This window comes from Haloarcula taiwanensis (genome assembly GCA_002844335.1).
GTDB lineage: Archaea > Halobacteriota > Halobacteria > Halobacteriales > Haloarculaceae > Haloarcula > Haloarcula taiwanensis.
Window position 1 is genome coordinate 566,346 of the sequence record CP019154.1, and the last position, 55,518, is coordinate 621,863.

57 protein-coding genes (1 of these 57 cut by a window edge) are annotated in these 55,518 nt (G+C 64.3%); 30 read left to right on the forward strand and 27 right to left on the reverse strand.

Going from position 1 to position 55,518, the window contains the following annotated elements:
• Positions 1-964 carry the end of a two-component system sensor histidine kinase gene (locus BVU17_02950; GenBank protein AUG46525.1) on the forward strand. The gene continues 2,057 nt to the left of window position 1, outside the view, so 964 of the gene's 3,021 nt are visible here — the last part of the coding sequence; the start codon falls outside the window, past its left edge; its stop codon occupies positions 962-964.
• A gap of 220 nt (positions 965-1,184) precedes the next feature.
• Positions 1,185-1,811, forward strand: a complete 627-nt coding sequence (locus BVU17_02955; GenBank protein AUG46526.1) for a hypothetical protein — start codon at positions 1,185-1,187, stop codon at positions 1,809-1,811.
• A 162-nt stretch (positions 1,812-1,973) separates the two neighbouring features.
• Here BVU17_02955 and BVU17_02960 read toward each other — a convergent pair whose 3' ends face one another.
• On the reverse strand, positions 1,974-3,020 hold the full coding sequence (locus BVU17_02960; GenBank protein AUG46527.1) for a carbamoyl-phosphate synthase small subunit: 1,047 nt from the start codon (positions 3,018-3,020) through the stop codon (positions 1,974-1,976).
• A gap of 102 nt (positions 3,021-3,122) precedes the next feature.
• Between BVU17_02960 and BVU17_02965 the strand changes: the two genes are divergently transcribed.
• From BVU17_02965 to BVU17_02980, 4 genes are all read left to right on the forward strand, one after another.
• Entirely contained in the window at positions 3,123-3,536 is a 414-nt protein-coding gene (locus BVU17_02965; GenBank protein AUG46528.1) for an AsnC family transcriptional regulator, read from the forward strand.
• A 68-nt stretch (positions 3,537-3,604) separates the two neighbouring features.
• Positions 3,605-4,480 (forward strand): mechanosensitive ion channel protein, encoded by an 876-nt coding sequence (locus BVU17_02970; GenBank protein ID AUG46529.1) that lies wholly within the window; start codon positions 3,605-3,607, stop codon positions 4,478-4,480.
• An 86-nt stretch (positions 4,481-4,566) separates the two neighbouring features.
• Positions 4,567-5,667 (forward strand): AI-2E family transporter, encoded by a 1,101-nt coding sequence (locus BVU17_02975; GenBank protein AUG46530.1) that lies wholly within the window; start codon positions 4,567-4,569, stop codon positions 5,665-5,667.
• Between the two features lie 132 nt (positions 5,668-5,799).
• On the forward strand, positions 5,800-6,987 hold the full coding sequence (locus BVU17_02980) for a signal transduction protein (protein AUG46531.1): 1,188 nt from the start codon (positions 5,800-5,802) through the stop codon (positions 6,985-6,987).
• Between the two features lie 26 nt (positions 6,988-7,013).
• Here BVU17_02980 and BVU17_02985 read toward each other — a convergent pair whose 3' ends face one another.
• From BVU17_02985 to BVU17_02995, 3 genes are read right to left on the reverse strand one after another with little or no spacing between them, the layout of a single operon-like run.
• Positions 7,014-9,425 (reverse strand): ATP-dependent helicase, encoded by a 2,412-nt coding sequence (locus BVU17_02985; protein AUG46532.1) that lies wholly within the window; start codon positions 9,423-9,425, stop codon positions 7,014-7,016.
• A 40-nt stretch (positions 9,426-9,465) separates the two neighbouring features.
• On the reverse strand, positions 9,466-10,737 hold the full coding sequence (locus BVU17_02990; protein ID AUG46533.1) for an ABC transporter: 1,272 nt from the start codon (positions 10,735-10,737) through the stop codon (positions 9,466-9,468).
• Complete coding sequence (locus BVU17_02995) at positions 10,734-11,804, reverse strand: iron ABC transporter (protein ID AUG46534.1); 1,071 nt, start codon at positions 11,802-11,804, stop codon at positions 10,734-10,736. The genes BVU17_02990 and BVU17_02995 overlap by 4 nt, the downstream gene beginning before the upstream one ends.
• 58 nt (positions 11,805-11,862) lie before the next feature.
• Between BVU17_02995 and btuF the strand changes: the two genes are divergently transcribed.
• The 3 genes from btuF to BVU17_03010 all read left to right on the forward strand — a co-directional run bounded on the left by btuF (position 11,863) and on the right by BVU17_03010 (position 15,701).
• Complete coding sequence (btuF, locus tag BVU17_03000) at positions 11,863-12,957, forward strand: corrinoid ABC transporter substrate-binding protein (GenBank protein AUG46535.1); 1,095 nt, start codon at positions 11,863-11,865, stop codon at positions 12,955-12,957.
• Between the two features lie 4 nt (positions 12,958-12,961).
• Complete coding sequence (locus BVU17_03005) at positions 12,962-13,690, forward strand: 5-formyltetrahydrofolate cyclo-ligase (GenBank protein AUG46536.1); 729 nt, start codon at positions 12,962-12,964, stop codon at positions 13,688-13,690.
• An 85-nt stretch (positions 13,691-13,775) separates the two neighbouring features.
• Positions 13,776-15,701 carry a two-component system sensor histidine kinase/response regulator gene (locus BVU17_03010; GenBank protein AUG46537.1) on the forward strand — a complete coding sequence of 642 codons (1,926 nt, stop codon included), beginning with the start codon at positions 13,776-13,778 and terminating at the stop codon, positions 15,699-15,701.
• On the opposite strand, the gene BVU17_03015 is transcribed toward BVU17_03010, so the two are convergent.
• The 3 genes from BVU17_03015 to BVU17_03025 form a co-directional block, all read right to left on the reverse strand.
• On the reverse strand, positions 15,696-17,096 hold the full coding sequence (locus BVU17_03015; GenBank protein AUG46538.1) for a pyridine nucleotide-disulfide oxidoreductase: 1,401 nt from the start codon (positions 17,094-17,096) through the stop codon (positions 15,696-15,698). The two genes, BVU17_03010 and BVU17_03015, sit on opposite strands and share 6 nt — an antisense overlap.
• 93 nt (positions 17,097-17,189) lie before the next feature.
• The gene (locus BVU17_03020; GenBank protein AUG46539.1) at positions 17,190-19,706 is read right to left on the reverse strand and encodes an RND transporter; all 2,517 of its coding nucleotides are present in this window, start codon (positions 19,704-19,706) and stop codon (positions 17,190-17,192) included.
• Positions 19,707-19,709: 3 nt separating this feature from the next.
• Positions 19,710-21,635: a sialidase gene (locus tag BVU17_03025; GenBank protein AUG46540.1), complete on the reverse strand. Its 1,926-nt coding sequence runs from the start codon at positions 21,633-21,635 to the stop codon at positions 19,710-19,712.
• A gap of 204 nt (positions 21,636-21,839) precedes the next feature.
• Here BVU17_03025 and BVU17_03030 point away from each other — a divergent pair, with 204 nt between their 5' ends.
• Positions 21,840-22,460 carry a transcriptional regulator gene (locus BVU17_03030; GenBank protein AUG46541.1) on the forward strand — a complete coding sequence of 207 codons (621 nt, stop codon included), beginning with the start codon at positions 21,840-21,842 and terminating at the stop codon, positions 22,458-22,460.
• Here BVU17_03030 and BVU17_03035 read toward each other — a convergent pair.
• A complete protein-coding gene (locus BVU17_03035) occupies positions 22,457-23,029 on the reverse strand; it encodes a response regulator (protein AUG46542.1) in 573 nt (190 codons plus the stop codon). The two genes, BVU17_03030 and BVU17_03035, sit on opposite strands and share 4 nt — an antisense overlap.
• Positions 23,030-23,123: 94 nt before the next feature.
• Here BVU17_03035 and BVU17_03040 point away from each other — a divergent pair, with 94 nt between their 5' ends.
• Both BVU17_03040 and BVU17_03045 read left to right on the forward strand, forming a co-directional pair.
• The gene (locus tag BVU17_03040) at positions 23,124-23,732 is read left to right on the forward strand and encodes a hypothetical protein (protein AUG46543.1); all 609 of its coding nucleotides are present in this window, start codon (positions 23,124-23,126) and stop codon (positions 23,730-23,732) included.
• Positions 23,733-23,808: 76 nt separating this feature from the next.
• The gene (locus BVU17_03045; protein AUG46544.1) at positions 23,809-24,096 is read left to right on the forward strand and encodes a hypothetical protein; all 288 of its coding nucleotides are present in this window, start codon (positions 23,809-23,811) and stop codon (positions 24,094-24,096) included.
• Here the strand turns inward: BVU17_03045 and BVU17_03050 are convergent.
• Complete coding sequence (locus tag BVU17_03050) at positions 24,093-24,944, reverse strand: NAD(+) kinase (GenBank protein AUG46545.1); 852 nt, start codon at positions 24,942-24,944, stop codon at positions 24,093-24,095. The genes BVU17_03045 and BVU17_03050 overlap by 4 nt on opposite strands.
• 108 nt (positions 24,945-25,052) lie before the next feature.
• Between BVU17_03050 and BVU17_03055 the strand changes: the two genes are divergently transcribed.
• The gene (locus tag BVU17_03055; GenBank protein ID AUG46546.1) at positions 25,053-26,162 is read left to right on the forward strand and encodes a KaiC domain-containing protein; all 1,110 of its coding nucleotides are present in this window, start codon (positions 25,053-25,055) and stop codon (positions 26,160-26,162) included.
• Here the strand turns inward: BVU17_03055 and BVU17_03060 are convergent.
• The gene (locus BVU17_03060) at positions 26,159-26,872 is read right to left on the reverse strand and encodes a hypothetical protein (protein AUG48823.1); all 714 of its coding nucleotides are present in this window, start codon (positions 26,870-26,872) and stop codon (positions 26,159-26,161) included. The two genes, BVU17_03055 and BVU17_03060, sit on opposite strands and share 4 nt — an antisense overlap.
• Positions 26,873-27,029: 157 nt before the next feature.
• Between BVU17_03060 and BVU17_03065 the strand changes: the two genes are divergently transcribed.
• Entirely contained in the window at positions 27,030-27,473 is a 444-nt protein-coding gene (locus BVU17_03065) for a universal stress protein (GenBank protein AUG46547.1), read from the forward strand.
• Positions 27,474-27,475: 2 nt separating this feature from the next.
• Here BVU17_03065 and BVU17_03070 read toward each other — a convergent pair whose 3' ends face one another.
• Complete coding sequence (locus BVU17_03070; GenBank protein AUG46548.1) at positions 27,476-27,907, reverse strand: universal stress protein UspA; 432 nt, start codon at positions 27,905-27,907, stop codon at positions 27,476-27,478.
• Between the two features lie 69 nt (positions 27,908-27,976).
• Entirely contained in the window at positions 27,977-29,872 is a 1,896-nt protein-coding gene (locus BVU17_03075; protein AUG46549.1) for an AAA family ATPase, read from the reverse strand.
• Positions 29,873-29,959: 87 nt separating this feature from the next.
• Here BVU17_03075 and BVU17_03080 point away from each other — a divergent pair, with 87 nt between their 5' ends.
• The 4 genes from BVU17_03080 to BVU17_03095 all read left to right on the forward strand — a co-directional run bounded on the left by BVU17_03080 (position 29,960) and on the right by BVU17_03095 (position 31,872).
• Entirely contained in the window at positions 29,960-30,751 is a 792-nt protein-coding gene (locus tag BVU17_03080; GenBank protein AUG46550.1) for an endonuclease, read from the forward strand.
• A gap of 43 nt (positions 30,752-30,794) precedes the next feature.
• The gene (locus BVU17_03085) at positions 30,795-31,130 is read left to right on the forward strand and encodes a hypothetical protein (GenBank protein ID AUG46551.1); all 336 of its coding nucleotides are present in this window, start codon (positions 30,795-30,797) and stop codon (positions 31,128-31,130) included.
• An 89-nt stretch (positions 31,131-31,219) separates the two neighbouring features.
• Positions 31,220-31,570, forward strand: coding sequence for a transcriptional regulator (locus tag BVU17_03090; protein ID AUG46552.1), 351 nt, complete (start codon positions 31,220-31,222; stop codon positions 31,568-31,570).
• Positions 31,570-31,872 carry a hypothetical protein gene (locus BVU17_03095; GenBank protein ID AUG46553.1) on the forward strand — a complete coding sequence of 101 codons (303 nt, stop codon included), beginning with the start codon at positions 31,570-31,572 and terminating at the stop codon, positions 31,870-31,872. Before BVU17_03090 ends, BVU17_03095 begins: the two co-directional genes overlap by 1 nt.
• 5 nt (positions 31,873-31,877) lie before the next feature.
• Here BVU17_03095 and BVU17_03100 read toward each other — a convergent pair whose 3' ends face one another.
• Together BVU17_03100 and BVU17_03105 are read right to left on the reverse strand one after the other, a co-directional pair.
• The gene (locus BVU17_03100) at positions 31,878-33,128 is read right to left on the reverse strand and encodes a nuclease (protein AUG46554.1); all 1,251 of its coding nucleotides are present in this window, start codon (positions 33,126-33,128) and stop codon (positions 31,878-31,880) included.
• Between the two features lie 55 nt (positions 33,129-33,183).
• Positions 33,184-33,576 carry a hypothetical protein gene (locus BVU17_03105; protein ID AUG46555.1) on the reverse strand — a complete coding sequence of 131 codons (393 nt, stop codon included), beginning with the start codon at positions 33,574-33,576 and terminating at the stop codon, positions 33,184-33,186.
• Between the two features lie 160 nt (positions 33,577-33,736).
• On the opposite strand from BVU17_03105, the gene BVU17_03110 reads away from it, so the two are divergent.
• Positions 33,737-35,296: a phosphoglycerate mutase (2,3-diphosphoglycerate-independent) gene (locus tag BVU17_03110; GenBank protein ID AUG46556.1), complete on the forward strand. Its 1,560-nt coding sequence runs from the start codon at positions 33,737-33,739 to the stop codon at positions 35,294-35,296.
• A gap of 17 nt (positions 35,297-35,313) precedes the next feature.
• Here the strand turns inward: BVU17_03110 and BVU17_03115 are convergent, their stop codons facing one another.
• Complete coding sequence (locus BVU17_03115) at positions 35,314-35,982, reverse strand: RNA 2'-phosphotransferase (GenBank protein AUG46557.1); 669 nt, start codon at positions 35,980-35,982, stop codon at positions 35,314-35,316.
• A 117-nt stretch (positions 35,983-36,099) separates the two neighbouring features.
• Here BVU17_03115 and BVU17_03120 point away from each other — a divergent pair, with 117 nt between their 5' ends.
• Positions 36,100-36,591, forward strand: a complete 492-nt coding sequence (locus BVU17_03120) for a pyridoxamine 5'-phosphate oxidase (GenBank protein AUG46558.1) — start codon at positions 36,100-36,102, stop codon at positions 36,589-36,591.
• A gap of 5 nt (positions 36,592-36,596) precedes the next feature.
• Here BVU17_03120 and BVU17_03125 read toward each other — a convergent pair whose 3' ends face one another.
• The 4 genes from BVU17_03125 to BVU17_03140 all read right to left on the reverse strand — a co-directional run bounded on the left by BVU17_03125 (position 36,597) and on the right by BVU17_03140 (position 41,920).
• Positions 36,597-37,418 carry a nicotinate-nucleotide diphosphorylase (carboxylating) gene (locus tag BVU17_03125; GenBank protein AUG46559.1) on the reverse strand — a complete coding sequence of 274 codons (822 nt, stop codon included), beginning with the start codon at positions 37,416-37,418 and terminating at the stop codon, positions 36,597-36,599.
• On the reverse strand, positions 37,418-38,995 hold the full coding sequence (locus tag BVU17_03130) for an aspartate oxidase (GenBank protein ID AUG46560.1): 1,578 nt from the start codon (positions 38,993-38,995) through the stop codon (positions 37,418-37,420). Before BVU17_03130 ends, BVU17_03125 begins: the two co-directional genes overlap by 1 nt.
• 2 nt (positions 38,996-38,997) lie before the next feature.
• Positions 38,998-40,134 carry a quinolinate synthetase gene (locus BVU17_03135; protein ID AUG46561.1) on the reverse strand — a complete coding sequence of 379 codons (1,137 nt, stop codon included), beginning with the start codon at positions 40,132-40,134 and terminating at the stop codon, positions 38,998-39,000.
• A gap of 289 nt (positions 40,135-40,423) precedes the next feature.
• Complete coding sequence (locus BVU17_03140) at positions 40,424-41,920, reverse strand: amidohydrolase (protein AUG46562.1); 1,497 nt, start codon at positions 41,918-41,920, stop codon at positions 40,424-40,426.
• An 81-nt stretch (positions 41,921-42,001) separates the two neighbouring features.
• On the opposite strand from BVU17_03140, the gene BVU17_03145 reads away from it, so the two are divergent.
• Complete coding sequence (locus tag BVU17_03145; GenBank protein AUG46563.1) at positions 42,002-43,219, forward strand: hydroxymethylglutaryl-CoA reductase (NADPH); 1,218 nt, start codon at positions 42,002-42,004, stop codon at positions 43,217-43,219.
• A gap of 24 nt (positions 43,220-43,243) precedes the next feature.
• Here BVU17_03145 and BVU17_03150 read toward each other — a convergent pair whose 3' ends face one another.
• Positions 43,244-43,594, reverse strand: coding sequence for a hypothetical protein (locus BVU17_03150; protein AUG46564.1), 351 nt, complete (start codon positions 43,592-43,594; stop codon positions 43,244-43,246).
• Complete coding sequence (locus BVU17_03155; protein ID AUG46565.1) at positions 43,591-44,115, reverse strand: replication protein H; 525 nt, start codon at positions 44,113-44,115, stop codon at positions 43,591-43,593. The genes BVU17_03150 and BVU17_03155 overlap by 4 nt, the downstream gene beginning before the upstream one ends.
• Positions 44,116-44,207: 92 nt before the next feature.
• Here BVU17_03155 and BVU17_03160 point away from each other — a divergent pair, with 92 nt between their 5' ends.
• Both BVU17_03160 and BVU17_03165 read left to right on the forward strand, forming a co-directional pair.
• Positions 44,208-44,546: a cupin gene (locus BVU17_03160; GenBank protein ID AUG46566.1), complete on the forward strand. Its 339-nt coding sequence runs from the start codon at positions 44,208-44,210 to the stop codon at positions 44,544-44,546.
• A gap of 37 nt (positions 44,547-44,583) precedes the next feature.
• Positions 44,584-45,381 carry a hypothetical protein gene (locus BVU17_03165; protein AUG46567.1) on the forward strand — a complete coding sequence of 266 codons (798 nt, stop codon included), beginning with the start codon at positions 44,584-44,586 and terminating at the stop codon, positions 45,379-45,381.
• A 23-nt stretch (positions 45,382-45,404) separates the two neighbouring features.
• On the opposite strand, the gene BVU17_03170 is transcribed toward BVU17_03165, so the two are convergent.
• Positions 45,405-45,629 (reverse strand): hypothetical protein, encoded by a 225-nt coding sequence (locus tag BVU17_03170; GenBank protein ID AUG46568.1) that lies wholly within the window; start codon positions 45,627-45,629, stop codon positions 45,405-45,407.
• A gap of 80 nt (positions 45,630-45,709) precedes the next feature.
• On the opposite strand from BVU17_03170, the gene BVU17_03175 reads away from it, so the two are divergent.
• The gene (locus BVU17_03175) at positions 45,710-45,937 is read left to right on the forward strand and encodes a hypothetical protein (protein AUG46569.1); all 228 of its coding nucleotides are present in this window, start codon (positions 45,710-45,712) and stop codon (positions 45,935-45,937) included.
• 194 nt (positions 45,938-46,131) lie between these two features.
• Here the strand turns inward: BVU17_03175 and BVU17_03180 are convergent, their stop codons facing one another.
• Positions 46,132-47,394, reverse strand: coding sequence for an NADP-dependent isocitrate dehydrogenase (locus BVU17_03180; protein ID AUG46570.1), 1,263 nt, complete (start codon positions 47,392-47,394; stop codon positions 46,132-46,134).
• Positions 47,395-47,546: 152 nt separating this feature from the next.
• Between BVU17_03180 and BVU17_03185 the strand changes: the two genes are divergently transcribed.
• Both BVU17_03185 and BVU17_03190 read left to right on the forward strand, forming a co-directional pair.
• Positions 47,547-48,389 carry an asparaginase gene (locus BVU17_03185; GenBank protein AUG46571.1) on the forward strand — a complete coding sequence of 281 codons (843 nt, stop codon included), beginning with the start codon at positions 47,547-47,549 and terminating at the stop codon, positions 48,387-48,389.
• 43 nt (positions 48,390-48,432) lie between these two features.
• Entirely contained in the window at positions 48,433-49,329 is an 897-nt protein-coding gene (locus tag BVU17_03190; GenBank protein AUG46572.1) for a type II methionyl aminopeptidase, read from the forward strand.
• 259 nt (positions 49,330-49,588) lie between these two features.
• Here the strand turns inward: BVU17_03190 and BVU17_03195 are convergent, their stop codons facing one another.
• Positions 49,589-49,786, reverse strand: a complete 198-nt coding sequence (locus BVU17_03195) for a hypothetical protein (protein AUG46573.1) — start codon at positions 49,784-49,786, stop codon at positions 49,589-49,591.
• A 243-nt stretch (positions 49,787-50,029) separates the two neighbouring features.
• Between BVU17_03195 and BVU17_03200 the strand changes: the two genes are divergently transcribed.
• The 3 genes from BVU17_03200 (at position 50,030) to BVU17_03210 (ending at position 51,979) form a co-directional block, all read left to right on the forward strand.
• Entirely contained in the window at positions 50,030-50,566 is a 537-nt protein-coding gene (locus BVU17_03200) for an HIT family hydrolase (protein ID AUG46574.1), read from the forward strand.
• A 78-nt stretch (positions 50,567-50,644) separates the two neighbouring features.
• Positions 50,645-51,559, forward strand: coding sequence for a cation transporter (locus tag BVU17_03205; protein ID AUG46575.1), 915 nt, complete (start codon positions 50,645-50,647; stop codon positions 51,557-51,559).
• Positions 51,560-51,592: 33 nt separating this feature from the next.
• Entirely contained in the window at positions 51,593-51,979 is a 387-nt protein-coding gene (locus BVU17_03210) for a quinol oxidase (protein AUG46576.1), read from the forward strand.
• A 42-nt stretch (positions 51,980-52,021) separates the two neighbouring features.
• Here BVU17_03210 and BVU17_03215 read toward each other — a convergent pair whose 3' ends face one another.
• On the reverse strand, positions 52,022-53,305 hold the full coding sequence (locus BVU17_03215) for a tRNA modifying enzyme (protein ID AUG46577.1): 1,284 nt from the start codon (positions 53,303-53,305) through the stop codon (positions 52,022-52,024).
• Positions 53,306-53,355: 50 nt separating this feature from the next.
• Entirely contained in the window at positions 53,356-54,051 is a 696-nt protein-coding gene (locus tag BVU17_03220; protein ID AUG46578.1) for a deoxyribose-phosphate aldolase, read from the reverse strand.
• 159 nt (positions 54,052-54,210) lie between these two features.
• Between BVU17_03220 and BVU17_03225 the strand changes: the two genes are divergently transcribed.
• The gene (locus tag BVU17_03225) at positions 54,211-55,047 is read left to right on the forward strand and encodes a hypothetical protein (GenBank protein ID AUG46579.1); all 837 of its coding nucleotides are present in this window, start codon (positions 54,211-54,213) and stop codon (positions 55,045-55,047) included.
• 6 nt (positions 55,048-55,053) lie between these two features.
• Here BVU17_03225 and BVU17_03230 read toward each other — a convergent pair whose 3' ends face one another.
• Positions 55,054-55,467: a hypothetical protein gene (locus tag BVU17_03230; GenBank protein ID AUG46580.1), complete on the reverse strand. Its 414-nt coding sequence runs from the start codon at positions 55,465-55,467 to the stop codon at positions 55,054-55,056.
• Positions 55,468-55,518 lie beyond the last annotated feature (51 nt).

Sequence of the window (55,518 nt, forward strand, 5' to 3'; positions counted from 1 at the left end):
TATCGCGCTCGTCGACATCGAGAGGTCGGCAGATGGTCCAACGTTCCGCTACGTCCGGACGAACGAGGCCTACGAACGCCAGACCGGATTCGACACCGACTCGCTGACCGGGCAGACCCCGGTCGAGGCCGCCGGTCCGGACATCGGTCGGCGAATCGCTGACCACTACGAGCGGTGTGTCTCGGCTGGCGAGACCATCACATACGAGGAGCGGGACCTCGGCCCCACCGGTGTCTGGGAAACACAGGTAACGCCGATCTTCGCTGACGGGGCGGTAACTCGGCTTGTTGTCATTTCTCGGGACATCTCTGACCGGATCGAGTACCGCGAGGAACTGGAGCGACAGAACGACCGGCTCGAAGAGTTTGCGAGCATCGTCAGTCACGACCTCCGGAACCCGCTCGGCGTCCTCGAAGGTTCGCTCACCCTTGCCAGAGACACCGGCGAGGACGAGCAGTTCGACCGCTGTTTCCGCGCAATCGACCGCATGAAGGAGCTCATTGAGGACCTGCTAACCCTCGCCCGCGAGGGGGATACAGTGTCGGAGACGGAGCCGCTCGACCTCGAATCGACTGCACGGTCCTGCTGGCGGGCCGTCAAGACTGACGACGCTACCCTCGAAATCCCGGCTGAAAGCCCAATCCACGCCGACGAGAGCCGCGTTCGTCAACTCCTCGAAAATCTCATCAACAACGCCGTGACACACGGCGGCTCAGACGTCACTGTCAAAATCGGTGAACTCGACGGTTCAGGGTTCTATGTTGCCGATGATGGCGATGGTATCCCGCCAGAAAAACACGAAATGGTGTTTGAGAGCGGCTACACCACCACTGACGGAGGCACCGGGTTCGGGCTCGCTATCGTCGAGGAGATCGCAGAAGCACACGACTGGTCGGTGTCCGTGACAGAAAGCGACGACGGCGGTGCACGGTTCGAATTCAGAGGCGTCAGGCAGGAGTCATAGCGTGTCTGTGCTTTCGCAGCTTTTTCTGCGTATCGAAGCAAGTATTCTATCTCATAACTGTTGTGTCGATATTGTGGCTATAAATAGTAATGAATGGGGTATTGGTGACTACATGTCCTGTTCTGCGCCAATAATGGCACGTTCGTAACACTCATCTCCGGGGCTGTGACATTAGCTGTATGGATCGCGTTGCAATCGCTGTCGCTGCTCCGGGAAGTCGATGAGAGAGGACGTCATCAAGCGGGCGGAGACAGTCGCTGAGATGGCCCCCGGTGATTCGGTCACGGCGGGAGTCCTCGCTGGATACAAGAGTCGCTTCTCCGAGTCACCACCGCTGAACAACCCACCGCTGACGTACCTCGACGGGGCTGAAGCCCCGGCGTATCTCCTGACCAACGGGAAGCGCGGCATCGGACGCGGGACGAAACGCAAGACCGACTCACCGGTCGGCGACCGCCGGACAGTCATTCTGGTCACCGGCCGCCGGACCCTCTGTCTCATTGGGAAAGCCGAGGACGACGATGTCATCGAGATCCCACACGAGTCGGTCGCCGACGTCACCACCAAGTCCGGGTTCCGAGCGCACCGCCTCGCGCTCCGCACCCCACGGAAAATGTACCACTGCTGGGTACACCGCAAGACCGACAAAGCAACCCTCAACGCGGCCGCCGAGTTCATCGAGACACACCAGCAGGACCGTCCGGACGCAATCGACGGCGACGACACCGCCAACCGGGTGATGTATCGCGGCCGCCCCGTTGCACCGCAAGACACCACACACGAAACCGAAGACAGCGACCAGACGACGTACTATCGCGGGCAGCCAATCGACGACGACAGCGACTGAAAGACGTGGCTCAGGCGCGTGCAAACCGCGTTACTGTTCCCAGAGCACTTCGTTCCCCGCTCGGGCATTCGGAGACCCCTCGCTACGCTCGGGCTCTCCCCGCTCACGGCTGCGCCGTTCGCGTCTCGCGGTTCTCGCTCGCGTTGCTCGCTCCGAACCGCGCTATTCCCCCGCCATCCCCAGCACATCGTCGAAGAAGCCAAGCGAGTCGTGCGGGCCGGGGTTGGCCTCGGGGTGGTACTGGCGCGTGATGATGTTCAGGTCGTCGTTCTCCAGCCCCTCCGGCGTGTCGTCGTTGACGTTGACCTGAGTCACGTCCAGTTTGTCGCCGGGGTCGGCGACGGTGTAGCCGTGGTTCTGGGTCGTCATCACGACCTGGTTCGAGCGCAGGTCACGGACGGGCTGATTCACGCCGCGGTGGCCGAACTCCATCTTCTCGGTCTCGCCGCCGAGCGCGTTGGCGACGACCTGCTGGCCGAGACAGATGCCGGCGAGCGGCACGTCACCGACGTAGGTCTCGACGAGTTCGCCGGCCTGCTCGAAGTTCTGTGGGTCGCCCGGGCCGTTCGAGATGAACAGCAGGTCCGGGTCGACGGCGGCTACGTCGTCCTCACTGGCGTCGTACGGGAAGACATGGACCTCGGCGTCGCGTTCGACAAGCGACTCGACGATAGAGCCCTTCGCACCGCAGTCGACCAGCGCGACCGTCGCGCCGTCGCCGCCCTCGTTGTGGACCTCCATCTCGTCGACGGAGACCTGCGCGCCGATGTCGGTGTGGTCGGACATGTGCTTGCACTCGTGGAGTTCGTCGAGCGCGTCCTGCTCGGTCACGTCCGGACCAGCGGCGATGCCGCATTTCATCGCCCCCTCGTCGCGGATTTCGGTCACGATGTCGCGCGTGTCCAGATGGTCGACAGCGGGAACGCCCTCTGATGCCAGCCACTCGGCCACATCGTCGGTCATCTCGCGGGCGACGGCCGCGCGCGGGTGGACGCGGTCGGACTCGAAGCGCTCCTCTCGGACGCCGTAGTTCCCGATGAGCGGATAGGAGAACGTCAGGACCTGCTCCTCGTAGGACGGATCGGTGAGACTCTCCTCGTACCCGGTGTACGCTGTTGTAAAGACCAGTTCGCCGCGGGCCGTCCCCGGAGCGCGAGCGCGCGCCTCGATGACGCGGTCGCCTTCGATTGCCACGTATGCGTCAGCCATTACGAGATGCGTATACTATAGTCGGCCATAAGGGTTGCTTTCGAAGACGAGTTTCGAATTTCGCAATCCTCAAGTCACGACCGGTGATATTATCTCATCTCGATGGACGACCTCGACAGAGAGATACTTTCGATACTCCGCCGGGACGCCCGAACCCCGTACACGGAAATCGCGGACCGGGTCGGTACGTCGGAAGGGACTGTGCGAAACCGCGTCGAACGACTGGTCGACGACGGCGTTATCGAGCGTTTCACCGTCGCGACGCGGACCGGCAACGTGAAAGCGATGATCGAGGTTAGCGTCGACGTAAACGTCGACACGGCCGAGGTCTCGGACCGTATCGCCGATTGGCAGGAGGTCGACTTCGTCTGGCAGGTTTCCGGGGAGGAGGACATTGTCGTCGTCGTCGACGCCGCTGACACCGACGCGGTCAACGGACTCATTACGCAGGCGCGTGAACTCGAAGAGGTTGTCGGGACGAAGACGAGGTTGATTTTGAACGAGCGCGTCGGGTGAGCAGCGAGGTCGCTACGAGGCCGGACGTGACACCCTGATTTCATATCCGCTGGGCTACGAGAAACGGTATGCAGTTCCCGGCGGGTCTAGATATCGACATCGCCTCGACGTACGGCCAACTCGCGACCGACGGGGCGCAGTTCCTCGCGGTCGCGGCGCTACTCTACGCTCTCGGCCGGCTGATCGCCGTGCCGGTGGCCCGATGGCTGCTGACACGGATGGAGACTAACAAGACAGTTGCCAGTGCGCTGACCAGTGCTGTCCACCTGTTGTCGGTTGTCGTTGCGGTGGTAATCGGTGCTAGCGTTGCGGGCTTTCAGGGCGCGCTTGCGGGGTCGACCCTGCTGGCGGCAGGTATCACACTGGCAGTGGGACTGGCGGCACAGGACGTGCTCGGGAACTTTGTCGCCGGCGCGTTCATCGTGACTGACCCAGACCTGAACGTCGGTGACGTCATCGCCTGGAACGGGATGCAGGGGACGGTGGTCGATATCGACCTGCGGGTGACCCGGATTCGGACGTTGGACAACGAACGCATCATCGTCCCGAACACGGCACTGGCAACGAGCGCGGTGACGAACCAGACATCGACTGGCCCCGTCGGGATTTCTTACCAGTTCGGTATCGGCTACGAGGACGATATCGAAACGGTACAGGCTATCATCGAAAACGCCGCCCGCGACCTCGACCACGTCTCGGAGAAGCCAGCTCCGACAGCCAGGGTCACCGACCTCGCGTCGACGGCGATCATCCTGACAGGCCGGATCTGGATTCCCAACGAACGGCGGAACCGACTCGCGTCAGTCAAGGCCGCGTTCATCCGGCAGGTGAAGGAGGACTGCCACGCGGAAGGCATCGACCTCAGCGACACGAGCCAGCACGAACTCGCCGGCGAGATCGGCGTCCACGACAGCGTTGAGCCGACGCGCGAGCGACCCGAATAGCGCCGGTCCGAACAGGGTTCGACCCGCGCTGTCTGCGGGATTCCCGGCGCCCGTACGTTTATACTTATTCACAAAATGGTACGTATATGGACGAGAAGCGATTCGTCGTCGCCCTCTTTGGTCTCGCTGTTGCGGTGGTGGTCAGTGTCCTCGCATATCAGTTCATCGCGGCGTTGACCGTCTCCGTGTTCCTCTATTATTCGACGCGACGGTACTACAGTTCCTTGCGCAGGCTTCGCCTTCCGGCGCGGGTACGTGCGGTCGTCGTCATGGCTTCGTTGGCGATCCCCCTCCTGTTGCTCGTCAGCTATGCGGCCGTCCTCCTCATTGTCGAAGCCCGACAGTTCGTGACCCAGTACGCGCTCGTTGACGTGGCTGCAACGCACATCAGTTGGCTGGACGGGGCAGAGTCCGTGCCGGACCTCACCGTCGAGGGGCTGTACAGCGCCTACCAGTCGGGGCAGCTCACGCCGTTCGTCGACTTCCTCAGCGAAAACGCGATGGTGCTTACCTCGGTCGCTTCCCAGTTCGTTCTCAATCTGTTCATCACGACCATCGTCACGTACTACCTGCTGGTGGACGGGCGGCGTATCCGCGAATGGCTGCTCCGGTTCGACGATGGGGCCATCATCCGTGAGTACCTCGAAGCCGTCGACGAGGAACTGGAAGCGGTGCTGTTCGGCAATCTCCTGAACGTGTTGGCGATTTCGCTTATCGCTATCGCTGCATTCACCGGTTATAACGTCGTCGCGCCAGCAGCCGTCGAGGTCCCGTATCCGACGCTCGCCGGCGCGCTGACCGGTATCGCGAGCTTGATTCCCGTCGTCGGGATGAAGATCATCTACCTCCCGCTGACCGGTATCACCGCACTCCCGGTGGTGCTTGACGGGCAGTCGTCGCTGCTCGTGTACGTCCTTGGGTTCCTCCTCGTCGCGGTGGTCGTCGTCGACACGATTCCGGACCTGCTGCTCCGGCCACTTCTCAGCGGCGAGAGCACGCACGTCGGGCTCCTGATGCTGGCGTATACGCTCGGCCCGGTCGTGCTGGGGTTCTACGGGCTCTTTTTTGCCCCTATACTGCTCGTCGTCGGCATGACGTTCGCGAACACGGCATTACCCCGTTTACTCGGTGCGAGCGAACCGGACGGTATCCACCCCGACCAGTTGCGACTGGAAGACTTCAGCTAGCCGCCACAGCGGTGACCAACAGCCGAACGTGTGTCGGGTTCGCGAGCGAGCAGTGAGTGACGGACACGTCGAGTGTGTCCTTGTGACATACAAAAAGAACATTTATATTCAAGTCAAAATAAGAAACTAAAAATGGGGTCAAACTCCGAGTCCGCTCCCCCCCAGGCGCCTCCAGCGGACCAAATCGAGGAGTTGCACGTGGCGATGCGGCGACTGATGGCCGCCGAGGACCAGTCTGAGGTCGCGGTAATCGCGGTCGAGACTGCAACCGCGATTCTCGATTTCCCGTTCAGCGTCTTCTGGGAGGCCACCGACAGCGCGCTCACAGCAGAGGTGATTTCTGACCCGCTTCGAGAGCACGTTCAGGTTCCAGACGACCCGGGAGAGGTCATGCGACACGAGCGCGGGAGCTGGCTGTGGGACCAGTATGAATCCGACGAGACACAGCGAGTCCTCGTTTCGACAGACAAAGCCGCATCGGATGCACCGCTGCACGGGGGTATCAGCGTCCCACTCGGCGAGTACGGGCTTTTGACTGCCGGGACGGATGAGCGAGCCGAACCGACCGAACGTGAGACGCAGTTGGCCGATATACTCGGGAAGAACGTACTCTCTACCCTCGAACGGATCGAGCGCGAGCGGGAGCTGAAACGGCAGCGCGACAACCTCGACCTGCTGAATCAGATCGTCCGTCACGACCTCACGAACCACCTGCAGACCATCAGCGGCCGGGCGGAACTGCTCCGGGACTACTGCAGCGGCGACGCCCTAGAACACGTCGACGGGATACAGGAGAGTAGCCAGTCGGCCGTGGAACTGCTTGAGACGGCTGGAAACCTCGCGGCGGTAATGCGACAGACGGACTGGGAGACCGAGCCGGTCGCCCTTGGACCAGTTCTGTCTTCGGTGACCGAGGATATCACAGCGACATACACCGACGCACATGTCACCGTCCCGGACGAGTTCCCGTCGGTACAGGTGCAAGCCGACGAACTCCTGTCCTCCGTGTTCCGGAACGTTCTCACTAACGCAATCCAGCACAACGATTCGGCAACGCCGTCGGTCGTCGTTGACGTGACTGACGACGGTGACGTGTTTCAGGTCACTGTCGCCGACAACGGCCCGGGAATTCCGGACGAGCAGAAACGGGCGGTGTTCGAATGTGGGGAGAAGCGACCGGACAGTGCGGGGACCGGCGTCGGCCTCTATCTCGTTCAGACGCTGGTCGACGCGTACGGTGGTGACGTCTGGGTCGAAGACAACGAGCCGCGGGGGACCATCGTCGGACTCACGCTACCGAAGGCCACGGACGACGCCTGAGTCGGCTCCAGAACTGGACGGTCCCGCTACCGCTCCAGCAGCCCGTTCAGTAGGTGTATCGCGCCGTGTTTGTCCAGCGGGTCGTTCGCGTTGCCACAGTGGGGCGACTGCACGCAGGCCGGGCAGCCGTCAGCGCAGTTACACGAGCGCAGCATCGAGAGCGTGGTGTCCATCAGCGGCCCGATGTCGTGATAGCCGGCCCGCGTCAGACCGATACCGCCGGGGTACCCGTCGTAAATGAAGATGGTTGGCTCGTCAGTGTGGGGGTGCCGGGGCGTCGACAGGCCGCCGATGTCGCCGCGGTCACAGAGGTACTCGAAGGGGAACATCGAAATCATGGCGTGTTCGGCGGCGTGAATCGCGCCCGGGAAGTCTCCGGCCTCGCCGCTGTCAGCAACTGCGTCGCCTGATAGACTGCCGCCGTCGCCACTGTCGGGTCCGTACTCGCCGCGGCGAATCTGCGCTTCCAGTTCCGACGGCACCGTGTAGTACAGCGCCTTCGTCTCCAGCGTCGTCTCGGGCAGGTCGAGGGCGCGCTGGCCGAGCACTTCCCCCGAGGAGCCGTCGCGGCGCTCGTAGCCGGTTATCTGCTTTCGCATCGTCACCGAGGCGAAGCGGACCGGCACGTCCCCGCGGGCCGGCAGTCGCCGCTCGTCGAGGTCGGCCTCGACGGTGATGGTCTTGTCGTGGAGGACCCGCGTGAAGTAGTCCGCCCACGTCCGGGACAGTTCGGCCACACCTGCGTTGAGGTCGAGGTCGGTCACCTCGTACCGCCGCCCCTGATGGTGATAAATCGCGCCGGGGTGGGCATCGCGTAGCGCGTCTTCCACGGAGAGTTTCGCTATCACGTCCCCGTTCGCCACGAGCTTTACCTCGCCGTCGTCGACGGTCCGCAGGCTCATCTCGTGGTGTGGGCTGCCGCTGCCGAGCCAGCGCATCCCCTGGTCGGTCTGGCGGCGGTCGAGCTTCCCGGCCGATTCGAGGCCGGAAACCACGTCGGGGAACGTCTCGCCGAAGTGGCGGTCGTCGTCGGGCGACAGCCAGTTCTCACAGGCGGCCGCGTGGACGTGAGACGGGAGCAGTTGCTCGTTTTCGGGATTGGTCACGGCCTGCTCGGCCCCCGTCTCGAACAGCGCGTCGGGGTTGCGAAGGACGTACTGGTCCAGCTGGTCCTCGCCGCCGACGAGCGCGACGAGCGCCGGGTCGGTCCCACGGCCGGCCCGTCCGGCCTGCTGGAAGGCTCGCATCCGCGTGCCGGGGTAGCCGTCGAGCAGGACGGCGTCGAGGCCGCCCACGTCGACGCCCAGTTCGAGCGCGCTGGTCGACCAGACGCCCCGGAGGTCGCCGGACTGGAGGCCCTGCTCCAGTTCGCGGCGGCGCTCGTCGGTCAGCGCGGCCTGGTACGCGCCGACGGCGTCCGCGAGGTCGTGTTCCCCGCGGTCGCGGAGTTCGTCGGCGCTGTCGCTGGCGTACCGTTCTGCGGTCTGGCGCGACCCGGCGAAGACGACCGTCTGGAGGCCACGCGCCACGAGGTCGACGAACAGCCGCTTGGTCTCGACGTGGTTCGACCGCCGCCGGCCGCTGCCCCAGCCCTCGCCCTCGTACTCGGGCGGGTTCCACAGCAGCCAGTGTCGCGGCCCGCTGGCGCTGGTGTCCTCGTCGACCAGCGCGAACGACGACTCGGGCTGGCCGGTGACCGCTGCCGCGTGCTCCACGGGATTCCCGATGGTCGCCGAGCAACAGACCCACTCCGGGCCGCCCGTGGTCCCGCCATCGCTTCCTGCGCCCCTGCTCCCGGCGTCGAAGCGCTCGGCGACCCGCTGGAGGCGGCGCATCACGAGCGAGACGTGGCTGCCGAACACGCCGCGGTAGCCGTGCACCTCGTCGATGACGACGGTTTCGAGCCGCTGGAAGAACCAGTCCCACAGCCGATGAGCGTGTGGGAGGATGCCGTAGTGGAGCATGTCCGGCGTCGTCAGCAAAACCGTCGGCTGGCGCTCCCTGATGGCCTCTTTCTCCGATTTCGACTGGCGGCCGGTGTACTGGGCGACAGCGACGCCAGAGGCGAAGCCGAGGCCCTGTGCCAAGTCCGACAGCGTCTCGGTCTGGTCGTTGATGAGCGCGACCTGTGGGGCGACGTATAGTGTCGTCGCCCGGCGGTCAAGCGCCCGCTCGAACGCCGGAACGGTGTAGGCGAGACTCTTGCCGCTGGCCGTCTCGGTCGCGAGCACGACGTTCTCGCCGCCGTGGACGGCCTCGATAGCGTCCACCTGATGGGTGTAGAGGTCCGTGATGCCCCGGTCTTCGAGAACGCCGGTGAGCCGGTCCGTCACGTCGCAGTCCGCGGTCCGCGCGTCCCGTCCGGGTACTGTCCGCTGGTCGACGATCTGTCCCTCGTAGTACGGACGGTTCCGGAGCCACGCAATCGTGTCGTCCACGGGCAGAATACGTGAACGAGCAGTATCGGTGTTGCTGTTCTCAGTCAGTGGTCGATTGCCTGAGCGTCGGTTTCGCATCGCGCTCCGGTGCGGCCGGCAAGGACGCGACCGCTGCGGGGAGCGCAGCCAGTGGGACGGTGTCGTGAGCGGCGCTTGTGCAGGTGCTCTCGTCCGGTTCGACAGCAAGACAGGTACCGGCAGCCTCGACGACCGGGCTGTTGCCGTCACTGGTTTCGCCCGCCGTCACGACGGCGTCGGCGGCCCGGGCGAGTTCGACCGCACGCCCGCGGGTCGCGTCGTCAATGCCCGCGAAGGCCGGGACCGTGACCGTCTCACAGTCGAGGTCCTGCGCCCGCTCGGCGGCTATATCGCCGGCGGGCACAACGCCGACACTGACCTGACAGCCGGCACCAACGAGCGTCGAGACGGCGGACGCCGCCGGCTTACCGGTGCCGACGACGTGGACGCGGCGGTCGACCGCCTCTTGTTCGGGCAGCGGTGTCACGAGCGGCGCGTCGGTGCCGGGCTGGGTCGTCACCAGCGTCTCCGCGTCGAAGGCGTCACGGAGCGTGTCGCTCGTTAGCACGTCCGCGGGACGGCCCGCGGCGCGGATGCCGCCGCCGGCGAGCAACACCAGTTCGTCGCAGTACCGGGCGGCCAGATTGAGGTCGTGAATCGCGGCGACGGCCGTCTTTCCGTCCTCGACCAGCGTCCGGACGAGTTCGAGCGTGCGGACGGCGTGGTTGATGTCGAGGTTCGCCGTCGGTTCGTCCAGCAGGAGCACTGGGGTCTCCTGTGCAAGCGCCCGAGCGAGGAGGACCCGCTGGCGCTCGCCGCCCGAGAGCGAGGTGAACGGCCGGTCGGCGAACTGGGCGACGCTCGCACGCTCCATCGCCCGCTCGACGGCTTGACGGTCGCCCTCGTCCATCCGGTCGAACCGGCCGAGATGCGGTGTCCGCCCCATTTCAACGGTCTGTCTGACGCTGAAATCGAATGACAGCGCGGTACCCTGTGGCGTGCTCGCGACGAGGCGGCTCACCGCCTTCGCCGAGCGGTCCGAAATCGGTTCGCCGTCGACGCGAACCGTGCCGCGGTCCGGGTCGAGCGTCCCCTTGACCGTTCGCAGGACGGTCGTCTTGCCCGCGCCGTTGGGGCCGACGAGACCGACAAGCGACCCGCGGTCGACGCTGAAATCGACGTCTGAGACGACCGATTGGTCGCCGAATGATACCGCGAGGCCAGACACGTCGAGTATCGGTCCGGAGCGACCCCGTTCCGGGTCGGCACTGTCGGACCCAGCTCCGCCGTTCATAGCTCGTGCACCTCCCGCTTCCGGAGCAAGTACAGGAAAAACGGCGCGCCGAGGACGGCGGTGACGATGCCGACCGGGACCTCGGCGCTGCCTGAGCGTGCCAGCGTGTCCGTCGCTACGAGGAACGACGCCCCGGCGAGGGCCGCCGTCGGGAGCAGTATCCGGTGGTCCGGCCCGACGAGCAACCGCATCACGTGGGGGACGATGAGGCCGACGAAGCCGACGATGCCGGCGACGGCGACGCCCGCCGCTGTGATGACCGCCGACAGCGCGAGCAGGACTCGCTTGGTTCGTTCGACCTCGATACCGAGGCTCTGTGCGTCCTCCTCGCCGAGCAGCATGACGTTCAGGTCGCGTGCGTACGCCAGTAACACGGCGAATGGGATAGCAACGAGCACGACGCTGGTGGTCACTTCCGGCCAGGACGCACCCTTGAGATGTCCCATCAGCCAGTACAGCGCCCGGCGGATGCTCTCGCCGCTGTGGAGCAACAGGAAGGAAACGACCGCGCCGAGAAACGTCTGTATCGCCACGCCGGCCAGCAACAGCGTCGCGACCGGCGTACGCCCGTTCCGCGTCGCGATGAGATAGACGCCGAAGGCCGCGACCAGCGCCCCCGCGAAGGCTGCGCCGCGGAGCCCGAGCCCGAACGGGATGACGACCGGTGCGACGATGAAGCCCACCGCGCCGACGGCCGCGCCGGAGGACACACCGATGATAGAGGGGTCAGCCATCGGATTCCGGAAAATCCCTTGCATAATCGTCCCTGCGGCGGCAAGCGAGAAGCCGACGACCGCACCGAGCAGTATTCGGGGGAGCCGGACCTGCATCACAATCTGTGTCCGAAGGTCGCTTACGGCGTAGGAAAACATGTGGGCCGTGGTCACGTCGACCGTAGGGCCTGAGATAGAGATGCCCGTCGGGACGACAACGGCGTTGAGCAGCACCTTCCCGACGACGGCGGGCGGAATCCACACTGGACCGATGCCGGCGCTCGTCGTCACCACGGCACAGAGGACGGCGACGAGCCCAGCCGACCACCCGACGGTCCGACCCGCGAAACGCATGTATGAAAGCCCACTTGCAGTAGATAAGTATTTATTGCTCCTGACACCCGCATAGGGTATGCGACGACGTGCTCTCGTCTATGTCTTTGTCGTGCTCATCGGCTCCTTCGCGGGTATCACTCCGGCGTCAGCAGCAGCTGACACGCAGGCGGACGGCTGCTCGTTCCCGGTCACGGTGACCGACGCGACCGGGACTGAGGTCACGATCGAGGAGCGTCCGGAGCGGGTGACGACGACCAATCCCTCGGCCGCCCAGACGATGTGGGAGATCGGCGGCCGCTCCCAGGTGGTCGGGCTCACTCAGTATGCGAGCTATCTGGACGGCGCTGAGAGCCGAACGAACGTCTCCGCAAGCTTCGGTGTCAACGTCGAGCGTGTCGTCAGTACGAACCCGGACCTGGTGATTGCACCGAACGCCAGCGCCGGTGACGTGGCCCCGCTCCGGCAGGCTGGCCTCACCGTGTATCACCTCCCCGCCGCGACGACTATCGAGGACATACGGGCAAAGACAACGACCATCGGTCGACTGACCGGCAACTGCGAGGGCGCGACCGAAGCGAACGCCTGGATGGACGCGAACGTCGACGCCGTTCGGCAGGTCACCACGGGCGTTGCTGACCGACCGACGGCGCTGTACCCGCTAGGCGGAGGGTACGTGGCGGCGGGTAACACCTTCGTCACGTCGCTCATCGAACTCGCCGGCGCGGAGAACGTCGCCGCGCGCAACCACACGCAATACCCACAGCTCAACGACGAGGTCATCCTCAAGCTTGACCCGGATGTTCTATTCGTCACCGAGAACACGGCGACCATCGCGCAGACGGAACCATACGCCAGCACGACCGCGGGCGAGACCAACACGACGGTCTCCGTCCGGGTACGGAATATCAACCAGCCTGCGCCACGGAGTGTGGTCTCGTTCGCCCACAACGCTACCGCACAGCTCTATCCGGACCGCTACGACGCCGACAGCTACGTTCCCCGGTCGGCTGTGACGCCGGCCGCGACCCAGACGAGCGAGCCCACGCCCGCGGACCACACGCCGAACACTGACCAGCCCACGACCGACGCCAGCGGTCCCGGATTCACCGCCGTCGGGGCGCTTCTCGCAGTACTTGCCCTCGTCAGCACGCTCTCACGGCGGAGGCCATAGCGGCATGGACAAACAACGCATCCGTGAGACAGTCTGGGACGCGCTGGAAGAACGGGGCGTCGCCCGGTTCCCGTTCCCGCCCCACGACCGGATTCCGAACTTTGAGGGCGCGAGTGAGGCCGCACTGCGCCTGACAGAGACCGCAGTCTGGGACGCCGCCGAGACGGTCAAGGCGAACCCGGACTCGCCACAGCTTCCGGCCCGACGGGCGGCGTTGCGGGCCGGAAAGACGGTGTATATGGCTGTACCCCGGCTTCGGGACGAGCGGTGTTTCTACGAACTCGACCCCGACGACCTCGATGATATCGAGGCCGCGCCGGCCATCTCGAATGTTGCGGACCACGCGCGACAGGTCGGTCCCGAGGCGGTCGGAGGCGTCGACCTCGTCGTGTCGGGGTCGGTCGCGGTCACTGAAGACGGCGCACGAATCGGCAAGGGCGAGGGGTACAGTGACCTCGAATACGCTGTCCTCCGGGAACTGGGACTGGTCGACGAGACGACGCCGGTCGTGACGACGGTCCACGAACTCCAGATTGTGGGCGGTCCGGAGGGCGTCGTCGACACTACCGTTCCTGTCGACGACCACGACGTGCCGATAGACTCGGTCGTGACGCCGGACCGGACTGTCGAGACAGCCACTACGCACACGACGCCGACGGGCGTCGATTGGGACGCGCTTTCCGCGGACCGAATCGACGAGATTCCGGTACTTTCCTCGCGCCGTTCTGACTGACTTCACAGCCGCTGTCCCGGGTACGACCCTGGTAATGAAAGCTTACCGGCGGTACAACTTTATCCCCACATTCCCTGAAAGACGTATGGATACACCCGTGGCCACGCCGAACCGTCACGGGGCCGATGGAACTGCTGGACAGGTCCGTGTCCTCTATGTCGACGAGGACTGTGACGATATCACAGCGGTCAAAGAGACGCTGACTGATAGCGCCGACGAATTCACTGTGACGGTTTGTGAAACGGCAACAGACGCCCTCAGTGCCCTCGAAGACGCGTCCTACGACTGTGTTGTCAGCGAGTATCGATTGCCGGCCCGGAACGGGATCGAACTGCTGGGCGCTGTTCGGGACCGGTCGTTTGACCTCCCGTTTCTGCTGTTTACTGATGACGGAGACGAGAGCGTGGCCAGCGAGGCCATTTCGGCCGGTGTCACGGACTACGTGACGAAGACGCCCCTCTCGGAACAGACGGAACTGCTTCGACAGCGGATCACCGCTGCCGTTGCTCGCTCCCGGGAGGAGTCGGACATCCTCGACCGGATGACCGACGCGTTCTTCGCTGTTGACGAGAACTGGGAGTTCACGTACGCCAACGAGCGTGGTCGGCGCATCATCGAGCGTGCGATGAAGGGGGACGGAGCGACGACGGACCTGCTGGGGCGCAACATCTGGGAGGTGATTCCGTCCATAGAGGGGACGGAGTTCAGCAAGCGGTATCGGGAGGCGATGTCGAACCAGGAGCCGACATCCTTCGAGGCGTACTTCGAGCCGCTACAGACGTGGTTTGAGGTGTCCGTGTACCCGTCGTCGACAGGCATCTCGGTGTATTTCCGTGACATCACGGAGCGCCAGAAACACGAGGAGAAGCTCAGAGGGAGAGAACGAACGCTCAGAGAAATCTATGCCGTCATCTCGCGCAAAGACATGGATTTCGAGGCGAAGGTCGAGCGCTTGCTCGAAATCGGCCAACACGTCCTCGGAACGGAGACGGCCGCACTCTCGCGTATCGACGGTGACAGATACGTCTTCGAAATCGTAACCGACCGGACGGGCACTACCGAAGCGGGCGATACGGTCCCGCTGGAGGCAACGAACTGCGAGCGGGCCGTCATCGAGGAGCAGACGCTGGTGCTGGCCGATATCGCTGAAGACCGGCCAGATCTGGCCGAAAGGGCTGGCTACACGGAGATGGGCATCTCTTGTTACCTTGGAACTCCTGTTATCGTCGACGGGTCAGTGTTCGGGACGTTCTGCTTCTACGGTACGGACCCCCGTGACTCATTCTCTGAGTGGGAAGTCACACTCGTCGAGTTGATGGGGAACTGGGTCAGCTACGAGCAAGAGCGCGAACGCCGCGAGCAGGAACTCACCCGCGAGCGGAACCGTCTGGAGGACTTCGCCAGCGTCGTCAGCCACGACCTCCGGAACCCGCTTAGCGTGGCGTTCGGCCGGCTCACGCTTGTTGAGGAAGAATACGACGGGAATCCGGAGCACATCGAGTCGCTCCACCGGTCACTCGAACGGATGGACGAACTCATCGACGACGTGCTCGCGCTCGCTCGCGGCGGCCACAAGGTCATCGACGCGAACGAAACGTCGTTAGACGATATCATCACCGCCGCTTGGGACACTGTCGAAAGCTCGGACGCGACGCTCGAACGAATTGAGACGGACGCGGAAATCACGGGCGACCAGACGCGCCTCCAGCAGCTGTTCGAGAACCTCTTCCGAAACAGTGTGGAGCACAGCGACGACCCCGTGACTGTTCGCGTCGGGACGCTCTCGGGTGGGCGGGGGTTCTACGTGGCGGACGACGGCCCCGGGATTCCCGAGGACGAGCGTGAGCAGGTGTTCGAGCGCGGCTACACAACGAGCGACGACGGGACCGGCTTCGGGCTGGCTATTGTCTCCGAAATCGTCGACGCACACGGTGGGCGAATAACTGTCGCAGAAAGCGATGGCGGCGGGGTGCGATTCGACGTGACCGGGGTTCAGGTCGACCGCCTATAACTGGTCGACGCAGTCCCGAATGAGTCCGTCGACGTTCTCCGGGAGCGTCGGATGGTAGGCCCGGTCCGGCAGGTCACGCACGTCAAGGCCGAGCTCGACAATGGTCTGGAACGTCTTGGCGAAGCTGTCCGCGTGGTAGTGCATCCCTTGCCAGCCGAGTACTGTTCCGTCCTCCGCGTCGACGACGAGTTTCGCAAGGCCCTCGGGCACGTCTTTCGATTTGAACACGCCGTCGTCGCTGGCCTGTCGCGTCGCCGTGACGATGTCGTAGCCCGCTTCTTTCGCAGTCTCCTCGTTGTGGCCGACGCGAGCGAACGGATAGACGCCGAGCCCGGAGAAGATAACGTGGTGGTGGACATTCCGGTAGTCTTCGAGCGAGCCACCGGACTCTTGCCGGACGATGTTCTCGGCGGCGGTGAAGCCCTGCTCCTTGGCGACGTGGAGAATCGGCTCCTTGCCGTTGACGTCGCCGACGGCGTAGATGTGGTCGGCGTCGCGGGTCTGCATCGTGTCTTTCGCCCAGTCGCCCTCCACTGAGATGGACGTGTTCTCTAACCCCAAGCCCTCGACGGTCGGGCGACGGCCGGTGAACAGGAACAGCTGGTCGGCCTCGAACGTTTCCTCGCCGCCGTCGTCGTACTCGACGGTGAGGCGGACGCCGCCGTCTTCTGTCTCCTCCAGTTCCTTCTCGTAGCAGTTCGTCGGAACGGTCACGTCCCAGTTGTCCTCGTAGATGTCGAGCGCCTCGTCGCCGAACTCCGGGTCGCCCTCGTCGATGGGCCGGTCGTCGTGCTCGATAACTGTGAGTTCCATCCCACCGGCCTCGGCGAGGTACGGCACCATCTCCATCCCGATGTACCCAAAGCCCATCACGATGCCAGAGTCGGGGAACTCAGTGGCATCGAGCACCTGGTCGCTCGTCATGAAGTCGACCTCGTTGATTCCGGGTGTGTCTGGGATGTTCACGCTGGAGCCGGTCGCGATGACGACGTAGTCGGCTTCGTGTTCCTCGCCTCCGGCCCGGACCGTATGCTCGTCGACGAACGTGGCAGTGTCGTGGATGAACGTCACGTCGTCGCGCTCGGCCATTTCGTGGATAGAATCCCGGCGGTGTCCCGCCCAGCCGAGGACGTGGTCGTCCTTCCGTTCGACGACGGCTTCCAGATCGACTTCGGGCACGTCGCCGACGAGACGGTCGTCGTGGCGCGCCTGGAAGCGGTGTGCACCTGCGGAGAGCACTTCCTTGGACGGCATACAGCCACGAAGGATACAGAGGCCACCGCCGGGCTCGCCGTTGTCGACGAGCGTGAGTTCGATGTCCTCCTCCTCGACAAGGTCGCCGGCGACTGCGGCCCCGGCACTCCCATACGCGCCGATGATAACGACGTGAGTCATACGAGTGCTAGAGCGACGGCATCAAATAAAGGCTTCAGTGGCGTGTTTCGCCCAGACACGACCGACGTGTGGTCGTCTGTCCTACTGACCCGGTCAGTCGTCGCCTTCGACGGGTGCGGGTGGCTGCGACCGCCCGAACCCGAGTATGCCACCGACCGACCAGTCAGCGTTGAACACCCGGTCCCAGACGACGAGCGCGGAGGGGATCACCAGTAGGGAAGCAAGGAACGCGTACCCGATCGACAACGCCGTCAGGATGCCGAACTGGCCGATTGCGGGGAACACAGCCAGCCCGAGCACACCGATGCCGAACGTCGTGGTGAGCATACTCCCGAACAGCGCCCCGCCGGTCCCGCGAACAGTCCGGTCTAGCGCCGTTTCGAGGTCGTTTTCCTCGAACTCGTCGGCGAACCGGTGGGTGACGTGGACAGAGTAGTCGACCCCCAGCCCGATGGTTATCGCCAGCATTGTCGCTGTGAGCGCGTTGAACGGGATGCTAAGCACCCGCATCGTGCCGCCGAGCCACGCCACCGTGACGACGACAGGAATGATGTTCACGAGACCAAGCGACGGCCGCCCTTCCAGCATATTGTAGATGAGAATGAGGAACACCGACGACCCGGCAAGCGCAATCGCCAGTGACTGTATGGCTGACTCCAGAATAAGGTCCGAGACGGCCTGGAACACGATGATTGAGCCGGTCGCCGTCGCCTCGTACCGGAAGTCCTCGGCAACGGTTCGCGTATCGGCGGTCACCTCGGCGTCGGTCGCGTCCGATTCAACCGTGTAGACGACGCGCGCGCTCCGGTAGTCCTCGGTGATGTACTCTAACGCCGTACTCCGGTCCGACGAGTCGAGCAGATACTCGTATATCTCCTCGAGGTTATCGTCTGGGACTCCGTTGTCGTTCTGGTCGTTACGCTCGACCATCCGGCGGAATTCGGGGTCCTCTGCTGCTCGGTCTTGAATGACCGTGACGATAGACGTCGACTCAGCGCGCCCGTCCTCTCGGACGAACGAATCCGGCGGGTTGTCACCCGCCCGATACATCTGCTCAAGCGCCGCATCGTTCCGCATTGGCCCCTCTACGTACACCGTCGCCTGACTGGACTGGGTCGTATCGAACCGGTCATCGAGGAAGTTCGTCACCTCCGTTACGGTGTATTCGCTCGGAGCGAACGGTTCCGGCAGGGATTCGACGAAGTCTGGATTCTCCTCGGGCGGCAGGAAGTCCTCCTGACTGAACGAGGTCGAGACGCCGGTGGCGTAGTAGCTGGCACCGACCGTGGATATCAGGATTAGCACGAGGAAGACGATCGGGGCGCGATTCGCGATGACGACACCGCCGCGCAACACGTCGCTGAGTGCTGAGTCTTCCGCGCCCAGCGGCGTCTCACTGAACGTCGGAATGGGGAAGCGCTGACGGAGCCGATCCAATTCTACCTTTGCGGCGGGTAGGAACACCCCGAAGATGAGGAAGGTAAACGTGATACCGACAGAGGCCACGTAGCCGAAGTCCTGAATCGGCGGCAGTGCACTGGTGAGATTCGCGGCGAACCCGATGACTGTCGTCCCCGTCACAATGAAGAAGGCGACGAGCAACTGGTCAGTCGTGATTCGCATCGACTTCTGGATAGACGCTCCGGTTTCGCGCTCCTCCCGATACCGGTTGACGGCGTGAATTCCGAAGTCGATACCGACCGCCAGCAACAGCGGCGGCACGGCGATGAGCATCTGCGAGAAGGGGATACCGGCAAGTCCCATGAAGCCGAACGTCCAGACGACGGCCATAAACAGCGCGATAAGGCCAAGCGCCATGTCTGCGAGGTCGCGGTAGGCAATCGTCAGGAAAAAGAGGATGAACAGCACCGCTGCGGGCACGGTCAGGATGAGCGAATCACTGACGACGTTCGAGAACTCGTCAGCGATGATGCCGCTCCCGAACAGGGTGATGCCACCGTTGTCAGCGCTGGAGACAGTGAATCCGGCCTGTTTCTGGATGCTCGTCAGCGGACTCGATCCGCCCTGGCCTGACCCGGACGAGATTCCGGCCGGAACCTCGTGCGTGACGACGCCGATCGTCGCCGACGCTGAGGCGGATTTGCGGTTGAAATCCTTGCTCAGTAGCGATTTGAACCGGGAGTTCCGCTCGGCCGCGCGCCCGACGGCAGCGTCGATTTCTCCCGGTGTCGCGGCTTCGACAGCATAGATCTGCTGTTCGGTCGTCTTCGCCTCCGGATCTAGCTGCTGGGCGACGATGGTAGCGGCGCTTGAGGTCGACGTGACACGGAGCGCTCCGTGCTCTTCCAACCGATGCTGTGACCTGAGCATCCGTAGCAGCGCCGGCTTCGCGAGCACGTTGTTCTCCCGCTGGATCAACTGCGTGCTCCCTGTATCCGGAGAGAAGGCCGGCGAGAACTTGTCGTTGACCTCCTGCAGTGCCTCTTCGGCCGGAAGCCCGGTCGTAAACTGTGACGTCCCGGAGTTGGTCGAGACGCTTCCGAGGCCGGCGCTGAAGACCACCGTCACGACCAGGAAGAGGAGCACCACCTTCCGTGAATCGTGGACGATGCGGTCGTCCGCCCAGTCGATGTAGCGCTGGTAATCCATGCGTTAGCGGAATCTGAAGTAGCCGCCGATGGCCAGGGCGGCCACGAGCGCGACGCCGATAATCGCGGTCAGTGGCGAACTGCCACCGCCGGAGTTGGTCACAGAGACGGGCAGTCGGTACGTGTCGGACACCGGCGTATCTCCGTCCGGCTCCTCGTACTGGAAGTCGAGCGAGACGGGATAGTTCTTCGTCATCGCGGCACCGCTCGCGCTGATACCGAACTCGATGGTCGCTGACTCGCCCTGGTCGAGGCTCTCGACGTACGCCTGGTCATCCGACACTGAGATGGGGTCTTCAGTGAACAGCTTCGCTTCGATGTCGGTTAGCCGCTCGCCCGCGTCGTTGGTGATCGTCACTTCGAGCGTGTTCGACCCGCCGACGTTGACAGACGCGTTCGTCGTCTCGACGATGAACTCGTCGGCGCTGCCGCCGACGCTCTGCCGGACTTCGAGCGTATCGCTCTCGCGGCTGTCGCCCTCGCTGTTACGGTAGTTGGCGACGAAGTCGAACTGCCGCGGGCCGGCGTTCGCGTTGTCCGACACTTCGGCGTCGAACGAGACGGTCGCCGACTCGCCCGGTCCGAGATCGCCGACCGCGTACTGGGTCTCCTTTGGCGAGATGTTGTCGTTGTCGCTGGCCCAGTTTAGGACGACGTTCCGAACCGTTCGGTCGCCAGTATTGGTGAGTGACGCCTCGATGGTCCCGTCGTCGCCCGCCTGAAGTGTCGATTCAACGTCCCCTAACTCGAAGGACTGTTCGGGCTCTGGCCGGATTCCGAGTGCGATATCGTCGTCAGCGCCGCTGTCGCCCTCCGGATCCTTGTAGCCGACCGTGGCTGAGATCGCATAGCCTCTGACGGACGCATCCTCGCTGGCGGACGCGTCAACGCTGACGGTGCGAGTCTCTCCGGGTTCCCACGTCCCGATGTACTGCTCGGCGGAGTCGGACTCGCCGAAGGCGATTTCGCTGCTCTGTGAGCGCAGGGAGACCGTGGCATCTCTGACAGCCACTGGCCCGTCGTTGTGGAGCGTGACGTTGTAGGTCCCCGAATCCCCGACGGCGACGTCACTGTCGACGCCCCGGACGCTGAACGTCTGCTCGCGGGCAGGCGTAATACCGAGCGAGGAGGCGGACGTACTCTTTCGTACCCCGTCCGTGTCGTCGAAGTCGACCTGAAGGTCGAACTGGTACGGTTCGGCTCTGGCGTCACCGCTCGCACCGACGCGGTACCGGAGCGTCCGCTGTTCACCAGCCTCCCAGGTGTCGATGAACCGGGAGCTACTGGTGTCGCTACCGACTGTGAGTTCAGGGTTCGTCGATTCCAGCGTTACCGAGGCTTCCCGGGCCGGTTCGTCACCAGTGTTCTCGACGGTGACCGCGACCGTCCCGACCGAGTCGACGCGCGCGCCGGAGTCGACGTCCACCACGTCGAAAGCCGCGTCGTCGTCGATTTCGAGTTCGAGTTCGATCCGTTTCGTCGTTGTCTCTTCGTCTCGTGCCCCGTCGTTTTCGGAGATATAGCTCGTGTACTCGTATTCGACGATGACAGGGACGGTGTAGTCGCCGGGACTTGCGTCGTCATCGACGCTGATGTCGAATGAAATGGGCTGTGTCTTCCCTTCCGGGACGGACCCGACGGCTTGCTTGCTCGTTGTCACCGTAATCGGGGCGTCTCCGTCGTTGACTTTGACTGTGGTCCCGCGAGCGGTCGTTACTTCGCTGCTCCGAACGGCCTGTGATGTCGGACCGGAGTCGACCGTCCCGCTGTTGACGAGCACAACGTCGAGTGTTGTTTCTTCACCGGGCGTAACGGTGTTATCGACGAACGTTGCGTCGAAGTCGGGACTCCCGGTCACGGCGCCGATCGCCGTTCCGGACGCCATGAGCAATGCGACAACAGCCAGCGTCAGTAATGTTCGTGGTTTCATGCGTAGGGACACTTCGGACATTTCTTGTCGTTGTTTCTGTCCGGAGCGGACGTCATGTCTGGGTAGTCGGGATATGTACCCACATACGTCTGTGCAGACTCCCGCCCGAACCGTGTACATCGAACGAACGTTCGGTCGCCTATCAACGTTGTGGTTCAGTAACAGTGGGAAGATATTTACAGCCCGAACGAATATTCGGTCGGGATGAGTGATGGAATTCCGTTTGCCGGGGAGCCGGCGGACTCGCACGAGGCGATAATGCGAGCCACGTTCCGCGCCCTCCGGGAATACGGGTATGCCGGACTTTCGATACAGCGAATCGCGGACGAGGCCGACCTCAGTAAATCGACGTTCTATCACCACTTCGATGGCAAGGAGGACCTCCTGCTGTCGTTTCAGGAGTTCATCCTCACGGAATTTAACCGCATCTTTCAGATCGAATCGACCGGCGACCCCGAGCAGGACATCAAGACGTTTGTCAGCCTTGTTCTCGACGATTTTCCCGACTGCGTCGAAACGCCGGAAAAGAACGCCGTGCTCGGTTCGTACGTCGAGATGCGCGCCCAGGCCGTCCAGAACCCGGACTTCCGCGAAAAGTTCACTGAGACAGACGAACTGTTCACCCGGCAACTCGTACAGATCATCGAGGACGGCATCGAACAGGGGGTCTTCGCCGATGTCGATCCCGAGACAGTTTCGCGGTTTATGATCACGATACTCGACGGTGTGATTCTTCAGAGCGCAACACGCAACGACAACCCTGTCGCCGAGATTCGGGACACTATCGACGAGTACATCGAAGAGACGCTGCTTCTCGGCGTTTAGCTTCGGCAGATAGACTGGTACGTCTCTTTCAACTCCTCGAAATCATCGTTCTCGGCTTGCAGCACCCACTCCAGCTCTCTGGCACGCTCTTTCAGCTCCGTATACTCGGTGCTCGATTCCAGTTGTGACGCGGACTTTTCCCGTTCCAGCACGGAGAGCTTCGACGAAATCCGGAAGTACTCGTCGAGTCTGTCGTCTTCCTGAGGCCTGTCGAGATGTTGATCGAGCGTCGACAGGAGCGTCGACTGGTCGACCGGCTTCTGAAGGTAGTCGTCGAAGGGCATCTCCAGAATGTTCAGGTCGGCATCGACCGCGGTCAGCATAATGATGACGCCGTCGTAGCCCCGCTCACGCAACTGTGACAGTACGTCGTCACCGTGTACGTCGGGCATTCGTCGGTCGAGCAACACAGCGTCGAACTTCGGGCCGGCAGCGTCGAGTGCTGCTTGGCCACTGTACACGGCAGTCGCCTCGTATCGCTCGCCGAGTTTCAGGGCCTGCGTGTCGGCGACATCGTGTTCGTCGTCTACGACGAGTACTCGCGGCGGCCCACCTGTAGTTCTGGACACAATATTAAACCATTCTAGGGCTGGCAACTGTATATGTTTTATCGGCAGCCGCCTCTCGAAAAGCGTTAATTGCTGGCCCATTGAAGCTGAACCGATGAGCAAGTCGTCGGCGGACACAGGCGGTCGACACCGTCTTGGCAGCCTCGCGGCCGTGGTCGGCTGGATAGGGGCAGGCGCGGTCGTGCTCGCCACCGTCGCGCTGGTGGTGCAGTCAGTGTTCTCACTCGGGCTCTCGAAACAGGTCACTGTCGGCCTCGGTCTGGCGCTTGGCGGCGGACTGGGCGGCGTCTCCTACCTTCTGGTGACTGACTCGCCCGGCGAGACGACCGACGAAACGATGACAGTGTCGGCAGATGCCAAGCAAACACCGGAGCCACAGCCGGTCGACCTCTTCGACGGGCATCCGGACCCGGTGTTGTACTTCGCCGATGAAGGTCACGGCCCGGTCGTGCGTGCGGCAAACGACGCGTTCGGGACCGCGTTCGACGTGCCGTCCGACCGGCTCAACGGGACAGCCCTTTCGGAAGCACTGCTCGTGGCTGGTATCGATGAAGTGGACGCCGAGACGGTCAGCACAGCTGACCTTGATGTCGTCGCCCTCTCGACGGCACCCGACGAACCGAGGCAGTTTCGACTGCGGACGGCTGGTGCCCCATCCAGCGGCTACCTCCTGCTTACACCGCTGGGGACAGCGGGGGATTGAACGGCCGAACGCCGCCCGCACGTCGGCGGCGTAACGGAACTTTAAAGATTCCATCCCGGCGAGATTCTGGATAGGAATGCTCGCGTCACCGCTGCAACTCATCGATAGTTTCCTGCTGAACTACACCATCGGTGATGTCCTGCTACTCGGCTTTGTCGGTGGGCTCGTCGCAATTCTCCCGCAACGGTCGCTCCGGATGCTGGGGCTACACACGATTGCGCTGGGCGCACTGCTCGTGATTACGCCGGCGTCGGCGATGGAACCAAACAGCGGGAGCGTCCTTGCGTCGGCGTTCCAGTACAAACTGTTCGGGCTGGTGTTGCTCGTCCTCGCGCCGGTGCTGTACGCCGTCGGTCGGCGTTAGGCCAACTTGTCCAGTGCGGTGAAAAAGTCAAGCGGGGGTCCGGCAAGCCGGACCGGTTCGCCCGCACGCGAGATTGTAATTCGCTCCGGCGGCACTACGTCTTTTCTCACTCGCCCGTCACTGACGACGACGCCGCTGTCGGCGTCCGTGAGTTCGATGGCGATTTCGCTGTCAACGTCGACGACCAGCGGCGGCGTCCCCATCTCGTCTGCCATCCCCGTGATGATGAGACCGGCCACGTCGGGGTGGACGAGCGGGCCGCGTTCGCTGAGGTTATACGCCGTTGAGCCGGTGGGTGTCGCCACGAGCACGCCGTCGGCGTGGCCGGACGTGTACAGCGAGTCGTCGACGTACACGTCGAGCGTGGCCCCGCCGCCGTGGCCGCGGCGCTCGCCCTGGACGACGACTTCGTTCAGCGCCGGCGAGAGCTCCCACTCGTCGCCGCTGGCCTGGAGCCGCGGCTTGGCCCGTGTCCGGGCGCTGCCGGTCTTCTGGATGTGTTCGACCTCCGCGACAACCGTCTCGACGGCTTCTTCGGGTGCGATAGCGTTCAGAAAGCCGACTTCACCGAGATTGACGCCCAGTATCGGTGTCGACCCCGCGCCACGGGCCGCGTACAGGAAGGTCCCGTCGCCGCCGATGCTCACGACGAGGTCACAGGCGGACATCTCCTCGACTGGGGCCGAATCAGGCACAGCAGCCTCCCACGCGTCGTGGTCGCCTAACGCGCCGGCCGTCGTTTCGTCCACGACGACGGCCGCCGACGTGGCGCGCAGTCGGTCACACAGTGTACTCGCAAGCGACATGGCCCGGTCGTTGTCCCGCTGCGCGACGATCCCGACAGTCATTGCCGGACGTTCCCGCCGACCGTATATAAACCCTCTACGACGGCACTTATATCCGTCCCGACGCGTATCCCCTTCCATGAGCCGTTCGTGTGGCTGGTGGTCGTGCGTATGAGCGAGGACGACAAGTCCGACGACGACTGGTTCGAAAGCGCACTGGACGACGAGGACGGCGACAGCGGACCGGTGGAGGCCGACGACGCTTCGGCGACACCATCCGAGAGCGACGCCGCGGAATCGGCATCTACCGACACCGGGCCGTTTGAGGGCGATAGCGACGACGGCGAGCGCAGTGGTGATAGCAGTCCGTTTGCTGACGACGGTGGCACCGCGTCTGGCGGGGAGAGCAGCCCGTTCGACGACAGCAGTGGAGACCCTTTCAACAGTGAGGGTGGGTCCGCCGATGTCGAGTCCTCCGGCGACGACAGCGGCGGACTCTTTGACGACGACTTCGCCACCGCGTTCGAGTCTGCCGGCAGCGGTGACGGTGACAGCGGCAGCGACTTCGAGGCGGAGTTCGAGTCCGACATCCCGCGGGTCGACATCGGTATCGAGGGTCTCGACCAGATGATTCAGGGTGGGGTCCCACAGCGTCACCTCATCGTCACCATCGGTTCGGCCGGAACCGGGAAGACGACGTTCGGGCTCCAGTTCCTTCACCACGGCCTCCAGAACGGGGAGAACGCGGTGTTTCTGACGCTTGAACAGTCTCACGACGCGATACTGGACACCGCCGGCGACCGCGGCTGGGGGTTCGAAGAGTACGAAGAACAGGACCAGCTAGCAATCGTCGATCTTGACCCGGTCGAGATGGCAAATAGCCTTGACAACATTCGTGGTGAGCTACCGGCGCTCATCGAGAAGTTCGGCGCTGACCGGCTGGTACTCGACTCCGTCTCGCTGCTCGAGATGATGTACGACGACCAGTCCCGGAGACGCACCGAAGTGTTCGATTTCACCCGGTCGCTGAAACAGGCCGGCGTGACGACGATGCTCGTCTCTGAGGCCAGCGAGAGCAACCCCTTCGCGTCCAGACACGGTATCATCGAATACCTGACCGACGCCGTGTTCATCCTGCAGTACGTCCGGTCCGACACCGGCGAGACGCGACTCGCCGTCGAGATACAGAAGATACGGAACGCGAACCACTCGCGGGAGACGAAACCCTACGAGATAACGAACGACGGGATCTCGGTCTACCAGCAGGCAAACATCTTCTAAGCCGTCGCCGTTCCGACCGACTCCGGTTCGTCACGGTCGTCGAGAGCCGCGTTGTAGCCACCAGCCCAGAGGTCCGTCGCCACGACCAGCACGTAGAAGGTGGCGAACGGACTGAGAATTACAGCGACGAGCGAACCGAGGAACGGAATCACGTTGAGTAAGTTCACCACGACGTTGACGGCGATGAACAGCGCAATCGAGACCAGCCACGGTGTTGCGTACTCCGGGGACAGGACCAGCGTCCGCAACGTCCCGAAATCGAACCCGGCTCCGAACTCGCCGGTACAGGCGAAGTGGATGATGCCTGCCGTCGCCACGTAGCCAAACACCAGCGACAGGACGAACGATATCGCCAGCCCGCCGAAGAGGCCGGCCAGGCCCGCGCCCGCCCCGGCACGGGTCCCGGTTGCTATCGCGAACAGGCTGCCGCCGACGGTCACCCCGAACACGACGAGCGGGACGAGCATGTACACGATGCTGATGGCCCAGGCCTTGAGCCCGTCAACGAGCAGTTCGCCCCAGTCTTCGAACGCCGGTGGCTGTGTCGCTCCGTCGGCCCGTTCGCGGACCGCCTGCACGAGATAACCGTACACGAGTATGACTGGAACGACGAGGAACGAGAGCAGGCTGAGGACGCCGCCGATGAGGATGGTTACGGTCCAGTCGTCGTCTTCCATTGGATATCTGAGTGTATCTTCGAGCGACTCCATGGCCATTGGTCACACTCAACACAGTTAGTTACAGACACCTTGCCGGGGTATTCGCTCGGCTTACCGCGGGACTGCGATGTGTCGACTTCAGCACTAATCCTCAGCAATCACACCAGCTTGCGGAACCAATAAATCACAACCGGGCGACAGGTGGGATATGGTACTACTCGTGCCCTTTGACGGCTCGGCCCTGTCGAAAGCCGCGCTAACGCGGGCGATGGAGTTCGCGGGCTACCGCGACGAGGATATCACTGCACTGTCTGTTATTCCGAACGATGCGGCATACGCGCGTGAACAGGGCTGGGTCGACGACACCGAGGAGTTCGACGTCGAAGCTATCGCCGACCGGATGCGAGAGCAAGCTGAGTCGGTCGCCCCGACGGCGTCGTTCCGCTACGAGGTCCCGGAAGACGTGAGTTCGATGGCGTCAACGACGACGGATATCACTCGGACGATCAGAGAAGTCGCTCACGAGGAGGGGGCCTCCATCGTGTTCATCGGCAGTGAGAACGCTGGACGGGTGTCGACGCCGGTCTGTAGTGTCGGCTCACCGGTGTCCGAAGACCCGCAGTACGACGTCCATATCGTCCGACACTCGTAGCGCTATCTGACGACGGTTACAGGCACAGATGCCCGTCTGACGACGATTTCGGCAACGCTGCCCAGCAGGATGCGGGACATCCCCGAGCGGCCGTGACTCCCCATGATAATCTGGTTGATGTCGTGGTCGTCCGCGTACTCCACGATGACCTTCGTCGGTCGTCCGACCTCGATGACGTGTTCGACAGAGTCGACACCGGCCTCGGTCACTTCCGATTCAAGCTCGTCGAGCAGGCTCTCTGCTGTGGCTTTCTGTTTTTCGTACCACTCCTCGGAGAAGGAGGGGATCGATGCCTCCGCGCTGTAGCCGGCCTCTGCGGGATTAATGACGTGTAAGAGAACGATGGTCGCGTCCGGGTGTTCCTCGGCTGCGAACTCACAGGCAACTGATGCTTGATCTGAGCTATCGACCGGAACGAGGATTCGCTTCGCCATACGACCACTTCCGCTGGGGCCGATTTGAATCTTCGGCCCCCTGCAATCGGCGCGTTGGTCTGGGGTCTCTCAGTCCCGCCCGTGGCGAGTCACACAGGTCGACAGGCCGATGAGTTCCACCGGCTCGGAGTTGTCGGGCGAGTAGACGACCCGCTGGCCTTTCTCCATGTAGGGGACCTTCGATTCCAGATTGCTGGGGATGTTCACCGCGGAAATGGCGTCTTCGTCGCCGAGATTGAGCACCATCGTCGTGTTGATCTGCTTGAACACCGGGTCGGCGATGTCCTGCGGGTCCTGCGTGATGAGATACAGGCCGAGACGCTCCTTCCGGCCCTGTTTGGCGGCCTCGGTGAACTTCCCGATGACCTTGCGGCCCTGGACGCTGTCGGCGTCGGTGAGGAAGTTGTGGGCCTCGTCCATCCCCAGCACGAGCGGCGTCTCCTTGATACGGTCGTAGTCGGGGTCGTTCGAGAGTTTCTGGTCGATGAGCAGGCTGGAGACGGCCAGCACGATGGTCGATGCAGTCCGGGAATCGGTGATGTGGTACGTCGGGATGACCGTCAGGCCGCCGTCGCGGACGAACTGGGAAATCTGGTCGGTGATGGGGCGGGCGTCCTGGTCGAAGACTGCGCTGAAGCCCTGGACGCGGCGCTTGACGGCGTCGAACGTAGCCTCGTGGACGTCACCCGCCTCGTCCAGTTCTTCCTTGAGCGCGGGGTCTCCGAGGAAGGTCCGGAAGTCGCTGTAGGTCCCGCTCTCGCCGTACTGGCGCTCGAACCGCGGGAGCAGCGTGTTTACCAGTGCGCCGTACTGGTTGTCGTTCAGGCTGGAGCCGGCGATGAGCCAGGGGTTGTCGTGGACGAGCGAGAACGGGATGGTGAACTCCACCTGTTCGGCGCGGTGGTGGCTGGCGTTGTAGTCGGCCCCCGCGACCTTCGGGACGAACGCGATGGTGTCGTCGTGGCCGCCGTAGGCGACGCCCTCCCGTTCACAGCGGCGCTCGAATTCGTCGGTCATCGCGGGGTTGTCGTCGTGCATCTGGGCGTACTCGTCCTGGGGGTCGAACTGGACGACGGCGAGTTCGGGCGTCCGGCCGTCGCCCATCTCGTAAGTCCGCCCGAGGTACTGCCGGAGGACGTTCTTGGAACTGTGAGTCTTCCCGGACCCCGTCCCGCCGGCAACGAGGGTGTGCCGGAACACGAGCGGGTCACCGGCGTCGTAGTCGTCTTTCAGCCGGTAGTCGATGGTCGGCGGCTCCGCGGCGGTGCGGACCTTTTCGCCGCCGACGGCGAGATGGCCCAGAAAGACACCGTCCTCGGGAATCTTCAGACCGGTTTTGATCTCGGATTTGTCGGTGGCCTCCCGGACGACGGTTTCGGGTTTTGGCACCCGGTCTGTCATCCGCCGCTTGAGGTCGCCGCTGTCGCCGGCACCGCCGGCTGCTTGCGACGTCTCCGACGTCGCGCCGTCGCTGTACAGCACCGCGACCGGCTCCAGTTCCGCGATGAACTTGAAGTCCCGCTCGTCGATGCCCCGCTCGCGCATCGCCCGCCGGGCGTGGATTTCGGTCGCGTCGTCGGCGTGAAACTCCTGTGCGTACTCCAGGGCCTTGATGCGACAGAACAGCCGCTCGCCGTCGGGGTACGGGACCAGCAGATACATTCCGATGCGCAGGCGCGAGCGGTTCCGCGCGGTGACATACGCCCGCAGGACCGTTTCCTCTGCTTCCTCGCTGATTCGGAGGCCGCTCGCTGCCGAGAGGACACCGAGGCCGGTGTCTGTTCCCGCCGGTGTCACGTCCATCTCTTCAAAGTCGGCATCCGCAGCTGGTGCTGTCGGGTCGGTGCCCTCTGTCGCGTCGACAGCCCGGTCACCGTCGTCGGTCGTCTCTGACGACTGTGCGGCCTCGTCGTCGGCCGCCGCGTCGTCGCCGTCGAAATCAGTGAAATCCCCGAGGTCGGACATACTCCAGTTCAGGGTAGCCGGGGATTAACACCTTTCCCCAGCGGTATGAATGTGAAACCTTACCCCGGTGGCTGTCAACGAACGCATATGAATCCGACGCGGGTGATGTCTTTCAATGTGCGGTACGACACCGCCGGAGATGGGGTAGACGGGTGGCCCCACAGGCGGCGGCTGGTCGCGGGGATAATTCAGTATCACAACCCCGCTATTATCGGGCTGCAGGAGGCGATGGCCCACCAGCTTCGGGAGCTAGAGGTGTTGCTGGACGGCTACGAGTGGGTCGGTGATCCGCGTGACCCCGTCGACGCCGGCGGGGAGCACACGGCTATCGGCTACCGGACCGACCGCTTCGACTGCGCGGCCACGAACACGTTCTGGCTCTCCGAACAGCCGGCCAAGCCGAGTAGCGTCGGTTGGGACGCCGCCTATCCCCGCGTAGCAACCTGGGCGCGTCTCCGCGACCGCGACACCGGTGAGGACTTGCTGTGCCTGAATACGCATCTGGACCATCAGGGGACCGCCGCGCGGACCGAGGGAATCGAACTGGCGCTCGACCATCTCGACTCCGTCGCTCGGGACGCGCCCGCGGTGTTGATGGGTGACTTCAACTGCGTGGTCGGCGAGCCGGCCTACGAGCGCGCTACGGGCCACGAACTCCCCGACGGCCGAAATCTCGTTGACGCCCGCGACACAGCGACCGTCACCCACGGGCCGACGACCAGCCGGACCGATTTCCACGACCTGCTCCCCGAGATGGGCATCGACCACGTGTTCGTTACCGAGGACGTGGCCGTCGACACCAGGGCGGTCATCGCCGACCGCGACGACGACCACTACGGCTCCGACCACTTGCCCGTCGTGGTCGACTGCCGACCCTGAGCCGGGGGAGAATCTTTTGCCGCTGGGGTCCCTACATGTGAGTATGTTGCTTATTCGGGGGACGGCAGGCGGGACGGCGCTGACCGGGACGCTGTACGAACCGGGCGAGGAGCCGCCCGAGTTCAACGGCGCGCCGGACGAGGGGACCCCCTACGTCTGGGTCTGTGACGCCTTCTACGAGGTCGAAAGCGGCGGTCAGGTCCAGTCCATCGGCGACCGCGAGATCCGAATCGCCTTCGAGTCCCCGATGCCCCGCGGCTTCGAGACGCGCGATGCGGCCATCGACGCGGCCAAGGAACACGTCCGAACCCAGTTCGCCCGACTCGGCGTCGCCGGTGAGACAGTGGATGTCACTGTCCAGCAGGCCGAGACGGCATAGCTGCACGGGCCTGTCGGAAGCCCCGTCCGTTTTCTGAGTCAGCGAACGACCGGTGAGTTATACCACGGTGCCGGGTGAACCCACTGCGCGTGGCCGAGGACCCGTCCCCGACTGAGGTGTTTGCCCTCCTCGATGACGAATACGCTCGCGCACTCCTTGCAGCCACGAGTCACAGACCGATGACTGCAACTGAACTCAGCAACGATTGCGACATGTCACTCTCGACCGTGTATCGCCGTCTCGGCGCGCTTGAGGACTGCGGCCTCGTCACTGCTCGAACGCAAATTGCGGATGACGGGCACCACGTCGACGTGTACGATGCACAGATGGACGAACTCACCGTACGCCTCACCGAAGGGACCTTCGACGTGAGTCTCTCCGTCGAGTCAAAGACACACGAGTTCGCTGATGCGCTGGTAGACCTCTGGGAGGGGCTCTAATGGAGGTTGCCGGCCTCTCCGCCGACACGTGGGTTACCGTGAACACCGCGTTCCACCTCGCACAGACCGGGGTCGGACTGCTCATCGCTGCATTGGCGCTCGTTGGCTACCGCCGACGGCGGACCCGCTCCATGCTCGCACTGGCTATCGGAATCAGCCTCCTCACCTTCGTCTCGTACCTCGTTACCCTGAGTGCCGTGCAGGTCCTCCCGCGAATGGTGTTTCCCCTTCCGGGCACTCTCACAGAACTCGTCGGTCTCCTTGTCTTGCTTTACGCTATCGTCTTGGCCCGCCGCGACTAGCCACTTCAGAACGATTCTTCGACGGCGCCCCACCGGATATCGTTGTACTCTCGTTCGCGGTCAGTCTCGAACGTCCGCTCGATGCGGCGGGTGAGTTCCTCGCTGCCCTGCCGGTCGATTTTGGCGAGCTCGTCGGCCTTCCCGATAGCCAGTGGCGGCCCCTGCTCTCGGGCCACGTCGTGGAGTATCTGCCGCGTGAGCTTGGCCCGGCACTCCGGGTCCTTGGTGAAGGCATAGGGGGCCTCGACGCGGAACACGAGGTCGGACCGGGGGTCGTAGAGAACGAAAAACGTCACCTCGTAGGCCTCGGGGTCGAGCGACCGCTCGATGCCCAGCGCGTCGCCGTCGGCGGCCATGATGCCGTCGGTGCCGCCCCGCGAGCGGAACCAGTTTGTCGCAGTGAGACAGCCGGTCTGCCGGTCGCCCCCATCGTCACGGCGCTCCAGTATCCGGCGGAAGAAAGCGGTGTCGTTCACCCACGGGGCGTTCGTTTTTCGGCGGAGGGCCCGCGTAAGGGCCTTCGTCGAGGAGTTTTTGATGAACCCGACCATCGGAACGTCCCGCTCGACGAACCGCTCGACGAGGTCGACGTAGTTGTTTACCACCGTCTTCGGCCGGTCGTCCTCCGCGAGCAGGTCGGCCAGTTCAGTGTCGCGGTCGGCCCATCGGAGCACGCCGGTCGGGTAGATGGGGCCATCGAGGATGAACAGGTCCTCGACCACATCGGCGTTTGTCAGCGCGTGCTGGCTCTCTGCGAGGTACAGCGCCAGGGCGTGGACGACCCGCTGTTCGTAGCGGTCGACCTGTGGCACGTCGAGGACCCGTCGCTTGGCGTAACCGCGGTCCCCACCCTGCCACTCGCCGCCGAACCCCAGTGTCGCGTCGTTCGAGTGCACGGCCATGATGATGGTCCGGCCCCGGTGGAGTTCGATGTCCGAGGGCACACTGCCCATCGCCGCCTGTGCCACGTCCAGTACCAGTCCGTTCTTGAACGTCGTCGGATTGATCGTCCCCGAGTCCAGGCCGTGCTGGGTCGGGAACGGCGGGTCCACCAGCGCGATGTCCTCGATGGGAACCTTCCGGCGGCGCTGCTCGTCCAGTGGCTCCAGAATCTTCGTTCCGTCCTGCCACAGCGGGTCGAGGAAACTGTCCCACACCTCCTCGGCGGCCGCCTCCTGGTCGCTCGTCTCGACGGTCTCGCGCACCTGCCCGGCGAGCTTGGCGATGCCGTCGACGTGCACCGGGTCCAGCGTCATGCCCGTGGGTTCGCCGGGACGGACATAACCCTTTGGTCACTCGCCAATTCGGTGGTTACTCCTTGCCCGACTCCTCGCGAAGCAGGCGCTCGATGGCCTCGGCAATCTCCTCGTAGGACTGCATCGTCAGGCCGTCCGTGGTGATGAGCACGCCCTGGCGTTCGGTCGTCGCCCGCAGGAGGTAGCCGTTCGAGAACGCACGGACGGTGAAACGGTAGTCGCCCAGTTCGGACTCCTGGTAGGCGTTTTTCGTCTGCTTGTACCCCTGCCACTCGTGGCCGACGAAGTCGTTGAGGTCGGCGTCCTGTTCGAGGTCGTCCCGAAGATAGAGCTGCTCGAAGTTCGCACGTGTGAAATACGTCACTGAGCGAAGCGAGTCGCCTGTCGCTGTCCGGGCCGTCGTAACGATTGCGTCGGCCAGATCGTCCGAGAGGATGTTCCGAGTCATGCCCGACCGAAGGCGGGCCACCCTCTTAATTTCAGGGTTCCCGATACCAGCAACGATAGCAGGGGAATAGCACCACCAGTACTGCCGAATTTCGCATCATCGACCGTCACGTTCGGCGCTGACCGACAGTGTATTACGCCGGTCGCGTGACCCACCGGGTATGGACGTCGGACTCATCATTCTGGACGGCTGGGGGCTGAACCCGGACGACGATGTGCGGGACGCCGTCGCCGCCGCCGACACGCCGAACTTCGACCGCTACCGAGACGCAGGCGCAGCGTCGACGCTTGCAACCCACGGCCGCCGGGTCGGTCTCCCGGAGGGCCAGATGGGCAACTCCGAGGTCGGCCACCTCAACATCGGGGCCGGCCGCGTCGTCAAGCAGGACTCCGCCCGTGTCAGCGACAGTATCGCGCGCTCCCGGGGCGAATCGCCGCCCGACGACGCCGCACAGGACCCGCCCTTCTTCGAGAACCAGACGCTGCTGTCGGCCTTCGAGTACGCCGAGGACCACGGCGGCCGGGTCCACTTCATGGGCCTCGTGTCGGACGGCGGCGTCCACTCGTATCAGGACCACCTCCACGCGCTCATCGAACTCGCCGGCGAGCGCGGGACCGACGCCGTCTCGCACGCCTTCACCGACGGTCGTGACACCTCGCCGACCGGCGGTGAGGGCTACCTTGCCGACCTCGAAGCCCACGCCGAGGCACACGGGACGGGCCACGTGGCCACTGTCTGCGGTCGGTACTACGCGATGGACCGCGACCAGAACTGGGAGCGGACCCGCCGGGCCTACGACGCCATCGTCCATCGAGAGGGCGACCACCACGCCGACGACGCCGTCACGGCGGCCACCGAGTCGTACGCCCGCGACACCACTGACGAGTTCATTGAGCCGACGACCGTCGGCGACCACGCTGGCCTCGAAGACGGCGACGCGGTCGTCTTCTTCAATTTCCGGTCGGACCGCGCCCGGCAGCTCACCCGAATGCTCGGCGATATCCGCCCGGACGCCTGGGGGGCCGACACCGAGCCGCCGGACACCCGGGTGGTGACGATGACGCAGTACGACGAGACGTTCGACCTGCCGGTCGCCTTCCCGCCGAACCAGCCCGAGGACGTGCTCGGCGAGGTGCTTTCTGCAGCCGGAAAGACGCAGATTCGGCTGGCCGAGACGGAGAAGTACCCCCATGTCACGTACTTCCTCAACGGCGGCCGCGAGGTCGCGTTCGACGGCGAGAGCCGCGAAATTGTCGACAGTCCCGACGTGGCGACCTACGACCTCCAGCCCGAGATGAGCGCGCCGGAACTGGCCGACACCGCCATTGAATTCATCGAGACCGAGGACCCCGACGCGATGGTCCTGAACTTCGCCAACCCCGATATGGTCGGCCACACCGGCGACTTTGACGCGGCGGTGACCGCCGTTGAGGCCGTCGACGAGCAACTGGGCCGCCTCGTCGAGGCGATTCAGACCGCCGGCGGGCACGTGCTGGTCTGTGCCGACCACGGGAACGCCGACGACATGGGGACCGAAGACGACCCGCACACGGCCCACACGACCAACCCCGTCCCCTTCATCTATCTGTCTCCCGACGGGACCGCTGGCGGACGGACTGCACGCGACGGCGGGACGTTGGCCGACCTCGCGCCGACGATGCTCATGCTCATGGGTATCGACCAGCCGGACGCGATGACCGGGACGCCGCTGGTCGAGTAGCGGGCGGCGCAATCACGCTAGTTTTCGACCAGTGAGAGATACTGCGGTGGCACGCGGGCAGTCGTGTACGTCTCGGTCCCGCGCTTGACAATCCGCCGGTCGTCGGCCTGCATCGCCGCGGCGTCGACGACGAACACGACAGGGTCGGCGGCGTGGCGACGCCCCACCTCGCGGGCTGTTGCGGCGGATTCGGAGAGGTGGACTCGCTGGCGGCCCATCGGCTTGAGCCCGGCTTCGCGTATCGAATCGGCGTTCTGCGGGGCGGTTCCGTGGTACAGCGTCGCCGGTACGGGGTCGTCGGTCGCGTCGAGAGTTACGCCGACGGAGTGCCCGTACGCCGCCCGGACCCGGCCGCCAGCGGCTGCCGCGCTCGACTCGTCACTGGTTCCCGTCCGCTCGAATCGCCCTTTCGGGTCCGTGGCGAGAACGCCGGCCAGTGCCTCACCATCGGCCCAGTCGTACTTCTGCTCGACTGCGACGCGGAGGGAATCGAACGTCGTCCACCCCGCTTCGTCTACTTCGATGCCTGCATCCTCGGGGAAATGCCTGAGCGCGCCCGAGACGAACTTCGAGAGCTGTCGTCGCCGTCCACCGTCGAGAACATGGCTGCCTCCTCTGTCACAGACCGGGCACGTGTCGCCCTCGAAGAAGCCGTCCTCGGGACACCGACGGACTGCGTCTGGCATGGGTAGGGATGCGTCGTGACCACACAAAAGCACCGGGTGGCCGGACGCGACGCCCCGGTATCGACAGTTTGCGCCACTGCCCTGTGGATTTATCATCACCTGCCGACAATCGGAGACATGACAGTTGCCGAACTGGAAGATTTCGGGATGCTCCAGATGGACAGCGAGGACATCGAAACGACCCTCGAACGGAAAAGCGTCGGCGTGCTCGGTGTCCCGACCGACTCCGCGCCGCTACTGCGCCCGCTCAGCTTCTGGTACGACGGCGACGCCGCGCTCTACTTCGTCTACGTCCTCGGTACCGACAGCCGGAAAGTGACGGCGAGCGACGACGCTGCTATTGCCCGGTTTCTCGTCTACGACATCGAGACGACGTTCAACTGGCGCAGCGTCCTGCTGACGGGTTCCATCGAGCGCATCCCCGACGACGAACGCAGAGCAATCGAAGAACAGATTGACACCTCCTGGAAGCCAGACGTGTTCGAACGCGCGGCCGAGACGGAGGCGACGGCGCTGTACCGGTTCCGAATCGACGACCGAGCCGGTATCAAGCAACTCGAACTCCCGCACGAACTCAGAACCGAATCCTCGTCGAGTCGGCCGGACTGATCGCTTCAGCCCGTTCGGAACGAGAAATCGAGCGTTGGCGCGGAGTGGGTCAGCGCCCCCATCGAGATGATGTCCACACCCGTTTCGGCGTACGCCGGCACGTCCTCGACTGTGATACCGCCGCTGGCCTCCGTGAGTGCATCGGCGTCGGCTGCCGTCACGAGGGTGACCGCGCGCTCGGTCTCGGCGGGGGCCATATTGTCCAGCAAGACGATGTCTGCGCCGGCTTCCGCGGCTCGCGGTGCATCTGCCGGAGCTTCGACCTCTACGTCGAGTTTCGTGGCGAAGGAGACCCGCTCGCGGAAGTGTTCGACGGCCTCGACAAGTCCCAGCTCGGCAATGTGGTTGTCCTTGACCATCACCATGTGTGAGAGGTCAAGCCGGTGGGTGTCGCCGCCGCCGGCCGCTACCGCTCGCTTCTCGACGCCGCGCAGTCCGGGGGTCGTTTTTCGCGTGCCGGCGATGCGGGGCGTGGAATTCGTCGCAGCCGATGCCGCCGCATCGACGGCGGCCCGGGTCTTCGTTGCCACGCCCGAGGCGTGGCCGGTGACGTTCACCGCGACGCGTTCGCCGCGCAGCACCGACTGCGCGGGGCCGTCGACGCGAAGCACCACGTCTCCGGCGTCGACGGCAGCCCCGGAGTCGACCGCTGTCTCAACCGCACAGTCTAGATACTCGAACACTGCAGTGGCAGCGTCGAGACCCGCAACCACGCCGGACTCCTTGGCTACCAGTCGTCCCTCAGTCGTGCCGGGCACGTCGTTGGTCACGTCGTGGTGGCCCACGTCTTCCCGGAGCCATCGCTCGATGTCGCTGTCTGCGAGCATCAGTCGGCTGTGGACTCCGGCGGGTCCTCGCTCGCGTCCACGAGATTGTGCGTGCCGACGCTCTCTTCGTTTTCGGCGGCGTGGCGCGCGATCAACAGGGCGGTGACGCTGGCGTGGCGGAGTTCGTACAGCGAGCGGCTGGTACGCGTGCGGACGTACGCATCCACTTCGCCCTTGAGCCGGCGGAGGACGGCCATCGCGCGCTGGAGGTCCGCGGGGTCGCGCACGACGCCGACATAGTCGTCCATCACCCGGGTCAGCCGCTGGAACTTGTCGCTGGCGAACCGCTTGGGCAGGTCCGGGTCGCGTTCCAGTAGTTCCGGCGCTTCGATGGGCTCCGGTTCGGCCCCGGCCGCGTCTTCGCCGGCGCGCAGACCCCAGACGAGTCCCTCAAGGAGGGACGTACTGGCGAGTCGGTTCGCGCCGTGGACGCCGGTCCGGGAGCACTCGCCGACGGCGTAGAGTCGGTCAAGCGTCGTCCGGCCGCGGTCGTCGACGGAGATGCCGCCACAGAGGAAGTGCTCGGCAGGGGCGACCGGGATTCCCTCGGTCCAGTCGACGCCGTGGTCCTCACAGCGCTGTGCGAGGTCGGGGAACTCCTCTGCGAAATCGAGTGGCGAGACGTCCAGCGTGACCTCGCCGGTGACCTCTCGCTCTGTTTTGACTGCCCGGGCCACCACGTCGCGGGGCGCGAGTTCGGCGTCGGCGTGGTAGTCTGGCATGAACCGCTCCCCGTCGCCGTTGCGGAGCAGGCCGCCCTCACCGCGGACGGCCTCGCTGACGAGGAAGGCCACGTCGCCGTCACGCTCGCCGCCTTCCTGTACGCATGCGGTCGGATGGAACTGCACGTATTCCATGTCCTCGACCTCGGCCCCGGCGAGTGCGGCCATGCCGATGCCGTCCCCGGTGGTGTTATCGGGATTCGTCGTCCGCGGGTAGAGGTCGCCGATACCGCCGGTCGCCAGGACGACGCTGCCGGCGAAGTAGGGGTCGACCTCGCCGTCGGATTCGAGCATCGCGCCGTGAACGCGGCCCTCGTGGCGGATGAGTTCCAGCGCGGCGGTGTCGTCCAGAATCTCCACGCGGTCGTGGTCGTCGACGTAGTTCAGAAACGGGACGTGAATGTGCTTGCCCGTTGAGGCGTCCACGTGGAGGATGCGGTCCTCGCTGTGGGCGGCCTCGCGGGTGAAGTCGAACCCATCCTGACTCACGGGCGTCTCCGACGCCCGCTCGTCCGCTCCCGTCGAGCGTGGCTCGACGCTGTCAAATTCAACGTCCAGCGTCTCCAGCAGCACGTCCTCGACAGCTTCGTTGGCGTTCTCGACTAGCACGTCGACGGCGTCGGGGTCGGCAGTGCCGTCCGAAGCGGCCATGATGTCTTCTTTGAACTCCTCGGGTGTATCCCGGGAAATGGCAATGCCGCCCTGTGCCCACCAGGATGAGGACCCTTCGGGGCGGGTGGCCTTCGTGGCGAGCGTCACGTCGTCGCCTTCGCGGGCCGCGGCGAGCGCCGCCGCCAGCCCGGCGATACCGGAACCGATGACCAGCACGTCCGTCGTAATCGGGTCGTCCGTCATGGTTAGATCTCCAGCATCCGGTCCATCGCGACCTGTGCCAGTTCCTTCTCCTCGGGCGCGACCTCGATGACGTTTCGCTCGCGGCCGTCGACCAGTTCCTCCAGCACCCACGCGAGGTAGTTCGGGTCGATCTGCCGCATCGCGTTGCAGTCCATACAGGCATCGCCACACAGCGGCACGACGTTCACCTCAGGGTGCCACCGCTGGAGGTGGTGCGTGAGGTGTATCTCGGTGCCGATGGCCCACGTCTCGCCGGCGTCGGCCTCGGCGACAGACTCACAGATGGTCGACGTGGAGCCGGCCACGTCGGCGGCCTCAACGACCTCGCGGCGGCACTCGGGGTGGACGATGACGTTCGCGTCGGGGTAGTCCTCGCGGACGGACTCGATGTGGTGCTCGCGGAACCGCTCGTGGACCTGGCAGTACCCCTCCCAGAGGATGACGTCGTTCTCGACGGCGTCGGCGGCGTCGGTCCCTTCGACGTCCCATGGGTCCCACTCGACAGTCTCGTCGGCCATGCCGAGTCGGTGAGCTGTGTTCTCGCCGAGGTGCTTGTCGGGCAGGAACAGGACTTTGTCGCCCTTCTCGAAGGCGTACTCGAAGGCCTTGTGCGCGTTCGATGAGGTACAGACCAGCCCGCCCTGCTCGGCACAGAAGGCCTTCAGGTCGGCGTAGCTGTTCATGTACGTGATAGGGATTATCTCTTCGTCGTCGTCCAGGGCCGCGGTCAGCTCCGCCCACGCGGCATCGACCTGCAGCGCCTCGGCCATGCCGGCCATCGGGCAGGAGGCCTCCATCGACGGGAGAATCACGGTCTGGTCGTCGTCCGTAATGATGTCCGCGGATTCGGCCATGAACGTCACGCCGCCGAAAATCACGTAGTCGGCGTCGGACTCGGCGGCCTCCTTCGAGAGCTGGTAGGAGTCGCCGATGAAGTCGGCGTGTTCGACTATCTCCCGGCGCTGGTAGTTATGGCCGAGGATGACCACGTCGTCGCCGAGGGTATCGAGCGCGTTCTCGATGCGCTCGGTCCGCTCGTCTGCCTCGAGATCCCGATACGTTGACGGGAGTTGCTCGAGGTTGTCGTACTTGAAGAGGCTGAGATCTGTCTCGAACGCGGCGGTTTCCATTTCGGGCACGATGTATCCACCTGTGGGTACTCACACTTCGGAACTACTTCGTGAAAACATTTTATCTTCAAAGAAGCAAGTTGGTGGTGGAAAGAATTGTATTTACAGTATTGGTGGCCAACTAAGTTCTGTTAGCAAAATTGGTGGCAACTATAATTCCGTTTCCGGTATTGGTAGTCCATCAATTTTTTATATCCGGATTTGGCGACCAATCCGGTTCTATATTCCGCATTGCCGAATCATGTTGTATGTTATTGAGTGACGAAAAAGGTTGATTCGACATCGCTGTCTGTTCGAGTCAGTCGCTGGCGTCAAACACTACGTCACCGTCGCTGACAGTCAACGTAACTGCGATATCCGAAATTTCGCCGCCAGGCACCGCCCACGGGGGGGCCGTCAGCACGGCGAAGTCCGCGACCGAGCCCGGCGTAATCGTGCCCATCCGGTCCTCGTCGAAGCCCGCGTACGCGGCACCGCTGGTGTACGCCCGCAGTGCCTCGTCGACCGTCAGCCGCTGGTTCGGTTCCGGCGCGGTCACGGCCTGCTGGACGCCATACAGCGGTGAGAGCGGCATACAGTCGCTCCCGAAGGCCAGTTGTGCGCCGGCATCAACGAGGTCGCGGAACTGGTTCGTCTGCGCGCGGCGCTCGCCGAGTCGCTCGTCGTACAGGCCACCGGGCGCTGCCCACCGATGGAAGTTCGGCTGGGATGACACGACCAGCGGCGATGCAGCCAGCCGCTCCACCAGGTCACCGGTCAGGACCTCGGCGTGTTCGACGCGGTGGCGCTCGCTCTCGGCGTCGACCGACTCGACGGCCGAAAGCAGTGCCTCGATGGCCGCGTCGCCGATGGCGTGGGCGGCGAACTGGAGGCCCGCGTCGTCGACTTCTGACACGAGTCTCCGGAGAGCATCCGGAGCCGTCCGCCACTCGCCGACGCTATCGCTGTCGGCGTAGGGGTCCCGGAGCCGCGCGGTTCCGGCCCCGAGCGACCCGTCGATGTACGTCTTGATCGCGCCCGTCCGGACCCGGTCGCTCCCGTGGTTCGTCACCAGACCGAGTTCCCTGACCGAATCAAGGTGATCGACCCAGTAGTTGAGCCGCACCCGCAGCGAGAGTGCGTCCTCGGCGTCTAGGTCGCGGTACACTCGCGGGGCGTGTGACTGCCGCACCATGTCGTGGACGGCGGTAATTCCCTCCGAGAGCGCCACTTCCTGCGCGGCCAGCAGATACTCCCGGGTCTGTGTGTAGTCGGGCGCGATAGCGTCGAAGACGGCCTCGGCGGCTTCCTCGACGAGTACGCCTGTCGGGGCTCCGTCCTCGGTCCGGACGCCGTCGTCGGGTAGGTCCAGTACGTCCAGCGCGGCGTGGTTCACCGATACCGTGTGGATGTCTTCTCGCGCGGCCGCAACGGGGCGCTTGGTACTTACTTGGTCAAGCGTCGCCGCTTGCAACAGGTCGCCATTCCAGTCGCTCTCGTCGTAGCCAAAGCCCAGAATCCAACCCTCGCCGCCGTCAGCCGCCAGCAGCCGGTCGATGCAGTCGGCCGGGCCGTCTGCCCCGGCGAGGTCCGCCTCGACTGCACGCCGGCCGACGATGTCCAGATGCGTGTGGGCGTCGACGAAACCGGGCAGCAAGACGCCGCCGCGGCAGTCGACGGTCTCGGCACCCGCCGTCGAGAGTTCGTTCGGGTCGCCGACGGCGGTAACCGTGCCGTCCGCTACTGCAACCGCGGACGCCGGCTCGTCGCCGGACAGCGGTCGCACCTCACAGTTCGTGAATACGCGGTCGACCATACAGACTCCGGGCGCGGCGACTGCAAAACGCTTGGCCCGCCAAGAGCAACTGTTAGGAGCCCCGAAGCCACACCGGTCAGTATGACCGACTCCGAGGCTACGGCGCTCGCAGAGCGCGTTCGTGACGGTGAGTTGCGGCTCTACGAACTGGAAGACCACGCCGATCCCGACACCGCGGCAGCGGCCCGTAGACACCTGCTGGCCGAGGAGACCGGCGCGGACCTCTCGGCGGTCGGCGACTACACCTTCGACGCTGCCGACGCCGAGAGCAACATCGAGAACATGGTCGGCGCGGCGCAGGTCCCGATGGGCGTGGTCGGCCCCCTCCCGGTCGACGGCGGGGCCGCCAAGGGCGACCACCACCTCCCGCTGGCGACCAGCGAGGGCGCGCTGCTGGCCTCCGTCAACCGCGGCGTCTCCACGATTCGAAACGCTGGCGGCGCGACCGCTCGCGTCCTCAAGTCCGGGATGACCCGCGCGCCGGTGTTCCGCGTCGAAGACGTGGCCGAGGCCGGCGAAGTGTCAGCTTGGGTCCGCGAACACGTCGACGCTCTGGCTGACGCCGCCGAGTCGACCACGAGCCACGGCGAGCTACAGGACGTGACACCGTACGTCGTCGGCGACAGCGTCTTCCTGCGGTTCTCCTACGACACCAAAGACGCGATGGGGATGAACATGGCAACCATCGCGACGGAGGCGGCCTGCGAGGTCGTCGAGTCCGAAACGCCGGCTGACCTCGTCGCGCTGTCGGGCAATCTCTGCTCCGATAAGAAGCCCGCCGCTATCAACGCTGTCGAGGGGCGCGGTCGGACCGTCGCTGCGGACGTGCTCATTCCCCACGAGCAGGTCGAGGACCGGCTCGATACGACCTCCGACGCTATCGTCGAGGCCAACACCCGCAAGAACCTCGTTGGCTCGGCGAAGGCCGGCGCGCTGGGGTTCAACGCCCACGCCGCCAACGTCGTCGCCGCCGCGTTCCTCGCGCTCGGGCAGGATATCGCACAGGTCGTCGAGGGGAGCAACGCCATCACCACTGTCGACGCCCGCGAGGACGGGCTGTACGCCTCCGTTACCATCGCGTCGCTGGAGGTCGGGACCGTCGGCGGCGGGACGGGCCTGCCGACCCAGTCCGAGGCGCTGGACGTGCTTGGCTACGCCGGCGGCGGCGACCCCGCCGGGAGCAACGCAGACGCGCTCGCGGAAGTCATCGCTGCCGGCGCGCTGGCCGGCGAACTCTCCTTACTTGCTGCGCTGTCCTCGCGCCACCTCTCCTCGGCGCACGCCGACCTCGGGCGGTAGTGCCGCTTTCGGGTCAGTGCGCTCTTACTGCCGGCTTTGACTCACCAGAAAGCCGGCACCCGCAACGAGGACGACGACGCCGGCGAGCAGGAGCGCTTCCTGTCCGAGTAGGGGACCCAGTACAAGCAACGCCCACGCCACGGCAAAGATACCGTGGGCGATTGCGAACAGTCGCTGGCCTCGGTGGGCGAACACGACCGTCCCCAGCGCGAACCCGAGCGTCAAGACGACCGCCGAGAGCGCGACCGTGCTCACCTGTAGTGAACCCACGGCAACTGGCTCAACGACCGGGGTGAGCAGAAACAGCAGTCCCGAGAGACCGACAAGAATCCCGACTGCGACCGGGCCGGGCTCCAGATCTAACGTCGCGGTCATAGCAGCCGGTACTTCCCCCGGCTCTCCGATACCTCGCCCGCCCGAACCAGTTTCTGCAGCGCTTTCCGGGTGTACGACGCCGGGACGCCACGCTCCTCGGCGTAAGCCACCACATCGCCTTCGGTGGGCTGGTCAAGGTTCCGCAACGCGCTCAGGACAGTCTCCTTGCGGCTCGACCCGCTGGCCGCCCCCTGTTCGACGCGCTCGGCGGCCGCCGACACGGCGTCAGTGTCGACTCCCGAATCTTCGAGATACGTCTCGTCGTCCACGCCCGCGTCGCCGACCTGTCGCTCCATCTCGGCGTAGGAGTCCAGTTCCGCGAAGGCGTCGCCCTCTCCCTGCCGGTTCGCCAGCATCGACGCCCGGATCTCGCGAGCGTGGGCCTCGTCGTCCGTTTCGACGAACTTCCGCCGCTTCTGGTGTTTCCGGCGCGTGCCACACCGCGGGCACTGCGTCGTCTCCGGCCGCCCCTCGGTGACCCACAGCGCGCTACAATTGCTACACCCGACGACCGCGTACATACCCCCCGATCGGGGCCGGACGGTACTGAATCCACCGACGTCCGATGCCGGGGGACGAAGGCTTAGGTGCGGTGGACCTGACATAGCCGAGCATGGAAGAAGTGCCACAGGCGGCCTGTGAGACAGTCGAAGCAGTCGACGGCGTGCATCTGACACAGCTGGCCGTCGGAGAGCAGATGAGTGTCCAGCAGTTCCATATCGAACCCGGCGCGGCCGTCCCGGAACACAGCCACCGCCACGAGCAGGTCGGCTACGTCGTGAAAGGGACCTTCACTTTCCACGTCAACGGCGAAGAGTACGTCATCGGCCCCGGAGACTCCTACGTGGTCCCGAGCGAGGAACCACACGAGGCGCGCAACGACGGCGAGGAGCCCGTCCGCGGCATCGACGTGTTCAGCCCGCCCAGACCGAACCCGGACTGGCAGGACTAACCACAACTGTTTGAGTCCTGCGTCCGTATGTTTGCTAATGACGCGGGCAGTGGCTACCATCGTGACGCTCGCGCTCGTACTCGCCGGGTGTTCGGGGTTCGTCCAGTCGGACAGCCCCGAGACGGTCACGCCGGTAGCGGTGCCGACCGACGGGGTCGGCTATCCGCCGGGCGTGAGTGACGACGCAGTAGTTCCGTCAACGCTGGCCAGCGCCCACGCGCGGACACTTGCGACGACGAACTACACGCTGGTCACTCGCCAGCGAGTCACCGACAGCAACGGAACGGTGCTCCGGCGAACGAACCACACACGCTACGTCGCGGTGAACAAGACGACGTACGCAGGGCGGTTCCGGCAGAACGGGACGGAACTGAACACGTTCACCACCCGCATCGACTACTGGACCAACGGCTCCATCGTCGCGGCCCGGTACGACAATCGAGCGAACCGGCGGAATCAGGTCGCGTGGCCAGTCCGCGACGACGGCCCGGTCTCGGACCTCTCGGAGCGCCGGACGATACGCGGCGTCGCGGAAGCCGTTGCGCTTTCCGTTGCCGACCGGAGTGACGGCGGCGTCGCCCTCGTCGGGACCCGTTTCACCAACCCCGACAGACTCCGCACGCCGCTGTTCGTGAGTGACCCTCACAACGTCTCCGTCCGGCTTCGCGTCAATCACGACGGCACCGTTTCGGCGTTCCGGCTGGTTTTCGACGCTGAACGTAGCGACCAGCAGGTCCGTGTCACGCAAGAGATGCGGCTACAGCATGTGGGGTCGACGACAGTAGCACAGCCGGAGTGGGTCACAAATACGACCAAGCGGTCGCTTCGGGAATAACCGATCGCCCGCACAGACCAGACTCAGGCGCTACCGAATGCCGGCAGGACTCGGCGTGAGGTGAGCAGATAGCCGGCGTACAGAAGGACCAGCCCCATGTACACCTCCCAAGCAGCGAACGCGGAGATGCCGCCGGACAGGTCGGCGAGGGCGGCCTGTTCGGTGAGTGCCCCGCCGACGGTTAGCCCGACTGCGAGAACCGTCGAAAGTAGGAGTTCCAGTAGTTCCGGAATCGATTCTGTGGCCATGTGTGCCCAGATATCACTGCAAACCGCTTGTAGCTCTTTCGATCCGAGAGAGCTTAGTAGGTCCACAAGAACGGACCTGTATGAGCCAAAACTGGAACGCGGACTACGCGACCCTCGCAAAGCGCGGGTTCATGCTCGGGGCAGGGCTGTTCCTCCTCGGCATTGCGGGGGAGATCGCCGGAAGCGCCGTGTTCGGGACCCTTCCAGCTTGGGGCGACACGCTGTTGGTCGACATGGAACTGCTCGGTATCCTCGTCGGGCTCCTCTCGCCGCTCGTGTTCGGTGTGGTCCTGCCGCTGACCGAGTAACGCTTCTCGGACCGACTGTGCTCCACAAGAAACGCAACCCCCGAGCGATAGCTCTGTTCTCCCGATAGGACTCGCCTGTGCCGTCACTCTCAGGCTGTACCGGAATAAAAATGAAGCGTGTTGTAGCCAGCGCGACTCGCTTACGCGAGTTTCTCGATGTTCTGGCGGCTTCGCCGCCAGAGTCCAGAAGCTCTCTACGAGAGCTTCTCTATATTTTCGACGACCTTGTCGGCGAACTCGCTGGTGGCGAGCTTGTTGCCGCCCTCGATCTGTCGTTCGAGGTCATAGGTGACGTCACCGGAGGAGATGGTCTCCTCGACGGCGTCACGAACGAGCTGGCCGGCGTCCTTCCAGCCCATGTATTCGAGCATGAGGCGGCCGGAGAGAATCATCGCGGTCGGGTTGACCTTGTCCTCGCCGGCGTACTTCGGCGCGGAGCCGTGGACCGGCTCTGCGAGACAGCGGGCCGAGCCGAAGTTCGCACCGGGGGCGATGCCGAGGCCGCCGATCTGTGCGCCGGCGGCGTCGGACATGTAGTCCCCGTTCAGGTTCATCGTCGCGATGACGTCGTACTCGTCGGTACGGGTCAGGAGCTGCTGGAGCATGTTGTCGGCGATGCGGTCGTTGACGACCAGCGAGCCCTCGGGCTGTTCGCCGTCGTACTCGTCCCACAGCTCGTCCTCGGTGATGACGTTCTCGCCGTACTCCTCTTCGGCGACCTCGTAGCCCCAGTCACGGAAGGCTCCCTCGGTGAACTTCATGATGTTGCCCTTGTGGACCAGCGTGACGCTGTCCCGGTCCTCTTCGAGGGCGTAGTCGATTGCCTCGCGGACGAGGCGCTTGGTCCCGAACTCGGTAATCGGCTTGACGCCGATGCCGACCGGGCCGTCGTGGATGGTCTCGTCGAAGTCCATCTCCTCTTCGACGAACTCCTTGACCTCCTCGACTTCGTCGGTGCCGGCCTCCCACTCGATGCCAGCATAGACGTCTTCGGTGTTCTCCCGGAAGGTGACCATGTCCATCTCCTCGGGGTCTTTGACCGGTGATGGGACGCCGTCGATGTGGTAGGTCGGGCGGACGTTCGCGTAGAGGTCGAGCGTCTTGCGGAGCGCGACGTTCAGCGAGCGGAAGCCAGCGCCGACTGGTGTTGTCAGCGGGCCCTTGATAGCGACGTTGAACTCTTTGATGGCCTCGACGGTGTCATCAGGGAGGTTCTCGTCGTACTTGTCCCGGGCGGACTGGCCGGCGTAGACGCGCATCCAGGAGATGTCACGACCGGTGGCGTTCGCGGCGGCTTCGAGCACCTTCTGTGCGGCCGGACCGACGTCCGTCCCGATACCGTCCCCGTGGATGATTGGGATGATCGGGTTCTCCGGAACGTCGAGTTCGTCGTCCTCCGTGACCTGAATCTGCTGTCCCTCGTCAGGAACCTCCACTTTGTCGTAATCGTAGCCCATATTCCGCCAATTGACAGTCGCCCCTAAAGGCGTGCCGCTTTGCCTCAGACGTGGTAACACAGTGCGTAAAGAAAGGACAACGACCGTTCGCGGGCACGTCACTAACCGCAACTGCCGGAGGTGATATGCCTTTCGTGTGTCAACGGGGCTGTATGCACGTCATCGTTCACGGCGGCGCGGGCAGTCCACCGGCGTCACCGGCTACTCGGCAGGCAACTCTCACAGACGCCGCTGAACAGGCAGCGAAGGCGGAGCGCCCGATGGAGGCGGTTCTGGCCGCGCTTCGGCCCCTCGAATCCGACCCGGCGTTCAACGCCGGCGTCGGTGGAGCCGTCCAGAGTGACGGTGAAGTCCGGACTGACGCCGGAATGATGACCCACGACGGCCAGACCGGGGCAGCGTGTGCAATGTCTGGCGTTGTACACGCTGCGGACGTGGCCCGTACTGTGGCAGCTGAGACGCCACACGTCCTTCTTGCTGGCGACGAGGCCGTGGCGTTCGCGGCGGGCTCCGGCGTCGAAACCGATCGCGACCTCACGACTGCAGAGACGCGACAGCGATACGAGCGCGCGAACCCGCCTGATGGTGGCCCTGCCGACCATCTCGACTGGGTCCGTGCGCATTTCAGCGGCACTGACACCGTCGGCGCGGTTGCGACCGACGGGGACCGGCTTGCGGCGGCGACATCGACCGCCGGGCGCTGGTTCGCGCTGGCAGGTCGGGTCGGCGACGTGCCGCAGATCGGCGCTGGCTTTTACGCTGATGACCGCGGTGGTGCGAGCGCGACCGGCGAAGGGGAGCCTATCGCCCGGTTCGGGTTAGCCCGCCATGCAGTCGAACAATTAGACACGTACGGCCCGCGACAGGCCGCCGAGGAGGCGATTGCGGACTTCGAGGACGCGACCGGCGGGCGTGCTGGCGTGATCGTTCTCGACCGGGCCGGCCATACCGGGGCCGAACGGAACACCGCCGCAATGCAGACCGCGCGGAGATAGCCAGAGGGAAACCCCTTTGCCCGCCACCGACTAACCGGCGTGCATGACTGACGTGGATTTCGATTCTGAGCAGTACGAGAAATGCCGCGAAGCGGGCGAGATTCTGGCACAGGTGCGCGACGAGGCGGCCGAACGCGTCGAGGTGGGCGTCTCCCATCTCGAAGTCGCACAGTGGGCCGAGGAGAAGATACGAGAGCTGGGCGGCAAGCCGGCGTTTCCGGTGAACATCTCCATCGACGAGGAGGCGGCCCACGCCACCCCCGAGCGCGACGACGACGCCACCTTCGGCGAAGAGATGGTCAACCTCGACATCGGCGTCCACGTTGACGGGTGGCTCGCCGACACCGCTGTGACAGTCGACCTGTCCGGGCAGGCCGAACTCGCCGAAGCGCCTGCCGAGGCCTTGGACGCCGCGCTGGACGTTGCCGGCCCTGGCGTCGACGTGGGCCAGATCGGCGCGGCCGTCGAGGAGGTCATCGAGGGGTACGGCTACAACCCCGTTGTGAACCTTACCGGCCACGGACTCGGTCACTGGGAGCAGCACACGTCGCCGAATATCCCGAACCGCGAAGTGGCACAGGGCGCGACGCTCGACGTGGGCGACGTGGTCGCTATCGAACCGTTCGCTACCGACGGCCGCGGCAAGGTACAGGAAGGGGCTGACGAGGAGATTTTCGCCCTCGAACGCGAGGGGTCGGTCCGGAACCGGCAGGCCCGACAGGTCCTCGAACAGATCACCGAGGAGTACCGCACACTGCCGTTTGCCGCCCGTTGGCTCGACTCGCCGCGAGCGGAGATGGCGCTTCGCCGCCTGAAACAGCAGGACATCGTCCACGGCTACCCAGTACTCAAAGAGCAAGACAATGCATACGTCAGCCAGAAGGAACACACCGTCATCATCACCGAGGACGGCTGTGAAGTAACGACGCGCTCGCGGTAGCGGACGCCGACTTCGAACTCGTGGGAGATACCGAACTACTGTTTTTCAGCAGCGCTATCGCTCCGAGCATCGTGTGAAAGGGTGGGGGGTGTGTGGCCACGTAGTCAGAAACCACGTGGCGTATGGAAACGGTGGGGTGGGGGGTGTGTGGCCACGTAGTCAGAAACCACGTGGCGTATGGAAACGGTGGGGTGGGGGGTGTGTGGCCACGTAGTCAGAAACCACGTGGCGTACGGAAAGGGTGGGGTGTGTGGGATGGTCAGGCGTTGTTCATCCGCGTCGACGTGGTCATGCCACAGATTTGACATTCACTGACCCGGTACGGCTCTCGGGAAAACGCCGCGTTTTCGCGTTTATCTGACTCCGTCTGTATCTGGACACGCACGGCGTGTGGTGTCTCACGGTCACACGTCGAACAGTGTTCCGCCATGTCGACGCCGTCGTTTATCGCTGCCATCCCGTCTGGGACAAGCAGGGTAGAGAGTATAAAAACCACCTTCAGTTCTGGTCCGTTCAGCACTGTTTATCGCCAGACAGCGGCCGATTTTAGTCGATTACGGCCCCAGATCGATCGAGAATGTTTAAACACTGCCCTGAAGCCACAGAAACCGGTCTATCCGCGTGAACGGCCAATACCTTTATATACCACTTCTGGAGTGTCAGTCCTGTCGTTTTTGCTGGTGGGTCGACAACTGGGGGTATGGACAAGGTGTTTGCGCCGTGGCGCATCGAGTGGGTCGAACGCGAGGAGCCAGACTCCGATGTCGACTGCGTGTTCTGTGCGTTTCAGGCACAGGACGACGACCGGGCGAACAACCTCGTGGCGCGAAGCGACCACGCCTTTGTCCTCCTGAACAACTACCCGTACAACCCCGGGCACGTGATGGTCATTCCGCACACCCACACCGGCGAGTACGGCGACCTCGACGACGAAACCCTGCTCGACCATGCCCGACTGAAACAGCGGACCTTCGATGCTCTCGAAACCGCGCTGTCCCCGGATGGGTTTAACGCCGGGCTGAACCTCGGCGGCTCCGCGGCCGGTGGGTCCATCGACGACCACCTCCATACACACGTTGTCCCGCGGTGGAACGGCGACACCAACTTCATGCCGGTCATCAGCGACACGAAAGTCATCGTCGAGGCTGTCGAAGAGACGTACGACCGGCTCTACGCCGCGTTCGCGTCACAGGACGGGACGACCACCCCCGACGAGGGGGCTGTCCGCATCAACTGAGGCGGTCGTGGGGAAGTTGACACGGAGACTGCGCTGGTGTCGAAGCGGCTTTGACGGCGGCCCGACAACGGGGGAGCAATGTCACGCCGCGCGACGCTCAGACGGGTTGGGCTGCTCGTTCTCGGCGTCAACCTTCTCCTCGTGCTGCTGAAAGCCGGCGTCTGGTTCACCACCGGAAGCTTCGCTGTCCAGTCTGAGGCGATCAACAGCGCCGCTGACACCGCCTACTCGCTGGTCATCGTTGCTGGGCTGTACCTGACGACACGCCCGCCGGACTTCGAGCACCCCCACGGTCACGAACGTATCGAGCCGTTCGTCTCCCTGTTCGTCGCCGCGGGTATCTTCGCCGCTGGTGGGTTCGTCCTCTGGAACGCCGGCACCGCCCTGTTGACCGGCAATATCTCGGTGTCACAGGGACCGGCTGCCGTGCTCGTGCTCGCGTTCTCGGCCGTCGCGAAGTACGCCCTCTACCGGTACTGTCTCCGCGCGGGCACGAACCGTAACTCCCCGGCGCTCATTGCGACGGCAAAGGACAACCGCAACGACATCCTCACCGCGGGCGCGGCGCTGGTCGGCGTCGCTGGTGCGATGGTCGGCTACCCCATCGCCGACCCGCTGGCCGCACTCGTCGTCGCCATCGGCATCATCTACACCGGCATCGAGGTCGTACAGGAAAACGTCACGTATCTCGTCGGCGGCGCACCACCGGAGGACCTTCGGCGCGAAATCCTCCGCCGCGCGCTCGACCACCCGAAGGTCCGCGGCGCACACGATGTCATCGCCCACTACGTCGGCCCTGAAATCGACGTGAGCCTTCACATCGAGGTGGAAGGCGACCTAACGCTGTTCGAGGCCCACGACATCGAGACGGCAGTCATCAAGTCCATCGAGGAGCTTCCGGAGGTCGACGACGCGTTCATTCACGTCGACCCGAAGGAACTCGGCGAGTGGAAAGACGACGAAGAAGTAGAGCGGCTTGCCGATCTGGAGTGACGTTTTAGTGGCTGCCGTGCTATCAGATAGCATATGGGTGACGACTCATCACGTAGCTGGCTCGCGCTCGGACGACTGTTGTTTGGCCTCGGCGTGGCCCTTCAGGCCGCTGAAGACTTCCGCGATATGGAGGACGCAATCGAGTACGCCGAGTCGGCGGGTGTCCCCGCGCCGGACCTGTTGGCCCCACTGGCCTCGGGGATGATGCTGGTCGGCGGGCTGGGGACGGCATTCTGGCGGCTCCCACGGGTTTCGACCGGTGCCGTTGCCACGTTCCTTGCCGTCGTCACGCCGACGATGCACGACTTCTGGAACGCCGAGCCGGATGACCGTGGCGGCGAGCGCCTGGCCTTCTTCGGGAACCTCGCGATGTTCGGTGCAGCGGTAACGTTCCTTCGCGAAGCCTACAGCGGCGACTGAGCACTCGGTCGCTCTGACTGAAAATTTGGGCTGCTGACCCGCTCAGTCCGCGACCTGCGCCCGCTCGATCGGGTCGCCGAAGGCGTAGACGGTGTTGTGGCTCGTGACCTCTACCTCGACCATGTCGCCGATTTCGAGGCCGCGCTCCTGTGCGTCGGCGATGACGACCTGCCGGTAGGCCTCGTCGTAGCCCACCAGCGACTCGTCGGTGCCGTCCTCGACGAGCAGGACTGAGACCGTGCGCCCGACCATCTCCTCGTAGGCCTCGGCCATCAGTTCCATCTTCGCCTCGCTCATCTCCTTCGAGCGGTCCTTCTTGACCTGGCCGCCCAGACCCTTCATGTCGGCGGCGTCGGTGCCGGGCCGCTTGGAGAAGCGCGTGACGTTGATTTTCTCGGGACGGGTCTCACGAAGCAGCGCCATCGACTGCTCGTGGTCGGCCGGTTCCTCGGTCGGGAAGCCGACGATGAAGTCCGTCGATAGCGTCCAGTAGTCCAGCTTGTCGTCCAGCGTCTCGACGACCTCCAGATACTCCGAAACGGCGTGCTGGCGGCGCATATCTGCCAGCACGTCGTCACTGCCGGACTGGACCGGTGCGTGGATGAAGTTGTACAGTTCCTCGTGTTCGGCAAACACCGCCGCGAGTTCCTCGCGGACGCCGTGCAGGCCCTTCGGGTTCGCCATCCCGACGCGAACGCGGAAGTCGCCGTCGATGTCGGTGCAGATGCGGTCGAGTAGCTCCGGCAGCAGGCTCGTCCCCTGGTTCGTGTCCCAGCCGTAGACGCCGGTGTCTTGGCCCGTGATACGGATTTCCTTCGCGCCCGCGTGGACCAGCGCACGGGCCTTCTCGACGTTCTCCTCGACCGAGGGGGACTCGATCCGCCCGGTCGCTTGCTTTGTGATGCAGTACGAGCAGTCCGACATACACCCCCGGGCGATGGGAAGGATACCGACGACGCCGTTGAGGACCGTTTCGGTGTCCGGCGTAATCGTCGGGCACTCGCCGTTGAGGACGTACTGGGGCACGTCGTCCCAGTGAAGCACCTCGGCGTCGATGTCGGCGTTCTGGAACTCCTCGCCCTGTGCGAGCGCCATACAGCCCGTGATGACGAGGTCCGCCGGGGTTTCGTTATCGAGTTCTTTGGCCCGTGCGAGCATGTTGCGTTCGGTCTTCTCAAGCACCGTGCAGGTGTTGAGGATCGCCACGTCGGCGGACTCCGGCCCGTCAGCGGGGTGGTGCCCGCCCTCCCGGAGCGCCTGCTCGATTTGCTGGGTCTCACCTCTGTTCGAGGTGCACCCGTACGTCTCGATGTGATACCGGGCCATTCATCCAGATACTATCGCCAGGACGGCAAAAGGGCGACGGATTGGACCGGTCAGTAGCCGTCGGTTGCGTCTGTGTCGTCCGGGTCTGCCTCTGGTTCGGTCACGGTTTCACCCGCCGTTTCGGCCTGCCACTCCCGAACAATGGTATCACCGCTGGAGGCCCCGATTCGCTCGGCTCCGGCCTCGAACATCGCCCTGGCGTCGGCCCACGACCCGACGCCGCCGCTGGCTTTCACCGGGAGGTACTTGCTGAGAATCTCCACGTCGTGGACCGTCGCGCCGCCCTCGCTGAACCCCGTCGCGGTCTTGAGGTAGGCAGCGTCGGCGTCTGCAACGAGTTGCCCGACCCGCTCGAGTTCCTCGTCGGAGAGCAGCGGCGCTTCGACGATGACCTTCACCGGAACTGGGACGCTGGCGACGACCTCAGTGATGTGGTCCCGGACGGCGTCGTCCTCGCCGGCCTTGAGCAAGCCCACGTTGCACACCATATCCAGTTCGTCGGCTCCGGCGTCCCAGGCCAGTTTGGCCGCCTGACAGACGCTGTCGGTCTGACCCTGGCCGTGCGGGAAGTCGATGACGGCCGTAAGCGGGACGTTCGCGTACTCGGTCGCAAGCGGGAGCGCCCACGGCGGGATGCACGCCCGCATTCCGTACTGGAGCGCCTCGTCGAGGCAGGTTCGTACGTCGTTCGGTGTCGTCGTCGGACCGAGAACTGTATGCTCGATGCGGTCTGGTATCTCGTCCATACCGCGGGGTGACACGTGGTGCCCACGTAAAGACGGCGGGCGGCGGACGGTGGAGCTACTGTCGTGCCGTACTCGTGTTCGATGATTGCCGCTCAGGCTGCGACGGTATCGTCGGCCTCGTTCGGAAGGTTTTCCCTCATCGGAGTCGGCGTGGGGGACATGGTACTGCCCTCGGGGTTAGCGCTCCCGCCGCTTGAGTACACTGTGGCGCTGCTTGCGGGCACGCTCGTGGTGACAGCGCTGTTGTACGCCCTCGAACCACCGATCGACCAACGAACCGTAGTCGCCTTGACGCCGTGGATGGCCCTCGGCGGCGCGCTCCACGCGTTCCATCAGCCACCGATTGACGCCTACAGGCCCGTGGTCGCACCGCTGTTCGGCGCGCCGGCGGTGTATCTCACGACGTTCGTCACGCTGGCTCTCGTCTGGATCACGCTGACGCTGTTCAGCGTCCGACGCGGCCACAGCGAGACGATATCACGGAATCTGGGGTACATCGGTGTCGGATTTCTGACGGTATTGCTTGTCATCGCTGTCGTGATGGCACTGGAGTCCGGCCTGCTTGGACTCATCTGGCCAACTGTTGCTGTCGTCGTCGCAACCGTCGTTACTGCCGTGACGGTGCTTGCGGTCGCGCTGTGGCGGACACCGGTGGTCGTTCGGATGCGGTATGCGGCCCCGACGGTCGTGTTCGCGCATATGCTCGACGGCGTCTCGACGGCGGTCGGCGCTGATGTTATCGGCATCACGGAACGAACGCCGATCCCGGCCCGCATCATGGAGTTCGCTGGCACGCTCCCAACAGCGCCGTATCTCGGCAAAGGCTGGCTGTTCGTGTTCGTCAAACTGCTCGTGGCGGTTGCGGTCGTCTTTCTGCTGGACGACTATCTCGAAGAGGAACCCATCGAAGCGAGTCTCCTGCTCGCGCTCGTAACCGCCGTTGGCATCGGCCCGGCCACGAACAACATTGTCCTGTTCCTGTTCAGCCCGGTCTGAGTGGGGCTACTCCGGCACCGAATCGCCGAATCCTTCCTGCCGTTCCCGTTCGAGCCGCTGACACCCAAACACGAGTGCGTCCGGCAGGTCCGTCGCATTCGATTGCAGCGATTCGAACACGGTGGCCACCTCACTGAACCGCGGGCCACGACCGGCAACCAGTGGCTCCTTTTGCCACGTAATGAACTCATAGTCGGACAGCAGCGGCAGGTGGCAGTGGTGCAGCTCTTGCCGCAGAATCTCCGGATCCTGCGGGACATTAGGGTTTATTGCACTCTCGGGGAGCGGGACTGTCGCGTCAGGGGGGGCATTTAACAATGCGACGATTAGCTGCCGGCGCGGCTCAGCGCTAACGGATTTGAAAACTTCGTTCCAGCGTCTTATCACCCGCTTTCCGTTCTGGTACCGTTGCTGTGTCATGGTGTAACTTATACCATTTTTTCATACGACGACATATATATTGTCGTGGTG

Excerpts from the sequence above, each read along its gene's own strand:
- BVU17_03085 (AUG46551.1), top strand. The coding sequence starts at position 30,795 with ATGTTGCTTATTCGGGGGACGGCAGGCGGGACGGCGCTGACCGGGACG.
- BVU17_03025 (AUG46540.1), bottom strand. The coding sequence starts at position 21,635 with ATGAAACCACGAACATTACTGACGCTGGCTGTTGTCGCATTGCTCATG.
- BVU17_03215 (AUG46577.1), bottom strand. The coding sequence starts at position 53,305 with ATGGCCCGGTATCACATCGAGACGTACGGGTGCACCTCGAACAGAGGT.
- BVU17_03115 (AUG46557.1), bottom strand. The coding sequence starts at position 35,982 with ATGCCAGACGCAGTCCGTCGGTGTCCCGAGGACGGCTTCTTCGAGGGC.
- BVU17_03020 (AUG46539.1), bottom strand. The coding sequence starts at position 19,706 with ATGGATTACCAGCGCTACATCGACTGGGCGGACGACCGCATCGTCCAC.
- BVU17_03145 (AUG46563.1), top strand. The coding sequence starts at position 42,002 with ATGACCGACTCCGAGGCTACGGCGCTCGCAGAGCGCGTTCGTGACGGT.
- BVU17_03005 (AUG46536.1), top strand. The coding sequence starts at position 12,962 with ATGGACAAACAACGCATCCGTGAGACAGTCTGGGACGCGCTGGAAGAA.
- BVU17_03205 (AUG46575.1), top strand. The coding sequence starts at position 50,645 with ATGTCACGCCGCGCGACGCTCAGACGGGTTGGGCTGCTCGTTCTCGGC.
- BVU17_02995 (AUG46534.1), bottom strand. The coding sequence starts at position 11,804 with ATGCGTTTCGCGGGTCGGACCGTCGGGTGGTCGGCTGGGCTCGTCGCC.
- BVU17_02960 (AUG46527.1), bottom strand. The coding sequence starts at position 3,020 with ATGGCTGACGCATACGTGGCAATCGAAGGCGACCGCGTCATCGAGGCG.
- BVU17_03055 (AUG46546.1), top strand. The coding sequence starts at position 25,053 with ATGAGCGAGGACGACAAGTCCGACGACGACTGGTTCGAAAGCGCACTG.
- BVU17_03060 (AUG48823.1), bottom strand. The coding sequence starts at position 26,872 with ATGGAGTCGCTCGAAGATACACTCAGATATCCAATGGAAGACGACGAC.
- BVU17_03190 (AUG46572.1), top strand. The coding sequence starts at position 48,433 with ATGACTGACGTGGATTTCGATTCTGAGCAGTACGAGAAATGCCGCGAA.
- BVU17_03130 (AUG46560.1), bottom strand. The coding sequence starts at position 38,995 with ATGACGGACGACCCGATTACGACGGACGTGCTGGTCATCGGTTCCGGT.
- BVU17_03120 (AUG46558.1), top strand. The coding sequence starts at position 36,100 with ATGACAGTTGCCGAACTGGAAGATTTCGGGATGCTCCAGATGGACAGC.
- btuF (AUG46535.1), top strand. The coding sequence starts at position 11,863 with ATGCGACGACGTGCTCTCGTCTATGTCTTTGTCGTGCTCATCGGCTCC.
- BVU17_03150 (AUG46564.1), bottom strand. The coding sequence starts at position 43,594 with ATGACCGCGACGTTAGATCTGGAGCCCGGCCCGGTCGCAGTCGGGATT.
- BVU17_02965 (AUG46528.1), top strand. The coding sequence starts at position 3,123 with ATGGACGACCTCGACAGAGAGATACTTTCGATACTCCGCCGGGACGCC.
- BVU17_03140 (AUG46562.1), bottom strand. The coding sequence starts at position 41,920 with ATGGTCGACCGCGTATTCACGAACTGTGAGGTGCGACCGCTGTCCGGC.
- BVU17_03175 (AUG46569.1), top strand. The coding sequence starts at position 45,710 with ATGAGCCAAAACTGGAACGCGGACTACGCGACCCTCGCAAAGCGCGGG.
- BVU17_03170 (AUG46568.1), bottom strand. The coding sequence starts at position 45,629 with ATGGCCACAGAATCGATTCCGGAACTACTGGAACTCCTACTTTCGACG.
- BVU17_03185 (AUG46571.1), top strand. The coding sequence starts at position 47,547 with ATGCACGTCATCGTTCACGGCGGCGCGGGCAGTCCACCGGCGTCACCG.
- BVU17_03045 (AUG46544.1), top strand. The coding sequence starts at position 23,809 with ATGCTCGCGTCACCGCTGCAACTCATCGATAGTTTCCTGCTGAACTAC.
- BVU17_03110 (AUG46556.1), top strand. The coding sequence starts at position 33,737 with ATGGACGTCGGACTCATCATTCTGGACGGCTGGGGGCTGAACCCGGAC.
- BVU17_03105 (AUG46555.1), bottom strand. The coding sequence starts at position 33,576 with ATGACTCGGAACATCCTCTCGGACGATCTGGCCGACGCAATCGTTACG.
- BVU17_03155 (AUG46565.1), bottom strand. The coding sequence starts at position 44,115 with ATGTACGCGGTCGTCGGGTGTAGCAATTGTAGCGCGCTGTGGGTCACC.
- BVU17_02955 (AUG46526.1), top strand. The coding sequence starts at position 1,185 with ATGAGAGAGGACGTCATCAAGCGGGCGGAGACAGTCGCTGAGATGGCC.
- BVU17_03095 (AUG46553.1), top strand. The coding sequence starts at position 31,570 with ATGGAGGTTGCCGGCCTCTCCGCCGACACGTGGGTTACCGTGAACACC.
- BVU17_02975 (AUG46530.1), top strand. The coding sequence starts at position 4,567 with ATGGACGAGAAGCGATTCGTCGTCGCCCTCTTTGGTCTCGCTGTTGCG.
- BVU17_03015 (AUG46538.1), bottom strand. The coding sequence starts at position 17,096 with ATGACTCACGTCGTTATCATCGGCGCGTATGGGAGTGCCGGGGCCGCA.
- BVU17_03070 (AUG46548.1), bottom strand. The coding sequence starts at position 27,907 with ATGGCGAAGCGAATCCTCGTTCCGGTCGATAGCTCAGATCAAGCATCA.
- BVU17_03160 (AUG46566.1), top strand. The coding sequence starts at position 44,208 with ATGGAAGAAGTGCCACAGGCGGCCTGTGAGACAGTCGAAGCAGTCGAC.
- BVU17_03195 (AUG46573.1), bottom strand. The coding sequence starts at position 49,786 with ATGGCAGCGATAAACGACGGCGTCGACATGGCGGAACACTGTTCGACG.
- BVU17_03220 (AUG46578.1), bottom strand. The coding sequence starts at position 54,051 with ATGGACGAGATACCAGACCGCATCGAGCATACAGTTCTCGGTCCGACG.
- BVU17_03125 (AUG46559.1), bottom strand. The coding sequence starts at position 37,418 with ATGCTCGCAGACAGCGACATCGAGCGATGGCTCCGGGAAGACGTGGGC.
- BVU17_03200 (AUG46574.1), top strand. The coding sequence starts at position 50,030 with ATGGACAAGGTGTTTGCGCCGTGGCGCATCGAGTGGGTCGAACGCGAG.
- BVU17_03030 (AUG46541.1), top strand. The coding sequence starts at position 21,840 with ATGAGTGATGGAATTCCGTTTGCCGGGGAGCCGGCGGACTCGCACGAG.
- BVU17_03210 (AUG46576.1), top strand. The coding sequence starts at position 51,593 with ATGGGTGACGACTCATCACGTAGCTGGCTCGCGCTCGGACGACTGTTG.
- BVU17_02970 (AUG46529.1), top strand. The coding sequence starts at position 3,605 with ATGCAGTTCCCGGCGGGTCTAGATATCGACATCGCCTCGACGTACGGC.
- BVU17_03075 (AUG46549.1), bottom strand. The coding sequence starts at position 29,872 with ATGTCCGACCTCGGGGATTTCACTGATTTCGACGGCGACGACGCGGCG.
- BVU17_02980 (AUG46531.1), top strand. The coding sequence starts at position 5,800 with ATGGGGTCAAACTCCGAGTCCGCTCCCCCCCAGGCGCCTCCAGCGGAC.
- BVU17_03180 (AUG46570.1), bottom strand. The coding sequence starts at position 47,394 with ATGGGCTACGATTACGACAAAGTGGAGGTTCCTGACGAGGGACAGCAG.
- BVU17_03165 (AUG46567.1), top strand. The coding sequence starts at position 44,584 with ATGACGCGGGCAGTGGCTACCATCGTGACGCTCGCGCTCGTACTCGCC.
- BVU17_03065 (AUG46547.1), top strand. The coding sequence starts at position 27,030 with ATGGTACTACTCGTGCCCTTTGACGGCTCGGCCCTGTCGAAAGCCGCG.
- BVU17_03080 (AUG46550.1), top strand. The coding sequence starts at position 29,960 with ATGAATCCGACGCGGGTGATGTCTTTCAATGTGCGGTACGACACCGCC.
- BVU17_03100 (AUG46554.1), bottom strand. The coding sequence starts at position 33,128 with ATGACGCTGGACCCGGTGCACGTCGACGGCATCGCCAAGCTCGCCGGG.
- BVU17_03010 (AUG46537.1), top strand. The coding sequence starts at position 13,776 with ATGGATACACCCGTGGCCACGCCGAACCGTCACGGGGCCGATGGAACT.
- BVU17_03050 (AUG46545.1), bottom strand. The coding sequence starts at position 24,944 with ATGACTGTCGGGATCGTCGCGCAGCGGGACAACGACCGGGCCATGTCG.
- BVU17_02990 (AUG46533.1), bottom strand. The coding sequence starts at position 10,737 with ATGAACGGCGGAGCTGGGTCCGACAGTGCCGACCCGGAACGGGGTCGC.
- BVU17_03230 (AUG46580.1), bottom strand. The coding sequence starts at position 55,467 with ATGACACAGCAACGGTACCAGAACGGAAAGCGGGTGATAAGACGCTGG.
- BVU17_03225 (AUG46579.1), top strand. The coding sequence starts at position 54,211 with ATGGTACTGCCCTCGGGGTTAGCGCTCCCGCCGCTTGAGTACACTGTG.
- BVU17_03040 (AUG46543.1), top strand. The coding sequence starts at position 23,124 with ATGAGCAAGTCGTCGGCGGACACAGGCGGTCGACACCGTCTTGGCAGC.